This is a genomic window from Actinotalea lenta (assembly GCF_030586465.1).
In the GTDB taxonomy this organism is placed as follows: Bacteria; Actinomycetota; Actinomycetes; order Actinomycetales; family Cellulomonadaceae; genus Actinotalea; species Actinotalea lenta.
The window spans coordinates 957,404-1,013,150 of record NZ_JAUQYP010000001.1; the positions used below are offsets into that span (position 1 = coordinate 957,404).

56 protein-coding genes (2 of these 56 cut by a window edge) are annotated in these 55,747 nt (G+C 72.7%); 39 read left to right on the forward strand and 17 right to left on the reverse strand.

Going from position 1 to position 55,747, the window contains the following annotated elements; translation table 11 throughout:
• Together Q6348_RS04500 and Q6348_RS04505 are read left to right on the forward strand one after the other, a co-directional pair.
• Positions 1–263, forward strand: partial view of an NADH-quinone oxidoreductase subunit B family protein gene (locus tag Q6348_RS04500; RefSeq protein ID WP_304600111.1) — the 3' end only. The gene continues 565 nt to the left of window position 1, outside the view; the window shows 263 of its 828 coding nt (coding positions 566–828); the start codon falls outside the window, past its left edge; its stop codon occupies positions 261–263.
• The gene (locus tag Q6348_RS04505) at positions 260–1,585 is read left to right on the forward strand and encodes a Ni/Fe hydrogenase subunit alpha (protein ID WP_304600112.1); all 1,326 of its coding nucleotides are present in this window, start codon (positions 260–262) and stop codon (positions 1,583–1,585) included. The genes Q6348_RS04500 and Q6348_RS04505 overlap by 4 nt, the downstream gene beginning before the upstream one ends.
• Positions 1,586–1,649: 64 nt before the next feature.
• Here Q6348_RS04505 and Q6348_RS04510 read toward each other — a convergent pair whose 3' ends face one another.
• A complete protein-coding gene (locus Q6348_RS04510) occupies positions 1,650–2,285 on the reverse strand; it encodes an SRPBCC family protein (protein ID WP_304600113.1) in 636 nt (211 codons plus the stop codon).
• 147 nt (positions 2,286–2,432) lie between these two features.
• Between Q6348_RS04510 and Q6348_RS04515 the strand changes: the two genes are divergently transcribed.
• Complete coding sequence (locus Q6348_RS04515; protein WP_304601910.1) at positions 2,433–3,413, forward strand: aldo/keto reductase; 981 nt, start codon at positions 2,433–2,435, stop codon at positions 3,411–3,413.
• Positions 3,414–3,494: 81 nt separating this feature from the next.
• Here the strand turns inward: Q6348_RS04515 and Q6348_RS04520 are convergent, their stop codons facing one another.
• Positions 3,495–4,346: an NAD-dependent epimerase/dehydratase family protein gene (locus Q6348_RS04520; protein WP_304600114.1), complete on the reverse strand. Its 852-nt coding sequence runs from the start codon at positions 4,344–4,346 to the stop codon at positions 3,495–3,497.
• Between the two features lie 69 nt (positions 4,347–4,415).
• On the opposite strand from Q6348_RS04520, the gene Q6348_RS04525 reads away from it, so the two are divergent.
• On the forward strand, positions 4,416–5,912 hold the full coding sequence (locus Q6348_RS04525; RefSeq protein ID WP_304600115.1) for an MFS transporter: 1,497 nt from the start codon (positions 4,416–4,418) through the stop codon (positions 5,910–5,912).
• 153 nt (positions 5,913–6,065) lie between these two features.
• Here the strand turns inward: Q6348_RS04525 and glpK are convergent, their stop codons facing one another.
• The 3 genes from glpK to Q6348_RS04540 form a co-directional block, all read right to left on the reverse strand.
• A complete protein-coding gene (gene glpK, locus Q6348_RS04530) occupies positions 6,066–7,583 on the reverse strand; it encodes a glycerol kinase GlpK (RefSeq protein ID WP_304600116.1) in 1,518 nt (505 codons plus the stop codon).
• 215 nt (positions 7,584–7,798) lie between these two features.
• A complete protein-coding gene (locus Q6348_RS04535) occupies positions 7,799–8,530 on the reverse strand; it encodes an MIP/aquaporin family protein (protein ID WP_304600117.1) in 732 nt (243 codons plus the stop codon).
• Positions 8,531–8,633: 103 nt separating this feature from the next.
• Positions 8,634–10,391 (reverse strand): glycerol-3-phosphate dehydrogenase/oxidase, encoded by a 1,758-nt coding sequence (locus Q6348_RS04540; protein ID WP_304600118.1) that lies wholly within the window; start codon positions 10,389–10,391, stop codon positions 8,634–8,636.
• 191 nt (positions 10,392–10,582) lie between these two features.
• On the opposite strand from Q6348_RS04540, the gene Q6348_RS04545 reads away from it, so the two are divergent.
• Both Q6348_RS04545 and Q6348_RS04550 read left to right on the forward strand, forming a co-directional pair.
• On the forward strand, positions 10,583–11,506 hold the full coding sequence (locus tag Q6348_RS04545) for a sugar-binding transcriptional regulator (RefSeq protein ID WP_304601911.1): 924 nt from the start codon (positions 10,583–10,585) through the stop codon (positions 11,504–11,506).
• A 9-nt stretch (positions 11,507–11,515) separates the two neighbouring features.
• Positions 11,516–12,088, forward strand: a complete 573-nt coding sequence (locus tag Q6348_RS04550; RefSeq protein ID WP_304600119.1) for an amino-acid N-acetyltransferase — start codon at positions 11,516–11,518, stop codon at positions 12,086–12,088.
• Between the two features lie 210 nt (positions 12,089–12,298).
• Here Q6348_RS04550 and Q6348_RS04555 read toward each other — a convergent pair whose 3' ends face one another.
• Entirely contained in the window at positions 12,299–13,222 is a 924-nt protein-coding gene (locus tag Q6348_RS04555) for an aminoglycoside phosphotransferase family protein (RefSeq protein ID WP_304600120.1), read from the reverse strand.
• The gene (locus Q6348_RS04560) at positions 13,219–14,157 is read right to left on the reverse strand and encodes an HhH-GPD family protein (RefSeq protein ID WP_304600121.1); all 939 of its coding nucleotides are present in this window, start codon (positions 14,155–14,157) and stop codon (positions 13,219–13,221) included. The genes Q6348_RS04555 and Q6348_RS04560 overlap by 4 nt, the downstream gene beginning before the upstream one ends.
• A 93-nt stretch (positions 14,158–14,250) precedes the next feature.
• On the opposite strand from Q6348_RS04560, the gene Q6348_RS04565 reads away from it, so the two are divergent.
• Entirely contained in the window at positions 14,251–14,859 is a 609-nt protein-coding gene (locus Q6348_RS04565; RefSeq protein WP_304600122.1) for a hypothetical protein, read from the forward strand.
• 25 nt (positions 14,860–14,884) lie between these two features.
• On the opposite strand, the gene disA is transcribed toward Q6348_RS04565, so the two are convergent.
• Both disA and radA read right to left on the reverse strand, forming a co-directional pair.
• Positions 14,885–15,952, reverse strand: a complete 1,068-nt coding sequence (gene disA / locus Q6348_RS04570) for a DNA integrity scanning diadenylate cyclase DisA (RefSeq protein ID WP_304600123.1) — start codon at positions 15,950–15,952, stop codon at positions 14,885–14,887.
• Between the two features lie 10 nt (positions 15,953–15,962).
• Complete coding sequence (radA, locus tag Q6348_RS04575; protein ID WP_304600124.1) at positions 15,963–17,390, reverse strand: DNA repair protein RadA; 1,428 nt, start codon at positions 17,388–17,390, stop codon at positions 15,963–15,965.
• A gap of 129 nt (positions 17,391–17,519) precedes the next feature.
• On the opposite strand from radA, the gene Q6348_RS04580 reads away from it, so the two are divergent.
• The 13 genes from Q6348_RS04580 to mmsB all read left to right on the forward strand — a co-directional run bounded on the left by Q6348_RS04580 (position 17,520) and on the right by mmsB (position 32,689).
• Positions 17,520–18,188: a TetR/AcrR family transcriptional regulator gene (locus tag Q6348_RS04580; protein ID WP_304600125.1), complete on the forward strand. Its 669-nt coding sequence runs from the start codon at positions 17,520–17,522 to the stop codon at positions 18,186–18,188.
• 92 nt (positions 18,189–18,280) lie between these two features.
• Positions 18,281–19,192, forward strand: a complete 912-nt coding sequence (locus Q6348_RS04585) for an ABC transporter ATP-binding protein (protein WP_304600126.1) — start codon at positions 18,281–18,283, stop codon at positions 19,190–19,192.
• On the forward strand, positions 19,192–20,835 hold the full coding sequence (locus tag Q6348_RS04590; protein WP_304600127.1) for an ABC transporter permease: 1,644 nt from the start codon (positions 19,192–19,194) through the stop codon (positions 20,833–20,835). The genes Q6348_RS04585 and Q6348_RS04590 overlap by 1 nt, the downstream gene beginning before the upstream one ends.
• A 129-nt stretch (positions 20,836–20,964) precedes the next feature.
• On the forward strand, positions 20,965–21,609 hold the full coding sequence (locus Q6348_RS04595; protein ID WP_304600128.1) for a hypothetical protein: 645 nt from the start codon (positions 20,965–20,967) through the stop codon (positions 21,607–21,609).
• Positions 21,606–22,454: a pyrroline-5-carboxylate reductase gene (gene proC / locus Q6348_RS04600; RefSeq protein WP_304600129.1), complete on the forward strand. Its 849-nt coding sequence runs from the start codon at positions 21,606–21,608 to the stop codon at positions 22,452–22,454. The genes Q6348_RS04595 and proC overlap by 4 nt, the downstream gene beginning before the upstream one ends.
• A gap of 5 nt (positions 22,455–22,459) precedes the next feature.
• Positions 22,460–23,494, forward strand: a complete 1,035-nt coding sequence (locus Q6348_RS04605; RefSeq protein WP_350339639.1) for a LacI family DNA-binding transcriptional regulator — start codon at positions 22,460–22,462, stop codon at positions 23,492–23,494.
• 91 nt (positions 23,495–23,585) lie between these two features.
• Positions 23,586–25,190: a xylulokinase gene (locus Q6348_RS04610; RefSeq protein WP_304600130.1), complete on the forward strand. Its 1,605-nt coding sequence runs from the start codon at positions 23,586–23,588 to the stop codon at positions 25,188–25,190.
• Positions 25,191–25,253: 63 nt separating this feature from the next.
• Positions 25,254–25,976, forward strand: a complete 723-nt coding sequence (locus Q6348_RS04615) for an L-ribulose-5-phosphate 4-epimerase (protein WP_304600131.1) — start codon at positions 25,254–25,256, stop codon at positions 25,974–25,976.
• A complete protein-coding gene (gene araA / locus Q6348_RS04620; protein ID WP_304600132.1) occupies positions 25,973–27,481 on the forward strand; it encodes an L-arabinose isomerase in 1,509 nt (502 codons plus the stop codon). The genes Q6348_RS04615 and araA overlap by 4 nt, the downstream gene beginning before the upstream one ends.
• A gap of 261 nt (positions 27,482–27,742) precedes the next feature.
• On the forward strand, positions 27,743–28,582 hold the full coding sequence (locus Q6348_RS04625; protein ID WP_304600133.1) for a DeoR/GlpR family DNA-binding transcription regulator: 840 nt from the start codon (positions 27,743–27,745) through the stop codon (positions 28,580–28,582).
• Between the two features lie 101 nt (positions 28,583–28,683).
• On the forward strand, positions 28,684–29,862 hold the full coding sequence (gene chvE / locus Q6348_RS04630) for a multiple monosaccharide ABC transporter substrate-binding protein (RefSeq protein ID WP_304600134.1): 1,179 nt from the start codon (positions 28,684–28,686) through the stop codon (positions 29,860–29,862).
• Positions 29,863–29,969: 107 nt separating this feature from the next.
• Complete coding sequence (mmsA, locus tag Q6348_RS04635) at positions 29,970–31,511, forward strand: multiple monosaccharide ABC transporter ATP-binding protein (protein ID WP_304600135.1); 1,542 nt, start codon at positions 29,970–29,972, stop codon at positions 31,509–31,511.
• Positions 31,508–32,689 carry a multiple monosaccharide ABC transporter permease gene (gene mmsB, locus Q6348_RS04640; protein ID WP_304600136.1) on the forward strand — a complete coding sequence of 394 codons (1,182 nt, stop codon included), beginning with the start codon at positions 31,508–31,510 and terminating at the stop codon, positions 32,687–32,689. The genes mmsA and mmsB overlap by 4 nt, the downstream gene beginning before the upstream one ends.
• Before the next feature lie 79 nt (positions 32,690–32,768).
• On the opposite strand, the gene Q6348_RS04645 is transcribed toward mmsB, so the two are convergent.
• Positions 32,769–33,485 carry a potassium channel family protein gene (locus tag Q6348_RS04645; RefSeq protein ID WP_434062045.1) on the reverse strand — a complete coding sequence of 239 codons (717 nt, stop codon included), beginning with the start codon at positions 33,483–33,485 and terminating at the stop codon, positions 32,769–32,771.
• Positions 33,478–34,842 (reverse strand): TrkH family potassium uptake protein, encoded by a 1,365-nt coding sequence (locus tag Q6348_RS04650; RefSeq protein ID WP_304600137.1) that lies wholly within the window; start codon positions 34,840–34,842, stop codon positions 33,478–33,480. Before Q6348_RS04650 ends, Q6348_RS04645 begins: the two co-directional genes overlap by 8 nt.
• A 185-nt stretch (positions 34,843–35,027) precedes the next feature.
• Here Q6348_RS04650 and Q6348_RS04655 point away from each other — a divergent pair, with 185 nt between their 5' ends.
• The 3 genes from Q6348_RS04655 to Q6348_RS04665 all read left to right on the forward strand — a co-directional run bounded on the left by Q6348_RS04655 (position 35,028) and on the right by Q6348_RS04665 (position 36,903).
• Positions 35,028–36,203, forward strand: coding sequence for an acetoin utilization protein AcuC (locus tag Q6348_RS04655; protein WP_304600138.1), 1,176 nt, complete (start codon positions 35,028–35,030; stop codon positions 36,201–36,203).
• Positions 36,204–36,502: 299 nt separating this feature from the next.
• Entirely contained in the window at positions 36,503–36,715 is a 213-nt protein-coding gene (locus Q6348_RS04660; RefSeq protein WP_304600139.1) for a helix-turn-helix domain-containing protein, read from the forward strand.
• 89 nt (positions 36,716–36,804) lie between these two features.
• Positions 36,805–36,903 (forward strand): 30S ribosomal protein bS22, encoded by a 99-nt coding sequence (locus Q6348_RS04665; RefSeq protein WP_003792170.1) that lies wholly within the window; start codon positions 36,805–36,807, stop codon positions 36,901–36,903.
• A 136-nt stretch (positions 36,904–37,039) separates the two neighbouring features.
• Here Q6348_RS04665 and Q6348_RS04670 read toward each other — a convergent pair whose 3' ends face one another.
• Positions 37,040–37,870 (reverse strand): HAD family hydrolase, encoded by an 831-nt coding sequence (locus Q6348_RS04670; RefSeq protein WP_304600140.1) that lies wholly within the window; start codon positions 37,868–37,870, stop codon positions 37,040–37,042.
• 36 nt (positions 37,871–37,906) lie between these two features.
• On the opposite strand from Q6348_RS04670, the gene Q6348_RS04675 reads away from it, so the two are divergent.
• Together Q6348_RS04675 and Q6348_RS04680 are read left to right on the forward strand one after the other, a co-directional pair.
• Positions 37,907–38,167, forward strand: a complete 261-nt coding sequence (locus tag Q6348_RS04675) for a glutaredoxin family protein (RefSeq protein ID WP_304600141.1) — start codon at positions 37,907–37,909, stop codon at positions 38,165–38,167.
• Positions 38,164–38,862: a redox-sensing transcriptional repressor Rex gene (locus Q6348_RS04680; RefSeq protein WP_304600142.1), complete on the forward strand. Its 699-nt coding sequence runs from the start codon at positions 38,164–38,166 to the stop codon at positions 38,860–38,862. Before Q6348_RS04675 ends, Q6348_RS04680 begins: the two co-directional genes overlap by 4 nt.
• 78 nt (positions 38,863–38,940) lie before the next feature.
• Here the strand turns inward: Q6348_RS04680 and Q6348_RS04685 are convergent, their stop codons facing one another.
• A complete protein-coding gene (locus Q6348_RS04685; RefSeq protein WP_304600143.1) occupies positions 38,941–39,489 on the reverse strand; it encodes a YceI family protein in 549 nt (182 codons plus the stop codon).
• Positions 39,490–39,592: 103 nt separating this feature from the next.
• Between Q6348_RS04685 and Q6348_RS04690 the strand changes: the two genes are divergently transcribed.
• From Q6348_RS04690 to Q6348_RS04730, 9 genes are all read left to right on the forward strand, one after another.
• The gene (locus tag Q6348_RS04690) at positions 39,593–40,099 is read left to right on the forward strand and encodes a MarR family winged helix-turn-helix transcriptional regulator (RefSeq protein ID WP_304600144.1); all 507 of its coding nucleotides are present in this window, start codon (positions 39,593–39,595) and stop codon (positions 40,097–40,099) included.
• A gap of 40 nt (positions 40,100–40,139) precedes the next feature.
• Positions 40,140–40,796: a histidine phosphatase family protein gene (locus Q6348_RS04695; protein WP_304600145.1), complete on the forward strand. Its 657-nt coding sequence runs from the start codon at positions 40,140–40,142 to the stop codon at positions 40,794–40,796.
• Positions 40,796–41,401 (forward strand): TlpA family protein disulfide reductase, encoded by a 606-nt coding sequence (locus Q6348_RS04700; protein WP_304600146.1) that lies wholly within the window; start codon positions 40,796–40,798, stop codon positions 41,399–41,401. Before Q6348_RS04695 ends, Q6348_RS04700 begins: the two co-directional genes overlap by 1 nt.
• 23 nt (positions 41,402–41,424) lie before the next feature.
• Positions 41,425–42,243 carry a cytochrome c biogenesis CcdA family protein gene (locus Q6348_RS04705; RefSeq protein ID WP_304601914.1) on the forward strand — a complete coding sequence of 273 codons (819 nt, stop codon included), beginning with the start codon at positions 41,425–41,427 and terminating at the stop codon, positions 42,241–42,243.
• A complete protein-coding gene (resB, locus tag Q6348_RS04710; protein ID WP_304600147.1) occupies positions 42,243–43,874 on the forward strand; it encodes a cytochrome c biogenesis protein ResB in 1,632 nt (543 codons plus the stop codon). The genes Q6348_RS04705 and resB overlap by 1 nt, the downstream gene beginning before the upstream one ends.
• Positions 43,871–44,953 (forward strand): c-type cytochrome biogenesis protein CcsB, encoded by a 1,083-nt coding sequence (gene ccsB / locus Q6348_RS04715; RefSeq protein WP_304600148.1) that lies wholly within the window; start codon positions 43,871–43,873, stop codon positions 44,951–44,953. The genes resB and ccsB overlap by 4 nt, the downstream gene beginning before the upstream one ends.
• A gap of 130 nt (positions 44,954–45,083) precedes the next feature.
• A complete protein-coding gene (locus Q6348_RS04720; protein WP_304600149.1) occupies positions 45,084–46,280 on the forward strand; it encodes a sensor domain-containing phosphodiesterase in 1,197 nt (398 codons plus the stop codon).
• 95 nt (positions 46,281–46,375) lie between these two features.
• Entirely contained in the window at positions 46,376–46,858 is a 483-nt protein-coding gene (locus Q6348_RS04725; RefSeq protein ID WP_304600150.1) for a DUF1918 domain-containing protein, read from the forward strand.
• A 51-nt stretch (positions 46,859–46,909) separates the two neighbouring features.
• Positions 46,910–47,854 (forward strand): 5'-3' exonuclease, encoded by a 945-nt coding sequence (locus Q6348_RS04730; protein ID WP_304600151.1) that lies wholly within the window; start codon positions 46,910–46,912, stop codon positions 47,852–47,854.
• A gap of 61 nt (positions 47,855–47,915) precedes the next feature.
• Here Q6348_RS04730 and Q6348_RS04735 read toward each other — a convergent pair whose 3' ends face one another.
• Positions 47,916–48,434 carry a flavodoxin family protein gene (locus Q6348_RS04735; RefSeq protein ID WP_304600152.1) on the reverse strand — a complete coding sequence of 173 codons (519 nt, stop codon included), beginning with the start codon at positions 48,432–48,434 and terminating at the stop codon, positions 47,916–47,918.
• Between the two features lie 76 nt (positions 48,435–48,510).
• On the reverse strand, positions 48,511–49,023 hold the full coding sequence (locus tag Q6348_RS04740) for a flavodoxin family protein (RefSeq protein ID WP_304600153.1): 513 nt from the start codon (positions 49,021–49,023) through the stop codon (positions 48,511–48,513).
• A 210-nt stretch (positions 49,024–49,233) separates the two neighbouring features.
• Between Q6348_RS04740 and Q6348_RS04745 the strand changes: the two genes are divergently transcribed.
• The 5 genes from Q6348_RS04745 to Q6348_RS04765 all read left to right on the forward strand — a co-directional run bounded on the left by Q6348_RS04745 (position 49,234) and on the right by Q6348_RS04765 (position 52,946).
• Positions 49,234–49,836 (forward strand): 1-acyl-sn-glycerol-3-phosphate acyltransferase, encoded by a 603-nt coding sequence (locus Q6348_RS04745; RefSeq protein WP_304600154.1) that lies wholly within the window; start codon positions 49,234–49,236, stop codon positions 49,834–49,836.
• A gap of 82 nt (positions 49,837–49,918) precedes the next feature.
• Entirely contained in the window at positions 49,919–50,320 is a 402-nt protein-coding gene (msrB, locus tag Q6348_RS04750) for a peptide-methionine (R)-S-oxide reductase MsrB (protein ID WP_304600155.1), read from the forward strand.
• Between the two features lie 29 nt (positions 50,321–50,349).
• Entirely contained in the window at positions 50,350–50,943 is a 594-nt protein-coding gene (locus Q6348_RS04755) for a hypothetical protein (protein WP_304601915.1), read from the forward strand.
• 362 nt (positions 50,944–51,305) lie between these two features.
• Positions 51,306–51,926 (forward strand): DUF47 domain-containing protein, encoded by a 621-nt coding sequence (locus tag Q6348_RS04760; protein ID WP_304600156.1) that lies wholly within the window; start codon positions 51,306–51,308, stop codon positions 51,924–51,926.
• Positions 51,927–51,932: 6 nt separating this feature from the next.
• Positions 51,933–52,946, forward strand: coding sequence for an inorganic phosphate transporter (locus Q6348_RS04765; protein ID WP_304600157.1), 1,014 nt, complete (start codon positions 51,933–51,935; stop codon positions 52,944–52,946).
• Between the two features lie 72 nt (positions 52,947–53,018).
• Here Q6348_RS04765 and Q6348_RS04770 read toward each other — a convergent pair whose 3' ends face one another.
• On the reverse strand, positions 53,019–54,023 hold the full coding sequence (locus Q6348_RS04770; protein ID WP_304600158.1) for an NUDIX hydrolase: 1,005 nt from the start codon (positions 54,021–54,023) through the stop codon (positions 53,019–53,021).
• 14 nt (positions 54,024–54,037) lie between these two features.
• Positions 54,038–55,747, reverse strand: the 3' portion of a protein-coding gene (locus Q6348_RS04775; protein ID WP_304600159.1) for an RNA degradosome polyphosphate kinase. The gene runs 654 nt beyond the window's last position; only the last 1,710 of its 2,364 coding nucleotides appear in the window; its start codon lies beyond the right edge, outside the window — the gene reads right to left on this strand; its stop codon occupies positions 54,038–54,040.

Here is a 55,747-nt window from a genome sequence, read left to right on the forward strand (position 1 = left end):
GGACCCCGTGCCTCGGGCCGGTCACCCAGGCCGGCTGCGGCGCGCTCTGCCCCGCCTACGAGCGCGGCTGCTACGGCTGCTTCGGGCCGCAGAACACCCCGAACACGGCCTCGCTGTCCGACCACCTGGTGGCCACGGGCATGAGCCCGGAGATGGCGATGCGGGTGTACCGCACGTTCAACGCGGCCTCGGAGCCGTTCCGGCGGGAGAGCGAGCGCCAGGAGAGGGCGGTCGTCGCGTCCGGGAAGGGGAACGCACGATGACCCAGGTCAGCGACCGGCCGAGCGCCGGCACCCCGCACCCCACCCAGACCCTGCAGGTGGGCATGCTCGCCAGGGTCGAGGGCGAGGGCGGCCTGCACGTGGAGATCCACGACGGCCGCGTCACCGACGTGCAGCTGCGGATCTTCGAGCCGCCACGGTTCTACGAGGCGTTCCTGCGGGGCCGCGCCTACACCGAGCCGCCGGACATCACGGCGCGGATCTGCGGGATCTGCCCGGTGGCGTACCAGTTCAGCTCCTGCCTGGCGATGGAGGACGCCTGCGGCGTCACGGTGCCCGACCACATCCGCACGATGCGGCGGCTGCTGTACTGCGGCGAGTGGATCGAGAGCCACGCGTTGCACATGTTCCTGCTGCACGCGCCGGACTTCCTCGGCTACCCGGGTGCGGTCGAGATGGCCGCGGACCACCCGGATGTCGTCGCGACGGGGCTGCGCCTGAAGAAGGCCGGCAACGACCTGATGGACCTGGTGGGCGGCCGGTCCGTGCACCCGATCAACGTGCGGCTCGGCGGCTTCTACCACCTGCCGACGGTCGCCGAGCTCCGCGCGATCCGCCCCCGCCTGGCCGCGGCCCTCGACGACGCCGTCGCTACGGTCCGGCTGGTCTCGACGTTCGACTTCCCGGAGATGGAGCAGCGCTACCCGTACCTCGCGCTCCGACCGGACGTCGGCTACCCGCTCGAGGGTGGGCACGTGGTCACGAGCGAGGGCGACTCCTGGCCGGTGCAGGAGTTCCGCGAGCACATCGCGGAGTTCCACGTCGAGCACTCCACGGCGCTGCACTCCACCCTCGACGGTCAGCCGTACGTGGTGGGGCCGCTCGCAAGGTACTCGCTCAACCACGACCGGCTGTCCCCGCTCGCCCGCGAGCTGGCGCACGAGGCCGGCCTGGGCGTGACGTGCCGCAACCCGTTCCGCTCGATCGTGGTGCGTGGCGTCGAGCTCGTGGAGGCGCTGGTCGAGGCGCTGCGCATCATCGACGAGTGGGTCGACGGCCGGCCGGCGTCGGTGCCCGTGCCGGCCCGCGCGGGGGAGGGCTTCGGGGCGACCGAGGCGCCGCGTGGCGTGCTGTTCCACCGGTACGTCATCGACGACGCCGGGACGATCAAGGACGCGCAGATCGTGCCGCCGACCGCGCAGAACCAGCCGAGCATCGAAGGCGACCTGCGCGAGCTCGCCGAGCGGTGGGTCGCCCTTGGTGACCACGACCTCGGCCACCGCGCCGAGCTCGCGATCCGCAACTACGACCCGTGCATCTCGTGCTCGGTGCACGCCGTCGAGGTGACCGTCCACCGCACCTGACGCGGGCGGTCCGCACGTCGAGGGGCGCTCCCGCGGGGCGCCCCTCGACGCACGCCACGCGGTGTCAGGCGGCGGCGCTCTCGGCGCGGTCGCGGATCCCGCGCAGCATGCGCTCGGTCATCAGGAAGCTCACCCAGGACACCGGTACGACGAGCCTGCCCACCCAGCCGGCCTGGTAGGCGTAGCGTTCGCGCACCACGAGCCGGCAGCCGCTCTCGGTGGGGCGCAGCACGAAGGCCCACGAGAACGTGAACGGCACAGGGTCGGCGTCGTCCGGGTCCGCCGGTGACTGCCCGTGCAGCACCAGCGCGTGCGGGGGGTCGCAGATCGCGACGTCGAGGGCGAAGTCCTCGGCCAGGTGCACCTGGTCGCCGACGGCGAGGTCCTGCCAACGCTCCTCGATCCGGTCGGCGGAGTGGATGCCCAGGCCCGCCAGGTTCTCGAGAGCGTCGTAGGAGTAGAAGCCGCCGCGGCCCTGTCCCAGCTGCACCAGCCACGGGAACACGGCCTCGGGTGGCGCCGCGACGTCGATGGCTCGGGTCGCGGCCAGGTCGGCCAGGGGGACGAGCCCGTCGCCCGGCAGGCTCGTGACCTGTTCAGGCGGAGTGGACCCCCAGGTGAGCTGCCGCCGGTGGCACGCGCGGACCACAGGGACGAGGGCGACCGTCGCCGCACCAGCGACCAGGAGACGTCGGGACATGGCCCCAGCCAACCCGCCCGGGGGCCGCAGGGCGAGGGCCGATCGGCCCACCACCACGGGACGGCCCCACCAGCGGCCGCCGGGCCCTACGGTGGCCCGGTGACCACTGAACCCTCCTTCCGCGCCGACGACGACCGCTACGCCTCGATGCCCTACCGACGCTGCGGGCGCAGCGGCCTGTCCCTGCCGTCCCTGTCGCTGGGCCTGTGGCACAACTTCGGTGCCGGCCGCCCCTACGAGGTGCAGCGTGCGGTGCTGCGCCGGGCGTTCGACCTGGGCGTCACGCACCTCGACCTGGCGAACAACTACGGACCGCCGTACGGCTCGGCCGAGGAGACGTTCGGCCGGGTGCTCGCCGCGGACCTGCGTCCCTACCGCGACGAGCTGGTGATCTCCACCAAGGCCGGCTACGACATGTGGCCCGGTCCCTACGGCGACGGCGGCTCGCGCAAGTACCTGCTCGCCTCGCTCGACCAGTCCCTGACCCGCATGGGCCTGGACTACGTCGACATCTTCTACTCGCACCGCCCCGACCCCACGACCCCGCTGGAGGAGACCGTCGGCGCGCTGCTCACCGCGGTGCACTCCGGCAGGGCGCTGTACGTGGGCATCTCGAACTACTCACCGTCCGCGACGCGGCGCGCCGCGCAGATGCTCGCGGCCGAGGGGGTCCGGCTGCTGGTCCACCAGCCGCGCTACTCGATGCTCGACCGGTACGTCGAGCAGCCACCCGAGGGCGAGAGCGAGTCGTTGCTCGAGGTCGTCGACGAGCTCGGGGTGGGGGTCGCGGTGTTCAGCCCGCTCGCCCAGGGCCTGCTCACGGACCGCTACCTCGCCGGGGAGGTCCCGGCGGACTCGCGGGCCGCGACCAGCAGGTTCCTCAGCGACGCCCAGATCACCCCGGAGTACCTCGCGATGGTGCGTGGACTGGCACGCGTCGCCGAGGCGCGCGGCCAGTCGGTCGCACAGCTCGCGCTGTCGTGGGTGCTGCGCGACCCGAGGGTCACGACCGCGATCATCGGGGCGTCGAGCGTCGCACAGCTCGAGGACAACGTCGCGGCGCTCCAGGCGTCGCCGTTGTCGGACTCGGAGCTCGCCGAGGTCGAGGCGCTCCTCGCGGCCGGCTGACGGCTCCAGCGGGTCGTCGCCAGGCGGGACGGCACCGGCCCCCGGTCGGCGGGGCCGGTGCCGCGGCCCGCACCGAGCGGCTCAGCCGGCCTCGTCGCGCCAGGAGTGCTCCGGTGCGTAGCCGAGCAGGGCTCGCGCTCCGTCGATCGCCAGGAGCGTCTCGTTGCCCACCAGCTCCTTCGTGAGCGGCACGCCCGGGAACACCTCGGCCATCAGCTCCGCCGACGGGCGCGCCATGATCGTGTCGGCCGCCGCGATGATGACGTTCTGCGAGCCGGTCGTCTCCTGCTCCAGGCCGAGCCTGGCGGCCTGCGCCACGTCGCGTACGTCGACGTACCCCCACAGGTTCCAGCGGCGCAGCCGGGCGTCGTCCTGGTAGCCGGGCACCGCGGCGTAGTCCTGGGGTCGGTGGATGTTGGACAGCCGGAGCCCGACGAACGGGATCCCGGACCACTGCGAGACGTGGTGCGCGGTCTGCTCGCCGAGCACCTTCGACAGCGCGTACGTCGAGGTGGGCACCGGGAAGTGCGCCTCGTCCACCGGTGCGTACCGAGGCGGGACGTCGAAGGGCAGGCCGAGGGTCGTCTCCGAGGAGGCCCACACGACCTTGCGTAGTCCCACCCGCGCGGCGGCCAGGAACACGTTGCCGTTGACCGCCGTGTTGACCGCCAGGGTGTCGGGCGCGGGGGCGCGGCCCGGCGCCGGGATGTTGCCCAGGTGCACGACGGCGTCGGACCCTGCCAGCACCTCCACCGCCGCGCCGTAGTCGGTGAGGTCCGCGACCACCAGCTCGGTGCCCAGCGTGCCCAGCGCCTCATGGCCGGGCGGGCCCGCCAGGTCGGTGGCGACCACCCGGTACCCGTGCTCGAGCAGGTCCCCGACGACCGCCCGTCCTGCTTTGCCGAATGCTCCTGTGACCGTGATCGTCTCCATACACCCATCGTGCCCGTCCGTGGCGTACGACGCGCAGCGGGGAGGTCGGCGCCCTAGGCTCGCTCGGAGATGACCGAGCACCGCGCCCCCGGGCGCCCCGACGAGCGCAAGGGTGACGACCCCACCGCCGACCCTCGCGCGGGTGCGCGCGACCCGAGCCCCGAGCCCGGGCAGGACCCGCGGCGCTGGAAGGCGCTCAGTGTCGCGCTCACGGCGGGGTTCATGACCCTGCTCGACGTGAGCATCGTCAACGTGGCCCTGCCCTCGATCCGTTCCGCCCTGGACGCCTCCGCGGCGCAGCTGCAGTGGGTCGTCTCCGGGTACGCGCTCACGTTCGGCCTGGTGCTGGTGGCCTCGGGCCGGCTCGGCGACGCCAGGGGGCGGCGCGCCATGTTCGGCGTGGGCATCGGGGTGTTCACGGTGGCGAGCGTGGTCGCCGGGCTGGCCCCGGCCGCAGGCTGGCTGGTGGCGGCGCGCCTCGTGCAGGGCGTCGGTGGGGGGATCCTCAACCCGCAGATCTCGGGCCTGGTCCAGCAGCTGTTCCGGGGAGCCGAGCGCGGACGGGCGTTCGGCAGGCTCGGGACCACGATCGGGATCTCCACGGCGGTCGGCCCGGTGCTGGGCGGTGTGATCCTCAGCGTGGCGGGCACGCAGGAGGGCTGGCGCTGGGTCTTCCTGGTGAACCTTCCGGTCGGCCTGCTGACGTTCCTGCTCGCCCGGCACTTCATCGACCCTGTCGAAGAGCCCGAGCCGGCGCGTGACCTGGACCCGGTCGGTGCGGTGCTGCTGGGCGCGGGCGTCGTCGGGCTGCTGTGGCCGTTGGTGTCCGACAGCTGGCAGGGGGTGGACGCCGTCCTCCTGACCGCCGGCGTCCTCGCGATCGCGGGGTTCTGGTGGTGGGAGCGCAGGATGGCCCGGCGGGGCCGTGCGCCGATGGTTCGGCTGTCGCTGTTCAGCCAGCCCGGCTACGCCGCGGGAGCCCTGCTGGGTCTGGTGTACTTCTCCGGCTTCACCGGGATCTTCTTCGTGCTGACGCTGTTCTTCCAGAACGGCCTGGGCTACACCCCGCTGCAGGCAGGGCTAGGTCTGACGCCGTTCGCCGTCGGGTCGGCGGCGACGGCGACGATCGGCGGTCGCCTGGTGGGGCGGCACGGCCGGCGTGTGGTGGTCGGGGGGCTCATCCTGGTGAGCGCCGGGCTCGTGCTCACCGAGCTGGCCATCCGGGCGCGGCACGGCACGTCGACCGGGTGGTGGTTGGCCGCACCTCTCCTGCTGGCAGGGCTCGGCAGCGGGTTCGTGATCTCGCCCAACGTCACCCTCACCCTCGAGAACGTGCCCGTGGGCCAGGCGGGGACCGCGGGTGGGGTCCTGCAGACCGGGCAGCGCCTGGGGACCGCGGCCGGGATCGCCCTGGTGGGTGCGCTGTACTTCCGCGGGCTGGCGGCCACCGGCGACGCGGCGCTCGCCGCGTCGCACGGCCTGCGCGCAGCGCTGGCCTCCTCAGCGGTCGCTCTGGTGATCGGGATCGTGGACCTGGCTCGGCGGGCGCGGCGCGGGTCGGTCTGAGACCGTCGCGCGCCGCGGCCGCGAGCACCGCATGGCGACGGCCGCCCCCGAAGGGACGGCCGTCGCGTGGGGCTCGGCCCACCGATCCCGGTCCGCGAGCGGGCCGGCGCGCCGAGCCCTCCTGGGCCGGGCAGGCGGAGCCCGCCTGGGACGTCACTCGGTGTCGGCGTCCACCCAGTCGAAGGTCTTGGTGACGGCCTTCTTCCAGTTCCGGTACGTCTTCTCCCGTGCCTCGACGTCCATGTCGGGCGTCCAGCGCTTGTCCTCGGCCCAGTTGTCGATGACGTCCTGCTCGCCCGACCAGAACCCGACGGCGATGCCGGCCGCGTAGGCCGCGCCGAGAGCGGTGGTCTCGGCGACCTTCGGTCGCACCACGTCCACGCCGAGGATGTCCGCCTGGAACTCCATGAGCAGCTCGTTGGCGATCATGCCGCCGTCGACCTTGAGCTCCTTGAGCTCGACGCCGGAGTCGGCGTTCATCGCGTCCAGCACCTCGCGGGTCTGGAAGGCGGTGGCCTCGAGCGCCGCCCGGGCGATGTGGCCCTTGGTGACGTACCGCGTGAGGCCGGCGATCACGCCGCGCGCGTCGCCGCGCCAGTACGGCGCGAACAGGCCGGAGAACGCCGGCACGAAGTACGCGCCGCCGTTGTCCTCGACCGTCTTGGCCAGGTCCTCGACCTCGGGTGCCGAGGAGATCAGGCCCAGGTTGTCGCGCAGCCACTGGATCAGCGAGCCGGTGACCGCGATCGAGCCCTCGAGGGCGTAGATCGGGGCGTTGTCGCCGATCTTGTAGCACACCGTGGTGAGCAGGCCGTTCTTGGACGGGACCGGCTCGGTCCCGGTGTTGAGCAGCATGAAGTTGCCGGTGCCGTAGGTGTTCTTGGCGTCGCCGACCTCGAAGCACGCCTGGCCGAAGGTCGCAGCCTGCTGGTCGCCGAGGATGCCCGCGATCGGCACACCCGGGACCATGCCGCCCTCGCGGCCGTGGCCGTAGACCTCGGAGGAGGACTTGATCTCGGGCAGCATGGACATCGGGATGCCCATCTCGCCGGCGATCTCCGCGTCCCAGCTCAGCGTCGACAGGTCCATGAGCATGGTCCGCGAGGCGTTGGTGACGTCGGTGACGTGCACGCCGCCGTCGACCCCGCCGGTCATGTTCCACAGCACCCACGCGTCGGTGTTGCCGAACGCCAGCTGCCCGGCCTCGGCCTTCTCCCTGGCGCCCTCGACGTTGTCGAGGATCCAGCGGACCTTCGGGCCCGAGAAGTAGGTCGCCAGCGGGAGGCCGACCCTGGCCTTGTAGCGCTCGGCGCCGCCGCCCAGCGCCGCCAGCTCGTCACAGATCTTCTGCGTGCGGGTGTCCTGCCAGACGATCGCGTTGTAGACGGGCTCGCCCGTCGTCTTGTCCCACACGACAGAGGTCTCGCGCTGGTTGGTGATGCCGACCGCCGCGATGTCCCGGTAGGTGAGGTTGGCCCTGGTCAGCGCCAGGCCGACGACCTCGCGGATGTTGTCCCAGATCTCCATCGGGTTGTGCTCGACCCAACCCGGCTTCGGGAAGATCTGCTCGTGCTCCTTCTGCCCGGTCGACACGATCGACCCGGAGTGGTCGAACACGATGGCACGCGAGCTCGTGGTGCCCTGGTCGATGGCGAGGATGTAGTCAGCCATGTCCGTCCTTCGTCGATTGAACGGTGCGGTGGGGTTCCACCGCGGTGAGGGTGAGGTCACGCTCGGGACGTGGCCCGGGTGACGCACCGCTGGGGCGCGTCGTCGTGCGTGTCGCAGCACAGGGCGCGGCTCGCACAGGAGTTGCGACGGGGCCGAGGGCCCCGGGGTGCGGGGTCGCTACCGGAGCGACCCCGCGACCACAGGAGTCGGTCGTGCTAGACGACGTACCACTGGGCGACGAGGCCCGCGAGGGCGCCGCCGACGATCGGGCCGAAGACCGGGACCCAGGAGTAGGCCCAGTCGGACGAGCCCTTGCCCGGGATCGGCAGGATCGCGTGCGCGATGCGCGGGCCGAGGTCACGGTTCGGGTTGATGGCGTACCCGGTGGGACCACCGAGGCTCGCGCCGATGCCGACCACCAGGAGGGCCACGGCGAGCGGGCCAAGGCCGGTCGGCGTCTTGCCGAACGCGATGATGACGAACACCAGGACGAACGTGCCGATGACCTCAGTGATGAAGTTCCAGCCGTAGGACCGGATGGCCGGACCGGTGGAGAAGACGCCCAGCTTGACGGCCGGGTCGGCGTCCTCGTCGAAGTGCTTCTTGTAGGCCAGCCAGGCCAGGACGGCGCCGAGGAAGGCGCCGAACATCTCGCCGCCCAGGTAGACCATCGTCGAGGCGAAGGAGACCTCGACCCCGGGTGCGTACTCCTTGGCGCCGTTGGCCAGCAGGCCGATCGTCACGGCGAAGTTCAGGTGGGCACCGCTCTTGTAGGCCGAGTAGACACCGGCGAACACGCCGAGGCCCCATCCGAAGTTGATGAGGAGCCAACCACCGTCGAACCCCTTGTTCTTCGGAAGGATGACGTTCGCCACGACTCCTGCACCGAGCAGGAGCAGCATCGCCGTGCCCACGGTCTCGGAGACGAACACTTCTCCCAGTGACATCTGCTTTTCCTCGTTTCACTCGCGGACTTCGTTGTCACAAGCACCCGCAGCAGGGGGCCGCGGGCAGAGGTGGAGCACCCGGGGATCGCCCGGGAGTAGGGGGTCAGGTATCGGCCGGCGTACGGCCGAGCGGGACCAGGGGGACGAGGTCGGCCGCCTGCAGGCGCACCGCTTCCGCCTCGGCGTCGTCCGCCACGAACGAGGCCTGCTCGTCGGCCTCGCACCGCGCCCGGTAGGAGTCGATCTCCGCCTGGCGGCGTCCGGCGTCCCAGCCGAGGCGCTCGGCGACCAGGTCGGCGATCTCCTCGACGGCCGCCAGGCCGCGGTCCCGCTGCTCGTAGACCAGGCGGGTGCGGTGCAGCATGACGTCCTCGAGGTGCAGGACGCCCTCGTGGGTCGCGGCGTAGGCGATCTCGGCGCGCAGGTAGGCCGGAGCGCCCTCCAGGGGCCGACCGAGCGAGGGGTCGGCATCCACGGAGTCCATGATCTCGGCCAGCAGTGCGCCGTACCGGTGCAGCAGGTGGTCGACCATGGCGGACGTCCACCCGTAGGCGGCGCCGATCTGCCGTGCCTGGCGCTGCAGCACCGCGTGGCCCTCGGCGCCGGCGAGCGCGATGCGGTCGGTGAGCGACGGCAGGCTCGCGGCCCGCTCGCCGAGCGCGAAGTCCACGGCGTCCTTGGCCATCACCCGGTAGGTGGTGAGCTTGCCGCCGGCGATGACCGTCAGACCCGGGGTCGGCGAGGCGACGGTGTGCTCGCGGGACACCTTGGCCGACGACGTGCCCTCCTTGGTGCCCGGCTGGAGCAACGGGCGCAGACCGGCCCACACCCCGATGACGTCGTCGCGGGTCAGGGGGCGCGCCAGGACGGCGTTCGCGTGGTCGATGACGTAGTCGATGTCCGCGGAGGTCGCGACCGGGTGCACCAGCTGCTGCTTCCACTCGGTGTCGGTGGTGCCGATCACCCAGTAGCGCGACCACGGGATGACGAACAGCACGGACTTCTCGGTCTGCAGGATCAGGCCGACGTCGCCGCGGATCCGGTCGCGCGGCACGACGATGTGGATGCCCTTGGAGGCGAGCACGTGCAGGCCGCCGTCGGTGTCGGCCAGCGCCTCGGTCTCTTCGGTCCACACGCCGGTCGCGTTGATGACCTGGTCGGCCTTGCAGGTGAACCGCTCCCCGGTCTCCAGGTCCTGGAGCACCGCCCCGTCCACCACGCCCGTGCCGCGCTTGGTCAGCTCGACGACCTGGGTGCGGCTGGCCGCGTGCGCCCCGTAGCTGACGGCGGTCCTGATGAGGGTCTCGACCAGGCGGGCGTCGTCGACGCTCGCGTCGTAGTAGCGCACCGCGCCGACGGCTGCGTCGTGCCGCAGGTCGGGGAAGAGTCGCTCCATGCCGGCGCGGCTGACGTGCCGGTGCCACGGCATCGCACGCTTGCCCGGCGCGATCGAGGCGAGGGTGTCGTACAGCGCGACGCCGGCCCCCACGTAGGCGCGCTCCCAGTAGGCGTTCTCGAGCGGGTACAGGAACGACACCGGTCGCACCAGGTGGGGCGCGATCCGCTTGAGCAGCAGGTCGCGCTCCGTGAGCGCCTCGTGCACCAGGTGGAAGTCGAGCATCTGCAGGTATCGCAGTCCGCCGTGCACCAGCTTGCTGGACCGGCTGGACGTCCCGCTGGCCCAGTCCTGGGCCTCAACGATCCCGACGCGCAGGCCGCGGGTCACGGCGTCCAGGGCGATGCCGGCGCCGGTGACGCCACCACCGATAACCAGGATGTCGAGCTCACGCCCCTGGCCACTGTCGGCCAAGGCCTCGAGCGCATGCTGCCGGGTCTGCGGCGTCAGGGCTGCCGTTCTCACACTCGTCCTCCTCGACGTGCTGCCGGGATGCCGCGCCCCGGCCTCAAGCCGGGGTCGAAGGTCCCGCGTCGCCCCTATGCTGGGGGGCACGCGAACGAACGCGCAACCCGGCTGCACATACGTGCACCGGGTCCGGGGGTGAGAGCGAGGCGACGACGGTGGACCACGAGGACGTGCTCCGAGCGGCTTCGATGTACTACCTGCAGGACATGAAGATGGAGGTCATCGCCCGACATCTGGGCACCTCCCGCTCGACCGTGTCCAGGGTGATCAAGAAGGCTCGCAGCAGCGGGATCGTGGAGATCCACCTGCGCCCTGCACGCACGCGCGCCCCCGGTCTGTCCCGCACGATCGCCCGTCGCTACGGCATCGAGGCGTACGTCGCGCCGGTGTCCGACTCGGCCACGGACGTCGAACGACTCGACCAGGTCGCGGTCACGACGGCCAAGCTGATCTCGGCCTGGTTCGACTCGGACATGGTGCTCGGTGTCGCGTGGGGCACGACCCTCGCCGCGATCGGGCGTCGGCTCATCCCGAAACCGACCCGGAACAGCGCCATCGTGCAGCTCAACGGCGCGGTCAACACCAGGACCAGCGGGCTCGAGTACGCCTCCGACCTCATCAGCGGCTTCGGCACGGCGTTCGACGCCGCGGTGCACCACTTCCCGGTGCCGGCCTTCTTCGACTACCCCGACACCAAGGCGGCCATGTGGCGTGAGCGATCGGTGCAGCGGGTGCTCGATGTGCAACGACGTGCAGACATCGCGCTGTTCGGCGTGGGTGCCGTCAGCGGCGGACTGCCCTCGCACGTGTACTCCGCGGGCTACCTGGAACCCGAGGACGTGGACCTCCTGCACCGCGAGGGCGTGGTCGGCGACGTGTGCACGGTCTTCCTGCGGGCCGACGGCAGCTACTCCGACATCCCGCTGAACGCACGGGCCACCGGACCGACACCAGCCGAGCTGCAGCGGATCGGCCGGCGGGTGTGTGCAGCGGCGGGTGATGCGAAGGTCGCCCCGCTGCGCGCCGCCCTCGCGGCCGGGGTCGTCACGGATCTCGTGATCGACGAGCTCACCGCGGACCTGCTGGTGAACGAGAACGCTCCGGAGCACTAACGTGGCCGGATGAGCCAGGAGACCGGGAGCACGTCGGGCGACGCGTCGCTTGCGGGGCTCGCGGCGAGCGCGGGGTCCGTGTTCCGGATCCGGCCGGCGATGCCTCGGGACGTCCGGGCGATCCGGGACCTCGTGTCCCCGTATGCGGAGCAGCGCATCCTGCTGGCCAAGGAGCTGGTCGGCTACTACGAGTCGGTCGGTGACTTCCACGTCGCCGTCGACGCCTCGCAGCACCCCGTGGGCTGCGGCGCGCTGCACGTGATGTGGTCGGACCTCGCCGAGGTCCGCACGCTCGCCGTGCATCCTGCCTGGCGGCGCCGCGGGGTCGGGCACGCCCTGCTCGAGTCCCTGGTCGCTCGCGCGCGTGACCTCGGCCTGCGCCGGCTGTTCTGCCTGACCTTCGAGGTCGAGTTCTTCCGCGCGCACGGCTTCCGCCCGATCGTGGGCACGCCGGTCGCGCCCGACGTCTACTCCGAGCTGTTGCGCTCGCACGACGACGGCGTCGCCGAGTTCCTCGACCTCGCCCACGTCAAGCCCAACACCCTGGGCAACACCCGCATGCTGCTCGACCTGGACGCGTAAGCCCCCGACGCAGATCGCGGCCCCCGGCGCAGATCGCGGCGCCGCTCGCAGATTGCGGCCCCCGGCGCGCCGCGATGTGCGACTCGCGCCGCGATGTGCGACTGGCGCCGCGATGTGCGACTCGCGCCGCGGTGCGTACCCGCTGCCGCGGTGCGTACCCGCTGGTGCGGTGCGTACCCGTCGCTGCGGTGCGCCGGCCGGCGCGGGCGTTCAGTCCTGGACGGCCTTGGCGACGGCGACGGCGACGGTGAGCCGGCGCTCCTCGGCTGAGGTGGGCGGGCGGGAGGCGGCGGCCGCGTCCTCGACCAGCCACAGCGCATGCACCACCTCGCGGACCACGACCCAGTCCCGCGCCCGATCGGGGTCGAGGTCCAGCACGTCCACCGCGGCGTCCAACCGCCGCCGGACCGCTGCCCGAACCCCGGCGGGGTGCGCGACGACCTCCCCCCAGCGATTCCAGAGCAGCGGCGACGGCTCGAAGTGCGGGTCGCCGGAGAGGGGCTTGGGGTCGATCGCCAGCCACGGCTCACGCGTGGCGGCGAGCACGTTGCCGTAGTGCGCGTCGGCGTGCAGCAGCGTCCCGTCCGTCGCGGCGTCCGCGGCGAACGCGCGGCACAGCGCCGTGGCCTGCTCGACGAGCCTGTGCGGGACCGGGGAGGACCGGGGCAGCGCCGCCAGCCTCCCGGCCCAGTCCGCGGCGCGCTCGGACAGCAGCCGCAGCTGGGGCGGTGCGGGCCGGTGCAGGCGTGCGAGCAGACCCGCCGTGACCTCGCACGCCCGGACGTCGTCGACGGTGCTCAGGTCCCGCGGCTGAGCGCGCTCGAGGAGCAGCGCCCACCGGCGGGGATCGGCGCGCAGCAGCAGGACCGCCCCCTGTCCCTCCCAGTGCCGCAGCGCGAGGTGCTCGTGCTCGGCCTCGTGGTGCGGCCAGGTCACCTTCAGCACGGCCTCGCGACCGTCGGCCCGCACCGGGAGGACCACGGCGCACTCGCCATGCACCGCGGCGCCGTCCGGGACCAGGTCCCAGTCGGCGAGCAGGGCGTCGAGGGCTCGGGGCAGGGCGTCCAGCCACGGGCGCCAGGTCGGGTCACGCTCGGGCAGCGCCAGCAGCCCCGGCGGCAGGCGTGGGCTCACCGCGGCGCCGCAGCGGGTGGGGTGGGCGCAGCGGTCCGTGCCCCCTGCAGGTGGGGGCCGCGGGGCAGCCGCAGCCCGTCGCCGTTCCGCTCGACGAGGTGGTCGGCCAGCAGCCCGGCGAGAACGCGCTCGCGCTGGTCTGCATCAGGGCACGCGGCCTCGACCGCGGCCGCCTCCACGGTGCCCCCGCCCACGGCCTCGCGCAGCAGGGCCATCACCGCCCCCCGCGCCTGGCGGTCCGTCCCGTGCCAGCCCTGGCGTCGACGGCGCTGGGCGAGCGCGTCCGGCGGGCGGCCCTCCGCGAGCCAGGCGCAGCGGTCGGCGACCGGGCAGCTCGTGCAGGCCGGCGCGCGCGCCGTGCAGACCAGCGCCCCGAGCTCCATCACCGCCGCGTTCCAGCGCGCCGCGCTCGCGTCGTCGGGCGGCACGACCGCGGCCGCCCGGGTGCGCTCGCCCGCGGTCAGGTGCGCGGTGGGCAGTGCCGCGCCGTCCAGTGCCCGCGCGAGCACCCGGCGGACGTTGGTGTCCAGCACCACGCTGCGCCGCCCGTGCGCGAAGGCGACGACCGCGGCGGCGGTGTACTCGCCGATGCCGGGTAGCGACCTCAGCCCCGCCTCGTCGGCCGGCAGCACCCCGCCGTGCCGCTCGACCACCGTCAGAGCGCAGTCGTGCAGCCGCAGCGCGCGCCGCGGGTAGCCGAGCCGGCCCCACGCGCGCAGCACCTCGTCGTGCCCGGCCCCGGCGAGCTCCGCCGGGCCCGGCCAGCGCTCCTGCCAGGCCCGCCAGACCGGCAGGACCCTGACCACGGGCGTCTGCTGCAGCATCACCTCGCTGACCAGCACCGACCAGGGTGTCCGGTCCGCGGCGCGCCAGGGCAGGTCCCGACGATGGGCGTCGAACCAGTGCAGGATCGGCGGGACCAGCGGGTGAGGCACTCGTCGATGATGCCGGACGGCGCGCCTCGGCGCGCCATCGCGGCCCGTGCCCAGCCCGGCCGTACCGTGACGATGGCGAACCCGGGAGGTGCGATGAGTGCACTGATGCGCCCCGTGGGCCCTCGGCCTGCAGGCGTCTACTGGCGCAGGCGGATCGTCCTGCTCGCGGTGATCGCGGTGGTGGCTGTGGTGGGGGTCACCGCGCTGCTCGGACGCGGCTCCGCGTCAGCCGCCACGGACAAGGCCGGCTCGGGCGGGCACGCGCCGCTCGCGCCGTCACCCACCGAAACCGCCGACACCACCCAGGGTCCGCCGGCGTGCGGGCCCGACACCCTGGCGGTCACCCTCACTCCCGACCACCGGACCTACCCCGCTGGTGCCGCACCGGTCTTCACCGTGACCCTCACGAACACCTCGGACGCGAGCTGCACGGTCGACGCCGGTGAGGCGAGTCGCGAGGTGCTCATCATGTCGGGCGAGGACCGGATCTGGTCCTCGCTGGACTGCCCCGCCACGGAGAACGCGAAGCGGATGCTGCTGCTGCCGGCGGGCGGTCGGGACGAGTCCGCCGTGACCTGGTCGCGGGTCCGGTCGGAGCAGGGCTGCACCCAGGGGCTGCCCGCGCCGAAGCCCGGCACGTACACGGCGGTGGCCAAGGTCGCTGGCGTCTCGTCGACCGCCTCCGTCTTCATCCTGAAGTAGCGCGCCGTCCCAGCGCCGCGCGCGGTCAGACGTACCGCTCGAGGATCGAGGACTCCGCGAGCCGGGACAGGCCCTCGCGGACCGTCCGCGCGCGCTGCTCTCCGACGCCGTCGACGCTCATCAGCTCGTCGATCCCGGCGGCGAGCAGCCGCTGGAGGTTGCCGAAGTGCGTGACGAGCCTGTCGATCACGCCGACCGGGATGCGGGGCACCTTGGACAGCAGCCGGTAGCCGCGGGGGCCGACGGCGCCGTCCAGGGCGTCGTCGACCACGGACAGCCCGAGGATGCGGGCGATGTGCGGCAGCTCGAGGAGCTCGCCCGGGCTCAGTGACGCGAGCTCGGCGTGCACGTCGGCGACCCGGTCCGCGCCCTGGCCGTCCAGGTAGTCCTTGACGACGAGCTGACGGTCCACCGCGACCCCGCCCACCAGCTCCTCGAGCTGGAGGGCCATGAGGCGGCCGTCGGTGCCGAGCTCGACGACGTAGCCGGCGATCTCCTCGGAGATCCGGCGCACCATCTCCAGGCGCTGGACCACCGCGGCGACGTCCCGCACGGTGACCAGGTCCTCGATCTCCAGCGCGGAGAGCGTCCCGCTGACCTCGTCCAGGCGTGCCTTGTACCGCTCGAGCGTTGCCAGGGCCTGGTTCGCGCGGGACTGGATGACGTCCGAGGACTCCAGCACGTGCCTGGTCTCGCCCACGTACAGCGCGATGATCTGCATCGACTGGCTCACGGACACCACCGGGAAGCCGGACTGCTTGGCCACCCGCTCGGCCGTGCGGTGCCGGGTCCCGGACTCCGTGGTCTCGATGGTCGGGTCGGGCAGCAGCTGCACCGCAGCGCGCACGATGCGCCGGCCGTCGACCACGACGGCCCCGTCCATCTTGGCCAGCTCGCGCAGGCGGGTGGCGCTGAACTCGACGTCCAGCACGAAGCCGCCGGAGCACATCGAGCCCACGACGTCGTCGAACCCGAGGACGATCAGCGCCCCCGTCCGTCCGCGCAGGATCCGCTCCAGGCCGTCGCGCAGCTCGGTGCCGGGCGCGACCGCGGCGAGGGTGGACCGCAGGAGGTCCTCGGGAACCAGGGGCACGCTGCGGATCCTAGTGGCCGGAGGCGGCGAGCGGCCGCTCCGGGCTGGGCACGGACCGCGCCGCGGTCGCCAGCGCCACGGCCTCGGCCAGGTGCGCGGCCTCGAGAAGCTCCAGGCCGTCCGGGACGGACTCGGACGCGGAGGTCCCGGACGGGACGACGGCGCGGCGGAAGCCCAGCCGGGCCGCCTCGGCGAGCCGCCGACCGAGCCCGAGCACGGTGCGGATCTCGCCCGCCAGCCCGACCTCGCCGAGTGCCACGAGGTCCGTCCCGAGCCGCTGGTCCGTCGCTGCGCTGGCCACGGCCAGGGCGACAGCGAGGTCGGAGCCGGGTTCCGTGACCCGTGCCCCGCCCACGGTGGACACGTAGACGTCGCGGTCGCCGAGAGGGAGAGCCGCGCGACGCTGAGCGACCGCCAGCACCATCGCGAGGCGGCTGGAGTCCACACCGCTCGTGGTCCGGCGGGGGTTGGACAGCTGGCTCGGCACCACGAGCGCCTGGATCTCGGTGGCGAGCGGCCGGCGGCCCTCCAGGGTGACGGTCACGCAGGTGCCCGGCACCTGGTGGGCGCCGTGCGACACGAAGAGCCCGCTGGGGTCGGCCAGCTCGACGATGCCGGTGTCGGTGAGGTCGAAGCAGCCCACCTCGTCCGTGGGGCCGAACCTGTTCTTGCTCGCCCGCAGCAGTCGCAGGCGGGTGTGTCGGTCGCCGTCGACCTGGCAGACGACGTCCACCAGGTGCTCGAGCGTGCGGGGGCCCGCCACGGCACCGTCCTTGGTGACGTGCCCGACGAGCAGGGCCGGGATCCCGCGTTCCTTGGCGACCTGGATCAGCGCGGCAGCCACCTCGCGCACCTGGGAGACGCCGCCGGGGGAGCCGTCCACCGCGGTGGAGGCGATGGTCTGCACCGAGTCGACCACCAGCACCGTCGGCTCGGTCGCGGCGACCTGGCCGAGCACGGCACCCAGGTCCGTCTCCGCCGCGAGCAGCAGCCCTGGCGCGACGGCGCCGATGCGCTCGGCGCGCAGCCTGACCTGGCCCGCCGACTCCTCCCCGGTGACGTACAGGACCCGCGCTCCCTCGGCGCGTCCGAGCCGTCCGGCGACGTCCAGCAGGAGGGTCGACTTGCCCACGCCGGGCTCGCCCGCCAGCAGCACGACCGCACCGGGGACCAGGCCGCCGCCCAGGACGCGGTCCAGCTCGCCCACGCCGGTGGGGCGGGCCCGGGCGGCCTCGACGTCGATCTGCCCGATGGGGCGCGCCACGCGCGCGCCAGGGGACGACGCCGTCGTGCGCGGTCCGCTGGGAGCAGCGGCCTCCACCACCGTGCCCCAGGCCTGGCACTCGCCGCACCGCCCCACCCACTTCGCCGTGGTCCAGCCGCACTCCGTGCAGGCGAAACCGCTGCGGGCCCGGGTGCGGCTGGTCGTCGAGGTCACGGCGGCACGCTAGCCCGCGCCTGCGACACGTCGTCGACGCCGCTCCGGCCGGTCCGGCTCCCGGACGGGTGTCGTCCGCCTGACGACCCGTGCTGGACGCCCGCTGAACGCACGTTTAGCATCCTGAACGTGCGTTCAGCCCCGATCTCCGACGACGTCACCGCGCGTGCCCGGATCCGCGACGCCGCGATCCGCCGGTTCGCCGCGGACGGCTTCCGTGCGGGTGTCCGCGCGATCGCCGCGGACGCCGGGGTGAGCCCCGCCCTCGTCCTGCACCACTTCGGCTCCAAGGACGGCCTGCGACGCGCCTGCGACGAGCACGTCCTGGCGGTCGTCGCGCAGGTCAAGACCGAGGCGCTGGCCACCGCCGGGCCGGACCAGCTCTTGGCCCAGATGGCAGCGGTCGAGGAGCTCGCCCCGCTGGTCGCCTACCAGCTGCGCAGCATGCTCGCGGGCGGCGACCTGGCGCGGGCCCTGCTCGAGGACTTCATGACGTCGGCCCGGCGGTGGGTCGCGGCCGGCGTGGAGGCCGGCACGCTGCGGCCGAGCAGGGACGAGGAAGCGCGCGTGCGCTACCTCACGCTCTCCGGGTTCGGCGGCATCGTCGGCTGGATGGCGATCGATCCGCCGCAGGACTTCGGCGACCTCGGCCCGTGGCTGCGCCGGTACATGGCGGCGGTCGGGCTGCCGGCCGTCGAGCTGTTCACCGACGGGCTCTTCGCGGACCGCCGGATGCTCGACGCCTACCTGTCCTACGTCGGCGACCCCCCGGACGAGCAGCGCGAGCGGACCGCCTGAGGCCGCAGCGCCGGCCGCCCGCTCGCCACGCCCGTCCGTCCGCTCGCCGCGCACGAGGTGCCGCGGCGTCACCCCGCGAGAAGAGACCTGCCATGAGCCCCGTCATCGAGATCCACGACCTGTCCAAGTCGTTCGGCACCGTCCGTGCGCTCGACCACCTCGACCTGACCGTCGAGCGCGGCGAGGTGCACGGCTTCCTCGGCCCGAACGGGGCGGGCAAGACCACCACCTTGCGCGTCCTCCTCGGCCTCCTGCGCGCCGACGGCGGGACGGCCCGCGTCCTGGACGCCGACCCCTGGCGCGACGTCGCGACGCTGCACCGGCGGCTCGCCTACGTCCCCGGGGACGTCGCACTGTGGCCCAACCTCACCGGAGGCGAGGTCATCGACCTGCTCGGCCGGCTGCACGGCGGCACGGACCTGACCCGGCGAGCGGACCTCCTGGAGCGCTTCGACCTCGACCCGACCAAGAAGGGCCGCGCCTACTCCAAGGGCAACCGGCAGAAGGTGGCGCTGGTCGCAGCCCTCGCGTCGGACGCGGAGCTCCTCCTGCTCGACGAGCCGACCTCGGGCCTGGACCCGCTCATGGAAGAGGTGTTCCGGCAGGTCGTCGCCGAGCGCCTCGCGCAGGGCGTGACCGTGCTGCTGTCCAGCCACATCCTGTCCGAAGCCGAGGCCCTGTCGCACCGGGTGAGCATCATCCGGCACGGCCGGGTGGTCGAGTCCGGCACGCTCGACGAGCTGCGCCACCTCACCCGCACCGCGGTGACCGTCGACGTGCGCGCCGTACCCACCGGCCTGACGGGCCTGCCCGGGGTGCACGACGTGCGGGTCGAGCCGCACGGTACGGGCTCCCGCGTGACCTGCGAGGTGGACTCCGACGCGCTGACGACGCTCGTCGACGCCCTCGCCGGTGCGGGTGTCCACGGCCTGACCAGCGCGCCACCCACGCTCGAGGAGCTGTTCCTGCGGCACTACAGCGACGACCTCGCGGGGGTGCGCTGATGGCCACCACGACGCTCACCCGGCGCGTCGCGGCCGCACCGCCCCTCGCGCCGCTCGCCGGGACGGCCCGGCTCGTCCGCCTCGCCCTGCGCCGCGATCGGGTCCTGGTGCCGATCTGGCTGGCGGTCTTCGTGGTGTCCGCGGCGGGGTCCGCCGGTGCCACCGTCGGCCTGTACCCGACCGAGGCGTCGCGGGTCGCGGTCGCCACGACGATCAACGGCAACCCGTCCTTCGCCGCGCTCTACGGGCCGATTCTCGACCCGACCTCCATGGGTCAGGTGTCACTCTTCAAGCTCTCCGCCCTGGGCGCGGCCCTGGTCGGCCTGCTCGCGGTGTTCCTCGTCGCCCGGCACACCAGGGCGGAGGAGGAGACGGGCCGGACCGAGCTGCTCGGCGCGGGCGTGGTCGGCCGGTGGGCGCCGCTGTCCGCCGCACTGCTCGTCGTGGTGGGCACGCTGGTGGCGCTCGCCCTGATCACCGCGGCGGGTCTGGCGGCCGCGGGGCTCGACGTCGTCGGGTCCCTCAGCTTCGGCCTGTCCTGGCTCGTCACCGGCCTGGCGTTCACGGGGATCGCCGCCGTAGCGGCGCAGGTCGCCTCGACGTCCCGCGGCACCAAGGGCCTCGCCGCCGGTGTGCTGGGCCTGGCCTACCTGGTACGGGCCGTGGCTGACGGATCCCCGAACGGCGACCTCGTCGGGCTGCGCTGGCTGTCGCCGGTCGGCTGGTCGCAGGAGCTGCACGCCTTCGCCAACCCCCGCTGGACGGTCGTGGGCCTCGCCGTGGTCTTCGCCGCGACGACGGTCGCTCTGGCCTACGCCCTGGTCGCCCGTCGGGACCTGGGCGCCGGGCTGCTCCCGGACCGCCCCGGAGCGGCGACCGCCCCGCGCAGCCTGGCCGGTCCGGTCGGGCTCGTGGTCCGGCTCAACCGCGGGAGCCTGCTGGGGTGGGCGCTGGGCGCGGCCCTGCTGTCCATGGTGATGGGCGGCCTGGTGGCCAACATCAGCGGCTTCGTCGACGAGAACTCGCGGCCGTTCTTCGAGGCGCTCGGCGGTACCCAGGGCATCGAGGACGCGTTCATGGCGGCCGAGTGGTCGTTCATCGGGGTGTTCTTCGCGGCCTTCGCGATCGCCACGCTCCTGCGCCTGCGTGGCGAGGAGTCCGCCGGCCGGGCCGAAGGCCTGCTCGCGACCCCGCTGACGCGCCGGCGCTGGGCGTCGGCGCACCTGCTCGCGGCGCTGGGGGGCGCTGTGGTGCTGCTGACGGTCGCAGGGGTGTTCGGGGCGTTCTCCACGGTCCGCGCGACCGGGGACCCGGGCTGGTGGGGCACGGTGCTCGGCGCCGCGGTCGTCCAGCTTCCCGCCATCGCGGTGGTCGTCGGGCTGACCCTCGTGGCGGTCGCGTTCCTCCCGCGGCTCGCGGTGGGCGTCTCCTGGGGGTCGTTCACGCTGTTCCTGCTGCTCGGCGAGATCGGTCCGCTGCTCAGGCTTCCGACGTGGCTGCTGGAGGTCTCGCCGTTCGCGCACACGCCCCGGGTCCCCGGCGAGACCGTCTCGGTGGCGCAGCTGGGCGGCCTCACCGTGGTGGCGCTGGTGCTGCTGGTGGTCGGGTTGGCCGGCTACCGGCGCCGGGACCTGGCCACCTAGCGCTCGCGTGCCCCGGGTGGTGCGGACGCGCCACCACCCGGCGGCGCCCACGCCGTAGGCTGACCGGCGGGCTGCGCGCCGATCCGTCGACCGGCGTGGCAGGAGGGACCACAGACGGAGAGCGGACGGATGACTGAGAGCCATGCACGGGGACGCCGCCAGCCACCGATCTGGCTGTGGGTCGTGGCCGGTGTCCTGCTGGTCGGGGTGGCCACGACGATCGGCCTCCTGCTGGGCAACCGCGGTGGCGGCCCGGTCCCCGAGGCGGAGGTGGTGACGCTGCCCGTGCCCACGCCGACGGTCAGCCCGATCGCCCGCGACACGGGCACGCCCTTCTACGACGCGTTGCCGTCCACGGTGCTGGCCTTCGCGTTGAGCGGGACCGGGCAGGACGAGGGCATGGTCAACGACGGGGCGCTCGAGGCGTACCGCCTGCAGTACACGGACGGCTCGGCGACGTTGACGCTCCTGGCCGGCCAGTGGCCCACCACGGACGAGGCAGCCGCGGAGTACCAGACGCTGGCCCAGCAGCTCGCCGTGGAGGCCTCCGCCTCTGCACAGCCCGGCGCCGAACCGAGCGCCGGCTCGACCGCGTCCCCCGCAGGGCCGGAGGAAGGGGCGGTGCTCGCGGACGGCCAGGAGGTGGGTCGGTTCACCTATGCGCCGCACGCCGACGGCTCGGCGACCATCGTGTGGTCCAACCAGAGTGCCGTGCTCCGGCTCGACGGACCCTCCGACGTGCTGCGTGACGTCTACGCAGCCTTCCCGCTGTGAGCGCCCCGGTGCCCGCGGCCGGCCCGGCCGGGTCGGTCGGTCTGCTGGGCGCGGGCGTGATGGGCGAGGCGGTCCTCGTCGCGGTGCTGCGCGGCGGGACCCCTGCCGCCGCCGTGCTGGTGGCCGAGCCCTCGGCCGAACGTGCGGCGGAGGTCGCGCGTCGCCACGGGGTGCGAACGGACCTGACCCCGGCCGACGTGGCGGCCGGTAGCGACACCGTGCTCGTCGCGGTCAAGCCCAAGGACGTCCCCGGGGTGCTCGACGCTATCGCCGGGCACCTGCGCCCGGGCGCGCTCGTGGTCAGCGTGGCCGCAGGTGTCACGACCTCCGCGATGGGCGACCGCCTGCCGACCGGTACCCCGGTGGTCCGCGTGATGCCCAACACCCCGGCGGTCATCGGCCGCGGCGCCGCCGCGATCTGCCCGGGTCCGCACGCCACCGGAGCGCACCTCGACGCCGTCGAGGCGTTGCTGGCCCCCACGGGCACCGTGGTCCGGGTCGGCGAGGGCGACATGGACGCCGTCACGGCGATCTCCGGCTCGGGTCCGGCCTACGTCTTCTACCTGGTCGACGCGCTGGCCGAGGCCGGTGTGCTGCTGGGCCTGAGCCGGGCTCAGGCGCTCGAGCTGGCCACGGCGACGTTCGCCGGCGCAGCGCAGCTCCTCGAGTCCGGCGGGGAGCACCCCGTCGTGCTGCGCGAGCGCGTCTCCTCCCCGGGTGGGACCACCGTCGCGGCACTGCGTGAGCTGGACGCCCACGGCGTGCGCGCGGCGATCCTCGCAGCCGCCGAGGCGGCGCGGGACCGGAGCCGGGAGCTCGGGTCCGCCTCGGACACGGCGCGGTGACCCCGGTGGCCGCTGCGCGCCCCCCGGCGATGAGCGACGTGGCCGCGCTCGCGGGCGTGTCCCACCAGACCGTCTCCCGCGTGCTGAACAACCACCCCTCCGTGCGCCCGGAGACGCGCGCGCGGGTGCTCGAGGCGATCTCCACGCTGGGCTACCGGCGCAACGTCGCCGCACGGACGTTGGTCACGCGTCGGTCGGGCACCGTGGGCGTGATCACGTCGGGGTCCGCGCTCTTCGGCCCGACGAGCACCTTCATCGCGGTCGAGCACGCCGCCCGGGAGCGGGGGCTGTTCGTCTCGGTGGCGACGGTGCTCGAGCTCACCGAGGAGACCGTGCGGCTCGCGCTGGAGCACTTCATGTCGCAGGGCGTGGACGGTGCGGTGGTCATCGCCGCCCAGGACGACGCGATCGCCGCGGTGCGCTCGTTCGACGCGCCGGTGCCGGTCGTCGTGGTGGGTCCTCGTGACCTACCGCCCGGCTCGGTGCACGCGGTGGCGGTGGACCACTACCTCGGGGCGCGCCTGGCCACCCGGCACCTCATCGGTCTGGGGCATCGCCGGATCGCGCACCTCGCCGGCCCGCAGGACTGGATCGAGGGCCGCGAGCGCGTGCGGGGCTGGCGCGACGAGCTCGGCGAGGCGGGGCTGCCGGTGCCCGATCCGATCCCGGGCAGCTGGGATGCCGGGCGGGGCTACGACGTCGGCCGGGTCCTGGTGGCGGGCGACCTGCCCGACGCGGTGTTCGCCGCGAACGACCAGCTGGCGCTCGGCCTGCTGCACGCGTTCACCGAGGCGGGCGTGCGGGTCCCGGAGCAGGTCTCGCTCGTGGGCTTCGACGACATCGCAGGGTCGGCGCACTTCTCGCCGCCGTTGACCACGGTGCGCCAGGAGTTCGAGGCGCTCGGGCGTAGCTGCCTGCGCATGCTGCATGCGGCGATCGCGGGTGAGCCGGTCGGTGCCGAGGTGATCGAGCCGCACCTCGTGGTCCGTGCCAGCACGGCTCCGCCGGCGAGCCGAGCCCCTGCAGCCACCCCGGCCTGACGAGCTCGGCGGGATCGCCGGAGCTCTTGACATCCGACATGTGAGCGTTAACATTCTGCGGACAGACGCGACGACGCGACGGGGAGCGACGATGATCACCGACGACCGTTCAGCGCAAGCACGGGCCGACCTGGCTGCCGGCCGCGCGGCGCTCGGAATCGAGCTGGGCTCGACCCGGATCAAGGCGGTGCTCGTCGCCCCCGACGGGACCCCGCTGGCCAGCGGGAGCCACGACTGGGAGAACCAGTTCGTCGAGCGGATGTGGACCTACTCGCTGGATGCGGTCTGGTCCGGCCTGCAGGCCTGTGTCGGGGCGCTGCAGGCCGACGTCGAACGGCAGTACGGCGCGCCGTTGACCGAGCTCTCCGGCCTCGGGGTGTCCGCGATGATGCACGGCTACCTGGCGTTCGACGCCGACGGCGAGCTGCTCGTGCCGTTCCGGACCTGGCGCAACACGACGACGGGCCCCGCAGCGGCCGAGCTGAGCGCGCTGTTCGGCCACAACATCCCGCTGCGCTGGTCGGTCGCGCACTTCTACCAGGCGATCCTGGACGACGAGCCGCACGTGCCGCAGGTGGCGATGCTGACGACGCTGGCGGGGTACGTGCACTGGCGGCTGACCGGCCGCAGCGTGCTGGGCGTGGGCGACGCGTCCGGCATGTTCCCCGTGGACCCCGCGACCCGCGGCTACGACGCCCGGATGCTCGCCCAGTTCGACGAGCTGGTCGGACAGCGTCGGCCCGGCCTGCACCTGGCCGAGCTGCTCCCCGACGTGCTCGTGGCCGGCCAGGAGGCCGGGCGCCTCACCGAGGAGGGGGCGGCGCTGCTGGATCCGACGGGATCGCTGCGAGCCGGCGCCCCGCTGTGCCCGCCGGAGGGCGACGCGGGCACCGGGATGGTCGCGACGAACGCCGTGGCGCCCCGCACCGGCAACGTCAGCGTCGGCACGTCGATCTTCGCGATGGTCGTGCTCGAGCACCCCCTGGAACGGGTGCACCATGAGCTCGACGTGGTCACCACGCCCGCCGGGGACCTGGTCGCGATGGTGCACTGCAACAACGGTGCGAGCGAGCTGGGTGCGTGGGCCGAGGTGTTCGGGCGGTTCGCCGCGGCGCTCGGTCACCCCACCGAGCCGGACGCCGTGTTCGGTGCCCTGCTGGGGGAGGCGCTCGAGGGCGAGGCGGACGGCGGCGGCCTGGTCGCGTACAACTACTTGTCCGGGGAGCCGATCACCGGCCTGGACGAAGGTCGCCCGCTCGTGGTGCGCACGCCCGACAGCCGGCTGACGCTCGCCAACTTCGTCCGCACCCAGGTCTACGCCGCGTTCGGCACCCTGAGCCTCGGCATGCGCGTGCTCGCCGGGGAGGGTGTCGCGCTGGACACCCTGTTCGCGCACGGCGGCATGTTCCGGACCGCGGGCGTGGCCCAGCGCCTGCTGGCCGCCGCGGTGGGCGCGCCCGTCGCGGTCGCCCGCACGGCGAGCGAGGGCGGTCCGTGGGGGATGGCCGTGCTCGCGGCCTACCTGGACGCAGCCGGCGAGCTGGACCTGCCGACCTTCCTGAGCACCCGGGTGTTCGGTTCGGCCGAGGTCGACGTCGTCGAGCCCGACCCGGGCGACGTCGCCGGCTACGCGACGTTCCTCGAGCGCTACACCGCCGGTCTCGCGGCCGAGCGCGCGGCCACCGAGGCGCTGTAGGGCGCGGACGCACGGCCCTGGCGCAGCGGGACGCCGGGACGTCCCACCGAGACGAGGAGAACGATGACCGAGCCCACCGGCCTGGCCGGGTACCCGACGCAGGTGCGTGAAGAGGTCGAGCACCTCCGACGCGTGGTCTGCGACCTGCACGCCGAGCTGCCCCGCTGGGGGCTGGTGGTCTGGACCGCCGGCAACGTGTCCCAGCGGCTGCGCTCGGCTGACCTGCTGGTCATCAAGCCGTCCGGGGTGTCCTACGACGAGCTGACGCCCGAGTCGATGGTGGTCTGCGACCTCGACGGGAACCTCGTCGAGGGCACCCGGTCGCCCTCCTCGGACACCGCGGCGCACGCCTACGTCTACCGGCACATGCCGGAGGTGTACGGGGTGGTGCACACCCACTCGACGTACGCCACCGCGTGGGCGGCGCGCGGCGAGCCCGTGCCGTGCGTCCTGACGATGATGGGTGACGAGTTCGGCGGCGACATCCCGATCGGCCCGTTCGCGCTCATCGGCGACGACTCGATCGGCCGCGGCATCGTCGAGACGCTGCGTGGGTCGCGCAGCCCTGCGGTGCTCATGCAGAACCACGGCCCGTTCACGATCGGCAAGGACGGCAAGGCCGCCGTCAAGACCGCGGCGATGGTCGAGGAGGTCGCACGGACCGTGCACATCGCGCGGCAGCTCGGCGAACCGATCCCGATCGCCCAGCACCACATCGACTCGCTCTACGCGCGCTACCAGAACGTCTACGGACAGCACGACACCCCGGAGGAGAACCCAGCATGAGCAAGCCCTACGCCGACCGCGAGGTCTGGTTCCTCACCGGGTCCCAGGACCTCTATGGCGAGGAGACCCTGCGTCAGGTCGCGGCGCAGTCCCAGGAGGTCGCCCGGCTCCTCGACGCGTCGCCCGACGTGCCGGCGCCGATCGTCTGGAAGCCGGTGCTCAAGGACCCTGCGTCCATCCGGCGGGCCATGATCGACGCGAGCTCGGACGACCGCGTCATCGGCGTCGTCACGTGGATGCACACCTTCAGCCCGTCGAAGATGTGGATCCACGGGCTCGACGCGCTGACCAAGCCGCTGCTGCACCTGCACACCCAGGCGAACGTCGAGCTGCCCTGGTCGACCATCGACTTCGACTTCATGAACCTCAACCAGGCGGCTCACGGTGACCGTGAGCACGGCTACATCCAGTCCCGGATGGGGGTGCCGCGCACCACCGTCGCCGGCCACGTGTCCAACCCGGCGGTCGCCGCGCGGGTGGGCACCTGGGTGCGCGCGGCGGCGGGTGTGGCCGCGACGCGGGACATGCGGGTCGTGCGGTTCGGCGACAACATGCGCTACGTCGCCGTGACCGAGGGTGACAAGACCGAGGCCGAGATCCGGCTGGGGGTCTCGGTCAACACGTGGGGCGTCAACGAGCTCGCCGACGCGGTCGCGGCCGTCGACCCGTCCGCCGTCGACGCGCTGGTCGCCGAGTACGAGGACCTGTACGACGTGGTTCCCGAGCTGCGTCGGGGCGGCGAGCGGCACGCGTCGCTGCGCTACGCCGCATCGCAGGAGATCGCGCTCGAGCAGTTCCTCGTCGAGCGCGGCGCGACGGCGTTCACCGACACCTTCGAGGACCTCGGTGCGCTGCGCCAGCTTCCCGGGATCGCTGCGCAGCGCCTCATGTCCAAGGGCTACGGGTTCGGCGCCGAGGGCGACTGGAAGACGGCCGTCCTGGTGCGGGCCGCGAAGGTGATGGGCGCCGGCCTGCCGGGCGGAGCGAGCCTCATGGAGGACTACACCTACGACCTGACGCCCGGCAACGAGCTCATCCTCGGCGCGCACATGCTGGAGATCTGCCCGTCCCTGACCACCAAGCGCCCGAGCGTCGAGATCCACCCGCTCGGCATCGGGGGCAAGGAGGACCCGGTCCGGATGGTGTTCGACACCGACCCCGGGGTCGGTGTGGTCGTGGCGCTGTCCGACATGCGCGAGCGGTTCCGGCTCACCGCCAACGTGGTCGACATCATCGCGCCGCCCGAGCCGCTGCCGCACCTGCCGGTCGCGCGGGCCGTGTGGCGGCCCCGCCCGGACTTCACCACGTCCGCCGAGGCGTGGCTCACCGCCGGTGCGGCGCACCACACGGTGATGTCCACCGGCGCGGGCGTCGACGCGTTCGAGATCTTCGCCGACCTCACCCGCACGGAGCTGCTGGTGATCGACGAGCACACCACGCGCCGGGGCTTCGCCGACCAGGTGCGGTGGAACCAGGCGTACTACCGGCTGGCCCAGGGCTTGTGACCGGGGTGTGGCCGGCCCTCAGGGTCGGCCACACCGGGCCCCGAGGACGTCCACGGCGTCTTCCCTTGTCCCGCCCATCTTTCGCTCACTTTCGGTGTGAGCGCGAACATCCGACGACTACGGTTCAGGCATCCGGAGTGGCACATGTCAGTCGAGCGCGCGTTCGTGCAGGTGGGAGACCCATCTGGGACTTCCGCCCCGCGTGCGATGCGTCGTGATGAACCCGTTACGGTTTCGCAATCAAAAGTAGCGTTCAAGAAGTTGACCGAGCCGCTCCTCGGCCACGAGAGTGTGCGTGTGCTCAACGAGGAGATCGAGACGCTGCCGGTCACGGTGCGGCGCGAACGCATGTTCGCGAGCATCGCCGAGCGGCAGTTCGTCCGGGTCACGGACCTCGCGCACGAGTTCGGTATCAGCGGTGTCACGGTGCGTGCGGACCTGAGTGCCCTCGAACGCAGCCACGGGGTGCGGCGCGTGCGCGGCGGCGTGATCGCCCCGTCCACCGCGGTCGTCCCGGAGCGCTCGTTCGAGGAGGCCCTCGGCGAGTTCGCGGACGAGAAGGCCGCCATCGGCGCGTACGCGGCGGGACTGGTCACGTCGGGCATGAGCGTCCTGCTCGACGTCGGCACCACGACCGCGGCCGTCGCGAGGGCGCTCGTGGCCCGCACGGACCTGGACGACGTCACGGTGATCACCAACGGGCTGTCGGTCGCGCTCGAGCTCGAGGAGGCGCTCGGGCGCATCCAGGTGATCGTGACGGGCGGCACGTTGCGCCGGCTCCAGCACTCGTTGGTCGACCCGATGGCCGGCGTCCTGCTCGACCGGCTGCGCGCCGACCTCGCGATCCTGGGCTGCAACGGGGTGGACGAGGAGCATGGCGTGACCAACCTCAACCTGCCCGAGGCCGACGTCAAGCGCCGCATGGTCGCGGCCGCCGAGCGCACCGTCGTCGTTGCGGACGGGTCGAAGCTCGGCCAGGTCCACCTCGGCCGCTACGCCGCGCTGGAGGACGTCGCCCTCCTGGTGACCGGCAGCTCGGCGCCTGCGAGCGAGCTCATGGCGCTACGGCGGGCAGGGCTGGAGGTCGTCCAGGCGACGTGAACGAAGCTTCCTGGCCGGTCCGCAAGGTCAGGAAACCAGGTCGGCCCACCCGGGCCCGGCCGCCCATCGACATCGATGAGCAGCATCTCGAGGAGGAGAGCATGAAGCTGAAGAAGTTCGTCGCAGTTGCGGCGGGCCTGACCATGGCGATGAGCCTCGCCGCATGTGGTGGTGGCGGCGCCGGGAGCACCGACACGTCGAGCAGCGCGGACACCAGCGCCTCGAGCAGCGGTGGGAGCGACAGCGCGGGTGGCCTGATCGGGGTCGCGATGCCGACCCAGACCTCGTCGCGGTGGATCGCCGACGGGAACGCGGTGAAGAAGGGCCTGGAGGACCTGGGCTACACCGTCGACCTGGAGTACGCGAACGACGACATCCCGACCCAGCAGCAGCAGGTCGACCAGATGATCACCAAGGGCGCCAAGGCCCTGATCATCGCGGCGATCGACGGCACCACGCTGACGGGCCAGCTGCAGACGGCTGCCGACAAGGGCATCCCGATCATCAGCTACGACCGCCTGATCCGGAACAGCGAGAACGTCGACTTCTACGTCACGTTCGACAACTACAAGGTCGGCGTGCAGCAGGCGACCTCGCTCCTGGTGGGTCTCGGCATCCTCAACAAGGACGGCTCGAAGGGCTCGGCGAAGGGTCCGTTCAACATCGAGCTGTTCGCCGGTTCGCTGGACGACAACAACGCCTACTTCTTCTTCAACGGCGCGATGGACACCCTCAAGCCGTACCTCGACGACGGCACGCTCGTCGTGAAGTCGGGCCAGACCGACATCAAGCAGGTCAACATCCTGCGCTGGCAGCAGGAGACCGCGCAGAAGCGCATGGAGGACCTGCTGACGTCGACCTACAACGACGGCTCCAAGGTCCAGGGCGTGCTGTCCCCGTACGACGGCCTGTCCCGCGGCATCATCCAGGCGCTCATGAACGCCGGCTACCCGAAGACCATCTCGGACGGCTTCCCGATCGTCACCGGTCAGGACGCTGAGATCGAGTCGGTCAAGCTGATCGCCGATGACGTCCAGTTCTCGACGATCTTCAAGGACACCCGCCTGCTGGCCAACGAGGCCGTCAAGGTCGCCCAGGCCTACCTCGAGGGCAAGACGCCCGAGGCGAACGACACCAAGACGTACGACAACGGCAAGAAGGTCGTCCCGTCGTACCTGCTCGAGTCCGTGATCATCTACAAGGACAACATCCAGAAGGAGCTCGTCGACTCCGGCTACTGGACCGCCGACGAGGTGGCTTCCGGCGTCGCGAAGGGCTGACGTTGTCCCACCGGCCCCAGGTCGGTTGAGCCGGGCGCCGGTCCGGGAGCGTGTCTCCCGGGCCGGTGTCCGGCCGCCGGGCGGCTCTCACGAGAGGCGAAGAACCCATGACAGACCACATCTTGGAGATGCGCGGCATCACCAAGACCTTCCCGGGCGTCAAGGCGCTCCAGGACGTCTCGCTCGAGGTCGAGCGCGGCGAGATCCACGCGATCTGCGGCGAGAACGGTGCCGGCAAGTCGACCCTGATGAAGGTGCTCTCCGGCGTCTACCCGTACGGCGACTACGAGGGCGACATCGTCTACGAGGGTGAGCACGCGAGGTTCCACTCGATCAACGACTCCGAGGCCAAGGGCATCGTCATCATCCACCAGGAGCTTGCCCTGGTGCCCTACCTGTCGGTCTCGGAGAACATCTTCCTCGGCAACGAGCGCCGCGGCCGGACCGGCATGATCGACTGGAACCGGACGAACAGCGAGGCCGCGAAGCTCCTGGCCCGCGTCGGGCTGCACGAGAACCCCACGACGCCCGTCGGCCTGCTGGGTGTCGGCAAGCAGCAGCTCATCGAGATCGCGAAGGCGCTGAGCAAGGAGGTCAAGCTCCTCATCCTGGACGAGCCGACCGCCGCGCTCAACGACATCGACTCCCAGCACCTGCTCGGGCTGCTGCGCCAGCTCAAGGAGCACGGCATCACCTCGATCATGATCTCGCACAAGCTCAACGAGATCGCGGACATCGCGGACCGCACCACGATCATCCGCGACGGCCGCACGATCGAGACCATCGACATGCGCGACCCGTCCTCGACGCAGGAGCGGATCATCAAGGGCATGGTCGGTCGCGACCTCGAGCACCGCTACCCCGAGCGGACCCCCGAGATCGGCGACGAGGTGCTCCGGGTCGAGGACTGGACGGTCCACCACCCGACGCAGATCGGCCGCGTCGTCGTCGACAACGCCAGCTTCTCCGTGCGGTCCGGCGAGGTGGTCGGGATCGCCGGGCTGATGGGCGCGGGTCGCACCGAGCTCGCGATGAGCCTGTTCGGCCACTCCTACGGCCGGGACATCACCGGCCGGGTGTTCAAGTACGGCCAGGAGATCAAGACCAGGTCGGTCGCCGAGTGCATCCAGAACGGCATCGCATACGCGACCGAGGACCGCAAGACCTACGGCCTCAACCTCATCGAGGACGTCAAGCGGAACATCTCGGCCGCCGGTCTTCACCAGCTCGCCCGGCGCGGCTGGGTGAACGGCAACGAGGAGCTCAAGGTCGCCGAGGAGTACCGCGGCTCCCTCAACATCAAGACCCCCCACGTCCTGGTGCCGGCCGGCAAGCTGTCCGGCGGGAACCAGCAGAAGGTCGTCCTGTCCAAGTGGATCTACACCAACCCGGACGTCCTGATCCTCGACGAGCCGACCCGCGGCATCGACGTCGGGGCCAAGTACGAGATCTACACCATCATCAACCGGCTGGTCGCGGAGGGTAAGGCGGTCGTCGTCATCTCGTCCGAGCTGCCCGAGCTGCTCGGCATCTGCGACCGGATCTACACCCTGGCCTTCGGCCGGATCACCGGTGAGGTCCCCGTGGCCGAAGCGACCCAGGAGAAGCTCATGGAGCTCATGACCAAGGAGAAGGAGCAGGTGCGATGAGCATCGTCGACTCCATCAAGGAGCTGTTCACCACCAACCTGCGGCAGTCCGGCATCTACATCGCGTTCGTCGCGATCATCGCGTTCTTCGCGTGGCGGACCGACTTCCTCTCGCTCGGGCCGCAGAACCTGACCAACCTGATCCTGCAGTACTCCTACATCCTCATCCTCGCGATCGGCATGGTGATCGTCATCATCGCGGGGCACATCGACCTGTCCGTCGGGTCGGTCGTCGGCCTGGTCGGTGGTGTGAGCGCCGTCCTGGTGGTCCGCAACGGGATGCCGTGGTGGGTCGGGATCCTGGCCGGTCTCCTCGTGGGCGCCGCCGTCGGAGCCTGGCAAGGGTTCTGGGTGGCCTTCGTCGGAATCCCGGCCTTCATCGTGACCCTGGCCGGCATGCTGCTGTTCCGCGGGCTGGCGGGCCTGGTGCTGAACAACATCTCGCTCGGCCCGTACGGCGAGCCCTTCACCCTGATCGCCCAGGGCTTCGAGAACGGCTTCCTCGGCGGCCATGGCTACGACGCGTTCACGCTCGTGGTGTTCGCGCTCGCCGTGGTCGCCTACGCGTGGAGCCAGTGGCGTGCCCGGCAGTCCCGGCTCGCCTACCAGCAGAGCGTCCAGCCGCTGCCGATGCTCGTGCTCCAGGTGGTCGTGGTCGGCGCCGTGGTGATGTGGTTCGCGTGGCGGCTGGCCAACGACCGCGGCCTGCCGTACGTGCTGGTCATCCTCGCGGTCCTGATCATCGCCTACACCATGGTGACGCAGCGCTCGGTCTTCGGGCGTCACGTGTACGCCCTGGGCGGCAACCGGACCGCGGCGGCGCTGTCCGGCGTCAAGGTCAAGTGGATCAACTTCGGCGTGATGCTGAACATGGGCGTGCTCGCCGGGGTCGCCGGGCTGGTGTTCTCGGCCCGGTCGAACGCCGCCCAGCCTGGCGCCGGGAACATGTTCGAGCTCGACGCGATCGCGGCCTGCTTCATCGGTGGCGCCGCCGTGACCGGTGGCGTCGGCACCGTGCCGGGCGCCATGGTCGGTGGTCTGATCATGGCCGTGATGAGCAACGGCATGCAGCTGATGGGCATGGAGACCTCGCCCCAGCAGGTGGTCAAGGGCCTGGTGCTGCTGCTCGCCGTCGCGTTCGACGTGTGGAACAAGCGCCGGTCGGGTGCCGTGCGCTGACCTGCGGCTGACGGCCCGGCCCCCTCCGGTGGGGGCCGGGCCGTTCCGCTGTTCCGGGCCACGGCGCCGCGTGCCGGCCTCAGGGCCGGGCGGCGAACCTCTCGAGCAGCTCGGGGTGGCCCGCCACGATGAGGATGTCGTCGGCCTGCACGCGGGTCTCCGGCGTGGCGTAGACGAACTCCTCGCCGGGGGACTTCACGCCCAGCACGGTGACGCCGTAGCGCGTGCGGACCTTGGACTGCGCGAGGTCGAAGCCCTGGGTCTCGCGTGGGGGCCGCATCTTGACGATGGTGAAGTCGTCCTCGACCTCGATGTAGTCGAGCAGCTTGCCGGACACCAGGTGTGCGACCCGGTTGCCCGCGTCGGCCTCGGGGAACACGACGTGGTGCGCACCGATCCGGGTGAGGATCCGGGCGTGCTCCGGGGTGATGGCCTTGGCCCAGATCTGTGGCATCCCCAGGTCCACGAGGTTCCCCGTGATGAGCATGCTCGCCTCGAGCGAGGTGCCCACGCCCACCACCGCGGCCGCGAAGTCCTTGGCCGAGACCTGCTCGAGCGCCTCCGGGTTCGTCGCGTCCGCCTCCACCAACGGGAAGCGCCCGGAGAAGTGCTGGACGATCCCGGGGTTGCGCTCCACGGCGAGCACGTCGTGACCCAGGCGCTCCAGCGTGCCGGCCAGCGCCGAGCCGAACCGGCCCAGGCCGATCACGAGGACGCCCGAACCGTCCCTGCCCTCCTTGCCCTCCCTCTGCGCCTGCCGGGCGGGAGCAGGGGCGGGGCGAGTGCTGTCAGCCAATGATCGGCCTCTCCTCGGGGTGCCGGATGACCCGGCGCCGGTCACGCAGCGCGAGCGCGGCTGCCACTGTCATGGTGCCTGTCCGACCGACGAACATCAGCGCGGACAGCAGGTATTTCGCGGATTCGGGCAGGGCCATGCCGGTGCTGAGCCCCACCGTGCCGAACGCGGAGATGGCTTCGAACAGCACCCGGTCGAGCGGTTCGCCGGTCACCTCGAGGAGCACGAGGCTGGAGACGAGCACGATCGTCGCCCCGATGAACACCACGGCGACTGCCAGCCGGACCGTGTCCGGCGGGATGCGGCGACCGTAGGCCTCCACGTCGCGGTCGCCGCGCGCCTCGGCGACGATCGCCAGGATCATCACCGCGAGGGTGGTCACCTTGATGCCGCCGGCCGTGGACGCGCTACCGCCCCCGACGAACATCAGGGCGTCCGTGATGAGCCAGCTCGCCTCGTGCATCTGGCCCACGTCCACCGTGGCGAAGCCACCTGACCTGGGCATCACGCCGGCGAACACCGCGCCCAGGAGCTTCCCGCCGACGCCGAGCGGGCCGAAGGTGTCGGCGCGGGCCCACTCGATCGCGCCGATGAGCACCGAGCCGGCCAGCCAGAGCGCGGACGACGTGGCCAGGGTCAGCTTGGTGTGCAGGCTCCAGTGCCGGGCCTTGGTGCGGCGCTGGGCAAGGTTGAGGATCACGGGGAAGCCGAGGGAGCCGATGAACACTCCCAGGGCGATCGGCGCGCCCAGCCACCAGTCACCGGGGTGGAGCGCCAGGCCGCCGCTGACCGGGACGAAGCCCGCGTTGTTGAAGGCCGAGACCCCGTAGAACACCGCGTGCCACGCGGCCTGCCCCACGGACTCGTGCAGGACCAGGAACCGGGGGAACAGCGCCACCGAGATGGCGAGCTCCAGGCTGCTCGAGGTGACCACGATGACCTGGAGCAGGGACCCGACCTCGCCGAGCCGCGAGACCTTGGTCTCCGACGCCGTGAGGAGCCGCTGGGTCAGGCCGATCCGGCGCGAGACCGCCATCCCCAGCAGGGACGCGAGCGTCATCACGCCGAGGCCACCGACCTTGATGCCCACGAGGATCACGGCCTGGCCGAACCCGGACCAGTAGCTGCCGGTGTCGACCACGGTCAGACCGGTGATCGAGACGGCCGAGGTCGCGGTGAACAGGGCGTCGGCGAACGGGGCCCGCTGCCCCGTCGCGGTGGACTGCGGCAGCAGCAGGAGGAGGGTGACGAGCCCGATCACCCCGGCGAACGTCGCGAGCGCGAGCCGCGCAGGGGACTGGCGCGCGGCGCGGTCCACGACCTCGCGGCCGAGGAGCAGCGGGCGCGGCAGGTTCACGTCGCTGTCACCTCACTCGTGATCGGGGGCGGGCGCGCCGGGACAACTCTGGCACGCTCCCGGCCGTGCGGTGTGCAGCCACCAGCAGACGGCGCCACGCGCGCGCCCGGTCGGGGAGCCGGGTGGCTCGGGGGGCGGGTCCGGCCCAAGGCGCAGCCGCCGGTTCGCCCGGGATACCGTGAAGCATGCGGGTGCGCGTGGTCTGGGCGACGGAGCTGCTCGGCTACGACTTCGGCCCGCACCACCCGATGGCACCGCTAAGGCTGGAGATGACCTGGCGCCTGGCGGGTGACCTGGGCCTGGTCGAGCTGGACCAGGTGGAGCTCGTGGGGGCCGAGCCGGCTTCGGATGCGACGATCGAGCGCGTGCACACGGCGGACTACGTCGCTGCGGTGCGCCGGGCCGGCAGCACGCTGCAGGCCGACCCCGCGCACGGGCTGGGAACCGAGGACAACCCCGTGTTCGCGGGCATGCACGAGGCGGCCGCGCGGATCGTCGGCGCATCGGTGGACCAGGCCCTCGCGGTCTGGCGGGGCGACGCCGACCACGCTGTGAACCTGGCGGGCGGGATGCACCACGCGATGGCCGATCATGCGTCGGGCTTCTGCCTATACAACGACGCCGCGGCGGCGATCTCGGCGCTGCTGGACGCCGGGGCGCGCCGGGTGGCCTACGTGGACGTCGACGCGCATCACGGCGACGGGGTGGAGCGCACGTTCTGGGACGACCCCCGGGTGCTCACCTGCTCGATCCACGAGAGCGGTCACTCGCTGTTCCCCGGCACGGGCCACCCGGGCGACCACGGTGGGCCGTCGGCGCGGGGGCATGCGGTGAACGTGCCGCTGCCGGCCGGCACGTCGGACGCCAAGTGGCTGCGCGCCGTGGAGTCCGTGGTGCCGGCGCTGGTGCGCCGGTTCGCACCGGACGTCGTGGTCAGCCAGCACGGCTGCGACGCGCACGCACTGGACCCGCTGACCAACCTCGCGGTGTCGATCGATGCCCAGCGGCGGGTGCAGGCGCTCGTGCACGACCTCGCGCACGAGGTCGCGGGTGGGCGCTGGCTGGCGCTGGGCGGCGGTGGCTACGCGGTGGCCCGGGTGGTGCCGCGCGTGTGGACCCACCTGATCGGGATCGCGGCCCACGCTCCGGTGCCCCTGGATGCTCCCGTGCCGGAGGTGTGGCGGGAGGCAGGCGAGCGGGTGTTCGGGTTCCCGATGCCGACCCTGATGGGTGAGGGGAGCGTCGTGCGGGTGCGGGACTGGTCCGAGGGCTACGACCCCGCCGACGACGTGGACCGGGCGATCCTGGCGGCCCGCAACGCCGCTTTCGCGTGGCACGACCTCGACCCCCTCTACGACTGACCCCGTGCGCGGCGGCCAGACTGCGGCGTGGCGGCCAGACTGCGGCGCGGCGGCCAGACTGCGGCGTGGCGGCCAGACTGCGGCGCGGCGGCCAGGTCGCGGCGTCCCGGGTGCCGCGATCTGCACAGGGTGCCGCGATCTGCACAGGGCGCCGCGATCTGCACAGGGTGCCGCGATCTGTGCTGCGGGGGCGCACGGTGCGACCGTGATCACCATTCACTCTTTTCGCCCCTTTCACTCCAGCCTCGCCAACCCCTAGGGTTACGTCTGCTGATCTTCCGTTCCCCGAGGAGCCAGGCATGGACACGCCCGAGAGGCCCCGACTGCGGTATCTCACCGTCGCCGAGGTCGCCGAGCTCATGCGGGTGTCCAAGATGACCGTGTACCGCCTCACCAAGTCCGGCGATCTCCCGGCGGTCCGCGTCGGTCGGTCCTACCGGGTCCCGCAGGACGCGCTCGAGGCATACCTGGCCAGGTCGGCCACCGGCGGCCAGGACGCCGCCCACGGCTGACGGTTCGTGCCCCCGGCCCCAGCGGGTAGACTGGCCGGCGGTCTTCCGGCGCGTGTCGACGCGCTCCATCCGAGACTTAGCGAGGACACGTGGGTTCCGTCATCAAGAAGCGCCGCAAGCGCATGGCCAAGAAGAAGCACCGCAAGCTGCTCCGCAAGACGCGGCACCAGCGCCGTAACAAGAAGTGATCTGCGCGGCAGCGGTGTGACACCCAGGCCCGGCCCCGGTGGCCGGGTCTTCGTGCGCACGGGCCCGAGGGTGCGCACGGGCCCGAGGGTGCGCACGGGCCCGAGGGTGTGCGTCCAGACCGGCTGAGCCACCCGCTCAGCCGCGTAGCGCCCGCCGGACCGCCCGCGCGACGACACCGAGCACCCACGCGCCACCGGCCCAGCTGGCCGCGCGTACGCCACGGCGGGTGGCGGCGCTGCGGCGCCCGCGGAACTCGCGCACCGGCCAGCCCACCTTGCGCGCTCGGCGGCGCAGGCGCGCGTCGGGGTTGATCGCCACGGGGTGGCCGACGGCGGACAGGATGGCCGTGTCGTTCGCGGAGTCGCCGTAGGCGTAGCAGCGGCTCAGGTCCAGCCCGCGCTCGGCGGCGAGCGTGCGCACGGCCGTCTCCTTGGCGGCGCCGTGCAGCAGGTCCCCGAGCATCCGCCCGGTGTAGAAGCCGTCCACATGCTCGGCCACGGTGCCCAGCGCGCCGGTCGCGCCGAGCCGGGCCGCGATGAGCCGCCCGATCTCGACGGGGCTCGCGGAGATGATCCAGACCTCGTGCCCGGCTGCCAGGTGCTCCGTCAGCAGCGTGTGCGTGTCGGGGAAGATCCGCAGCGAGAGGACCTCGTCCCAGATCTCCTCGCCGATCGCGGCCATCTCCGCGACCGAGTGCCCGGCCACCAGGCTGAGGGCGCGGCTGCGAACCCTGTCGATCTGGCGGCGGTTCTCGCCGAAGAGCTGGTACCGCGCCTGGACCAGTCCGAACTCCAGGATGTCGCGCAGGCTCACCATGCCTCGGGCCCGCAGGCCGACGGCGAGGTGGAACGGGCTCGCGCCGCGGATCAGCGTGTTGTCGAGGTCGAAGAACGCAGCCACGCCGCCTGCCGGCGCGTCCGGGCCCGGGCCGCCCGGGGCGGCGTCCTCGGTCCCGGTCTCGGCCACGTCCTCCACTGTAACCAGGGACCTAGGCTGGGGCCCGTGAGCGCCCACACCGCCCCCCGAATCGTGCTGAATGTCCGGCCCGGGTGTCACCTGTGTGGCCCGGCACGTGAGGTCGTCCGCCAGGTCGCGCAGGAGACGGGCGCAGGGTGGCGCGAGGTGGACATCGAGGAGGGCCCCGATGCGCCGGCGCTCGAGGCCGCGTTCGGCGACAAGGTTCCGGCGGTGACCGTCGACGGGGCGCTGGTGGCGTACTGGCGGGTGGACGCCGACGTGCTCCGCCGCGCGCTGCGTCGATGAGCGGCCCGGCCGGGGAGGTCCCGGCTGCGCAACCGGTCGCCGGGCTCGAGGCCGCGGGTGTGCCGACCGTCCGCCCGGTTCCCCCCGCCACCGTCGGCCGGTTGCCGGGCTACCTGCGGGCCCTGACCGAGCTGTCGGTCCTGGGCGTGCGGACGACGTCGTCGGAGCGGCTCGCTGCGCTCGCGGGGGTCGGGTCGGCTCAGCTGCGCCGGGACCTGTCGTGGCTGGGCTCGCACGGAGTGCGTGGCGTGGGTTACGACGTCCGGCGACTGCGGGGCCGGGTGGCCGACGCGCTCGGCGTCGAGTCGGACCTGGCGGTCGTGATCGTCGGGATCGGGCGCCTCGGCCACGCGCTCGCCGACTACCTGCGTGCGGAAGGTGGGGGCTTCCGCGTCGCCGCACTCGTCGACACCGACCCTGGGGTGGTCGGGAGTGCGGTCGCGGGGCTGGCGGTGGAGGACGACAAGGACCTGGAGGACGTGGTGCGCCGTGAGGGTGCCGTGCTGGCCGTGCTCGCCACGCCGGTGCAGGCCGCGCAGCGGGTGTGCGACCGGCTGGTGTCGGCGGGGGTGCGCGGCATCCTCGCGTTCACCCCTGCCCGGCTCGCGGTGCCGGACGGCGTCACGGTCCGGGCGGCCGACGTCGCGGCGGAGCTCCAGATCCTGGCCTTCCACACACGCGGTACCCCGGCCTGAGGCGGGAGGGTGCCCGACGCCGCCGTCGGGGCTCGACGGCGGCGCCGGGCCTGCCGACCGGCCCTGCTGGGGGACGGGTCAGTCGGCCTTGACTCCCTCGATCTCGAGGGAGATGTCCACCATCTCGCTCACCAGCACGCCACCGGTCTCCAGGGCGGCGTTCCAGGTGAGGCCGAAGTCCTTGCGGTTGATGCGGGTCGTCGCGGAGAAGCCGACCCGGGACGTGCCGAACGGGTCGGTCGCCGCGCCGTTGAGCTCGACGTCCAGGGTGGCCCGACGGGTCACGCCGTGCAGCGTCAGGTCGCCGTGCACCAGGAGGCCGGAGCCGCCCTCCTCGACCGAGGTGGACGTGAAGGTCCAGGTCGGGAACTGCTCCGTGTCGAAGAAGTCGGCCGACCGCAGGTGCCCGTCGCGCTTGGCGTCGCGGGTGTCGATGGTCGCGGGGTCGAGCGTGGCGCTGACGCTGGAGCCGGTCACGTCCTCGGTGAGCAGCACCGTGCCCTCGACGATGGCGACCGAGCCGCGCACCTTGGAGATGCCGGCGTGCCGGACGGCGAACGACGCGTGGGAGTGGCTGGTCTCGATCTGCCAGGTGCCGGCCGGTGCGGCCGTGGCGAGTGTGGTCACGGGGACCTCCTGTGTCGGTGTGGGTGATGTTGAATCGTCAACGACCCAACTAATTGAGAGTTGTACTACTCTGGTGCTCGAGATGCAAACTCAGGAGGCCGCCATGACCGTCACCGCCCCCAGCCCCGGTGTCCCCTCGGCCGACGACGCCCCCTGGCTGACGGCGGAGCAGCAGCAGTGGTGGCGCGCCTACCTCACGGGCGCCGCCCGCCTCACCGAGGCGCTGGGCCGTCAGCTCGAGCGGGACGCCGGGCTGTCCCTGTCGGAGTACGAGGTGATGGTCCGGCTGTCCGAGGCGCCGGACCGCACCCTGCGGATGGCGGAGCTCGCCGACTCGCTCGTGCACTCCCGCAGCCGGCTGACGCACACCGTGGCGCGGATGGAGCGCCGCGGGCTGGTGGCCCGACGCGCATGCCCGGCGGACGGGCGGGGCATCAACGCGACGCTGACCGACGCGGGCATGGCTGCGCTGGTCGCCGCGGCGCCCGGGCACGTGCGGGCGGTCCGCGAGCACCTGGTCGACCGGTTGTCCGACGACGAGTTCCGCGCGCTCGGCCGAGCCATGGCGGCGATCTCCGGGCCGACCGCCGACGCGACCGCGTCCGCCTGACCGGTCCGCAGCATCGGCCCACGTGGGTCAGACTGTCCTCATGCCGCAGACCACCGTCCACCTGCTGCGCCACGGCGAGGTGCACAACCCGACCGGAGTCCTGTACGGCCGCCTGGACGGCTTCCACCTGTCCGACCGCGGCGCCGCGATGGCCGAACGCGTGGCGCGCCACCTTTCGGGTGCCGAGGGTGCCGACCGCCGCGACGTGGTGCACGTGGTCGCCTCCCCGCTGACCAGGGCGCAGGAGACCGCCGCCCCGATCGCCCGCGAGTTCGGTCTGGACGTGGACCGGGACGAGCGCCTCATCGAGGCAGCCAACCACTTCGAAGGGCTCACGTTCGGTGTCGGCGACGGCTCGCTGCGCCGACCCGCGCACTGGCGCTACCTGTGGAACCCCTTCCGACCGTCGTGGGGGGAGCCCTACCGGTCCCAGGTGGCCCGGATGCTGGCCGCAGTGAGCGCAGCCCGCCGTGCGGCGGAAGGCCACGAGGCCGTCGTGGTGAGCCACCAGCTCCCGATCTGGGTCACGCGCCAGGCGCTCGTCGGCCACCGCCTGTGGCACGATCCCCGTCGCCGCGAGTGCTCGCTGGCCTCGCTGACCAGCCTGCGCTTCGACGGCGAGCGGCTGGCCAGGATCGACTACAGCGAACCCGCCGGCGACCTGGTCGGGGCGGGCAAGCAGGTCCCGGGCGCCTGATGGCGGCGGTGAGGACGAGGCGGCCGCTCCGGGCCGCGCTGGCCGCCGTGGTCGCCGTGGCGACCTTGGCGCTCGCGGCGTGCAGCGGCCAGGCACAGGGCTACGCCGCCGACGGCGAGAAGGCCGGCTACGTCTCCGGCGACAAGTCCGTGACCACGTGGGACCCCGGCCACCGGCCGGGCCCCATCGAGCTGACCGGCACGTCGTTCGCGGGTGACCCGATCGACGTGGCGAGCTGGCGTGGGGACGTCGTGCTGGTCAACACCTGGTATGCGAACTGCCCGCCGTGCCGCGCCGAGGCGCCCGACCTGGCGGCCGTCGTCACGGAGTACGGACCCCAGGGCCTCAAGGCAGTCGGCATCAACACGAGGGACGAGGCGGGCACGGCCCAGGCCTTCGTGCGCACCTACGGGCTCACCTACCCGAGCATCCAGGACACCGACGGCTCGGCCATCGCGTCGCTGCAGGGCACCGTGCCGCTGCGCGCGGTGCCCACCACCGTGCTCCTGGACCGACAGGGGAGGGTCGCGGCCCGCATCCTCGGGATGGCCGACCCGAGCACCCTGCGGACCCTGGTCGCGGACCTGCTGGGCGAGTCGGGGTGAGCGGGATCGGGGTGCCGGCCGCCATGGCCGGGCTCGGCCTGGCAGCATCGGTGGGGGACACGGTGCAGGCCACCGTGCTCAGCGGGTCGATGCTGCTCGCCATCCCGCTCGCGGTGATCGCCGGTGTGGTGTCCTTCGCGTCGCCGTGCGTGCTCCCGCTGGTGCCTGGCTACCTGGGCTTCGTCAGCGGGATGGCCGGCGGGCTCGCGCCGGGGTCCGGGGCCACCGCTGCCGCGCCGCGGCGGACCGGTCTGGCCGCCGTCCGCCGGGGCCGCCTCCTGGTCGGGGTCGCGCTGTTCGTCGCCGGGTTCACGGTGGTGTTCGTGGTGCTCGGCGTGCTGGCGGGCTCGGTGGGCCAGGCACTGCTCAGTCACGCCGACGTGATCACCCGGGTGCTGGGCGTGGTCGTCGTGCTGATGGGGCTGGTGTTCGCGGGGTGGTTGCCGATCGGGCAGCGTGAGCGCCGCATCCACCTCGCCCCGACTGCGGGCCTGTGGGGTGCGCCGCTGCTGGGGCTGGTGTTCGGGCTGGGCTGGGTGCCGTGCATCGGGCCGACGCTGGTCGCGGTGTACACGCTGGCGCTGGACCAGGCGTCGGCCGGCCGCGGTGCGACGCTGTCCGTCGCGTACTGCCTGGGCCTGGGGCTGCCCTTCGTGCTCGTGGCGCTGTTCATGGAGCGCTCGCGCCGTGCGCTGGCGGTGCTGCGGGACCACAAGCTCGCGGTGATGCGGGTCGGTGGCGGACTGCTGGTCCTGGTGGGTCTCGCGCTGGTGACCGGGCTGTGGACGGCCCTGACCGACGGTCTTCAGGGCCTTGTCGGCGGATTCGAGCCGGTGGTCTGATGGCGACGACTCCCGTGCTGCCGCGACTCGGGGTGCGCGGCGCCGCGCGCTGGGTGTGGCGGCAGCTCACCAGCATGCGCGTGGCGCTGATGCTCCTGATGCTGCTCGCCGTGGTGGCCGTGCCCGGCTCGATGCTGCCCCAGCGGCCGCAGAACCCGGCCGCGGTCGCGCGGTACCTGAACGACAACCCGGGGCTGGGCCAGTGGCTGGACCGGTTCGGGTTCTTCGACGTCTACTCCTCCGTCTGGTTCTCCGCGGTCTACCTGCTGCTGTTCACGTCACTGGTCGGCTGCATCCTCCCGCGGCTGCTTGCGCACGCCCGCGCCTGGCGCGCCCGGCCGCCCCGCGCACCGCGCCGGTTCGACCGGTTCGAGGTGCACGACGGCCTGCTGACCGACGCCGAGCCGGAGGCGGTCCTCGCGGCGGCACGCGACACGCTCGCGGCGCACCACCGGTTCCGGGTGGACGTCGGCGACGAGCCCGCCACCGCCCGCAGCCCCGGAGCCCGCACCGTGGCGGCCGAGCGCGGCTACCTGCGTGAGACCGGCAACATCCTGTTCCACCTCGCCCTGCTCGGCCTGCTCATCGCCGTCGCGACCGGCCAGCTCCTGCACTACCGGGGCCAGGCCCTGGTCATCCAGGGCCACGGGTTCGCCAACACGCCGGCCGCCTACGACACGTTCGAGGCGGGCTCTGCCGTCGACCCGACGTCCCTGGTGCCGTTCACGCTGCGCCTGGACCGTTTCACCGCGCGGTTCGACCGGTCCGGGCAGCCACGGTTCTTCGAGGCGGGGGTCACGCTGACCGAGCCCGGCGGCGCTCCCCAGGCCCGCACGATCCGGGTCAACCGGCCGCTCGACGCCGGGGGTGCGCACGTCTACCTCGCGGGGAACGGTTATGCGCCGCAGCTGACCGTCCGGGACGCCTCCGGCACGGTGGCCTTCTCCGGGGCCGTCCCGTTCCTGCCGCAGGACTCCTCGTACCGCTCGCGCGGCGTGGTGAAGGTGCCCGACGTGTCCACCGGTGACCAGATCGGCCTGGTGGGCTATCTGCTGCCGACGGCCGTGATCCAGGGCGACTCCGCCTACTCGGCCTTCCCGCAGCCGGGCAACCCGATGCTGGTGCTCCAGGTGTGGCACGGTGAGCTGGGGCTGGACTCGGGCATCCCGCAGAACGTCTACCAGCTCGACACCGCGCGGATGACGCAGGCGACCGAGTCGGACGGGTCGCCCGCGACGGTCGTCCTCGCGCTCGGTGACACGGTCGAGCTGCCCGACGGGCTCGGTACGCTCAGCTTCGACGCGTTGCCCCGCTACGTGGCGCTCGACCTGCGCTACGACCCGGCGCTGGCGTGGATCCTCGGGTTCGCGGTCACGGCCCTGGTGGGCCTCGCGCTGTCGCTCTTCGTGCCGCGGCGCAGGGTCTGGCTGCGGGTGACGAGCCAGGACGGACGCGCGGCGGTGACCGTCGCCGCGTTGGCGCGCTCGGAGGACGTCGGGCTCGCCGGTGAGGTCGAGGCCGTGCTCGACGCGGTCAAGGAGCTGGGGCCGTGGCAGGTTCTCGACGGGCCGGATCGGCCCGCATCGGTCAGACTGTCCGACGCCGCTGATGCCACGGGAGGACATGCATGAACGTCGCTGAGCTCAGCACGGTGGTGGTGTGGGGTGCGACGACGGCGTACGCGCTCGCCTTCGGGGCGTTCGCGGTCGACCTGGCACGCCGTGCGGAGGTGAGCACCGCGCGTCGCACCGATCACGAGACGCCGCGTGCCGAGCCGGCGCGACGCGCGCTGGCGGGTGTCCCCGCGGGCTCGGTCGCCGACCCGTCCGGTGGTGCGTCGAGCACCACGCGGCCGGTCGACGACGACGGGCCGCGGGCCGTCGACGACGAGGCGCAGCCCGAGGCCTTGGGCACCGACGAGCCCGCGCCGGAGTACCGACCGGGCCGGGCGCTGGGCATCGCGATGTCGGTGATGACGCTGGGCCTGCTGCTGGAGGCGGTCGGCATCGTGCTGCGCGGCGTCGCCGCGCACCGGGTGCCTTGGGCGAACATGTACGAGTTCACGGTGGTGGGCACGTTCGTGGCAGTCCTGACGTTCCGCCTGCTGACGTTGCGCCGGGACGTGCGCTTCCTGGGCACCTTGGTGCTCGGCCTGTCGGTGGTGGCGCTGGGGCTGGGCCTGACGGCGTTCTACACCCCGGCCGGGGGTGTGGAGCCGGCGCTGCAGAGCTATTGGCTGGTCATCCACGTGACGATCGCGGTGATCGCCTCGGGCATGTTCACCGTCGGTGTCAGCGCCAGTGCCCTGCAGCTGGCCAAGGCCGCGTGGGAGAACGGCTCACCGTTGCTGGCCCACCGGCGGTTCAACGTCCTGGGCCAGCTGCCCAGCGTGCGCGCGCTGGAGGGTCTGGCCTTCCGGATCAACGCCGTCGGGTTCGTGCTGTGGACGTTCACCGTGATGGCGGGGGCGGTGTGGGCCGAGCACGCCTGGTCGCGGTTCTGGGGGTGGGACCCCAAGGAGGTCTGGAGCTTCATCGTGTGGGTGGTCTACGCGGCCTACCTGCACGCTCGCACGACGCGCGGGTGGTCTCCCAAGGCGATCGCATGGTTCTCCATCGCCGGCTTCGCGGTCCTGATCTTCAACTTCACCGCGGTGAACCTTCTGATGCACGGCAAGCACTCGTACTCGGGCCTGGACCTGGGCAAGTGATCGCACCCGGCGGTCAATAACCCGGCGACAGCCGTCACAATTCACCCGTCCGGCGGGTCATGCCCGGCTCGGCGCGTGCCGACACCTCTGGCGGGGGTACGGAGGTGCCGGCCCCCGCAGGGAGGCCCGCTTGTCGACGTACGCCGAGGAGCAGGTGCGCGGGCTGCTGCGCACGGCGAAGCGGGCCCTCGGCCTCTCGGTCACGTTCCTGACCCGGATGGACGGCGTCACGCAGACGCTCGAGCAGGTGGACTCCACCATCCCGCTCCTCTTCCCGCAGGGCGCGCGGCTCACCCAGGACACGACCTTCTGCCAGGCGATCCTCGACGGCCGGCTGCCCGCCGTGATCCCTGACGTGCGCCGCTTCCCCGAGGCGATGGAGCTCCCGGCGGCCCGCTTCCCCCGTCTGCGGTCCTACGTCTCGGCGCCGGTGCGCCTGTCCGACGGCTCGCTGTACGGAACCTTCTGCGCTGCCGGCCTCACCTCGGACCCGGGCCTGACGGAGCGAGACCGCGCCATGATGGAGGTGCTGGCCCAGGCCGCGGCCGCGATCATCGAGCCCGGTGCGCTGGAGGCCCGTCGCCGTGCCGACATCGAGGCCCGTCTCGGCCCGGTCGCCCGGGGGGCGGGCCCCAGGGTCGTCCTGCAACCCATCGTCGACCTGCGCTCCGGGCGCAGGGTGGGTGCCGAGGCGCTGGCCCGGTTCCCCGCGGAGTGGGGCATGGCACCGGACGTCGTCTTCGCGCAGGCGCACGAGGTGGGCCTGGGCGACCGGCTCGAGCTGCTCGCCCTCGAACGCGCGGCCGAGCACCTGGAGGCCGTGGGCGGCTACGTCGCGATGAACGTCTCGCCCGGCACCCTCCTCACCGGGCAGTGCGCCGCCCTCCTGGACCGCCTGCCGTCGCACCGGGTGCTGCTCGAGCTCTCCGAGCACGACCCGGTCGAGGACTACGACGCGCTCGCGGCCGCACTCGAGCGGCCGCGGCGGGCCGGGATGCGGCTCGCGGTGGATGACGCGGGGGCGGGCTTCAGCTCGCTGCGGCACATCGTGGCGACCCGTCCGGACGTCATCAAGCTGGACCGGTCGATCGTGGACGGCCTTGCCACGGACCCGGTGCTGGCCACGCTGGTGGGTGCGGTGGTCACCTTCGCCCGCGGGAGTGGCGCCGCCGTGGTCGCCGAGGGCATCGAGACCGCGGCGGACGCACGGGCGTGCCGGAACCTGGGTGTGGACATGGGGCAGGGCTGGCACTTCGGCAGGCCGGGCCCGCCGGAGGCGTTGGCGCCGGTGGGGGAAGTGACGCCGCAGGTGTCGCCCGGCGGGTGAGCAGTGCTGTCTCGGGGGTCGAAGGGCCCTTGTCGCATCGGCCCGTCGTCGTCGCATGATGATCCCATCGAACTCCCCGTGAGGAGATGACGGCGATGAAGGCGTCGGAGGGTGACCGACTGGTCCTGGCATCGAGCGTGGTCGACGGCGCGGTGCGCGACGGCACGATCGTCGCGGTCCGTGGTCCCGACGGCTCACCGCCCTACATGGTCCGGTGGTTCGACACCGGTGAGGAGTCGATGGTCTTCCCCGGGCCGGACGCTCACGTCGAGCACGGTGGGGGCGCGCACCACGGGCACGGTGGTGGGACCGCGACCGCGGCCACCTGGCGGGTCCAGGTGACGCTCAGCCACGAGGGCCCGCAGACCACGGCCCAGGCCGTGCTCGTGGCCGGCCAGCCCGACCACCTCGACGCGGTCGGCCGGGCGAGGCGCAACCCCGAGGACGAGCCGGACGTGATCATCGGTGACGAGGTGGCCGTGGCCCGCGCGCTGCGCCGGCTCGCCGACCGGCTGATCGACTCTGCCGAGGACGAGATCGGCGAGCACACCGGGCACAGCGCGCACGTGCACAGCTGACCCGCCGGTCGCACGCAGCGGTCCGGGGCGCCCGACCGTACGGTGTCCGGCATGGCTGATCGCCGTCCGCTGCTGCTGCTGGACTCCGCCTCCATGTACGTCCGCGCCTTCTACGGCGTGCCGGACTCGGTGCGGTCACCTCGGGGCGAACCCGTCAACGCCGTGCGCGGCTTCCTGGACGCCGTCAGCCGGCTCGTGGCCGCACGGCGGCCCGCCCGGATGGTGGCGTGCTGGGACGAGGCGTGGCGCCCCCGCTTCCGGGTCGCGGCCATCCCCTCCTACAAGGAGCACCGGCTCGCGGCCGACCGCGAGTCCGAGGACATGCCGGCAGAGCTCACCGCCCAGGTCCCGGTGATCGTCGACGTCCTCGCCGCCTTCGGCATCCCGCGGGTGGGCGCACCGGACGCCGAGGCGGACGACGTGATCGGCACGTTGGCGACACGTGAGAGGGGCCGGCCGGACGACGTCCGGCTGGCGGTGGAGATCATGACCGGGGATCGTGACCTGTTCCAGCTGGTCGACGACGCCGGGCCGGTGCGGGTGCTCTACCCCGTGCGTGGCGGTGGGGGTCCACAGGTGGTCGACCAGGGGCACCTCGAGTCGGCCTACGGCGTGCCGACCGGGGACGCCTACGCAGACATGGCGACGCTGCGAGGTGACCCGAGCGACGGCCTACCGGGGGTCACCGGCGTCGGGGAGAAGACCGCCGCAGCGCTGATCCGGCGGTACGGCTCGTTGGAGGGACTTCTCGCCGCGCTGGCCGGAGGCGACCCGGGCCTCACCGCGACGCAGGTGCGCCGGTTGACCGCGGCGGCGGACTACCTCGCGGCGGCGCCCGGCGTGGTCCGGGTCCGCCGCGACCTTCGCGTGGGGGACGTCGCCGACCTCCTCCCGCGGACGCCCGCGCACCCCGACCGGCTCGTCGCGCTCGCGGAGCGGTGGGGTCTGGAGGGATCGGCCGCGCGCCTGGTGCAGGCGCTCGCCGACGCTGACTGACGCCGCTCCCTCGTGCGTGCCGGACGTCCCGCCGACTGCCCTCAGGTGCGCCGACGTGCCCTCAGGTGAGCGTGAGCGCGAGCTTGGCGCCCCACTCCCGGGCCTTGTCCACCTGGCCGTCCAGCAGACCCCCGGTGACGCCCGCGACCATGAAGGACGTAGGCGGAGAGACCATGCTGGCGCCCAGCCGCGACAACCACTTGTCGATGCCCTTGGCGGCGGCCCCGCCCGCGAGCCGCATCGTGCCGACCCGGGTGTCGAACGCCGCGGCCGAGATCGCGCCGGGCAGCCGTACGTTGTTCAGCCACTCGCGCACGCCGCCGCTGGTCGAGACCACCGCCCCGTGCCTGCGCACGGCCTCCGCCCGGGTGCTCGGCCGGCTCATGCCGAACGTGTGGGTCGGCCCTCCGACGACGAGCAGGTCCACGTCGTGCGTGACGACGTCACCGCCGGGCTCGGCCATCAACGTCCCCACCTCGACCACGCGCACGGTCCCGCGCTGAGCGAGCGCGTCGCCGATCGCCTCGGCGATCGTCCGCGTGCTGCCGAACATCGACTCGTAGACCACCAGCGCCCGCATGGACCCACCCTGCCAGGTGGGCGGCTCGGGGACCTGCGGCTCAGGTCCCGGAGCCGCAGGCATGCCGCGTCCGAGGTCACCCGCGCGTCGCCAGGCGTCCGGCCCAGGCCCCCGCCCGGTCGAGCTCACCGTCCACGAGGCCGCCGGACTTCCCCTGGACGTGGAACGAGGTCGGTTCGACCAGGAGCGTGCCCCCGAGCTTGCGCAGCCGTTTGCCGATCGCCTTGCTCGCGGCGCCGGGCAGGGCGGGCGTCGCCACCTTGGTGTCGAAGGCCGCGCAGGCGAGCCCGTGCGGTAGCCGGACCTCCTCGAGCCACTCGCGCACCCCGATGGAGGACGACAGGACCGGCACTCCCTCCTGACGGGCATCCTGGCGGGTGCCCGGTCGCGACATCCCGAAGGCGTGCGTCGGCCCCCCGACCACCAGCAGGTCGACGTCCTCGGTGACGAGGCCGCCGTCGGGCTCCTGCGCCAGGGCACCCACCTCGGTCACCCGGACCGGGCCGTGCTCGCCGAGGGCGGCTCCGATCGCCTCCGCGACCGCCTTGGTGGCTCCGTACATGGACTCGTACACCACGAGTGCCGTCATGGTCCTCAGCGTCGTCCTCCGTGGGGGTCGGGGCGTGAGCCCCAAGTCCCGGGGACGGCGTCCGCGGGAGGGGCGTGTGGTCAAGATCGGGTGGGCCCGGCGGTAGGTTGAGGGCACGAAGGCGCGCGAGGGCTGCGCCGGAGGTGTACCGCTTCTCACCTGCCACCCGGGTTTCAGCCGTGTGGCGCAGCGTCCGGCTGGAGACTGACGATGCGAACGGATCAGGGGCGGCGCCCGCCGCGCGCCCGCCTCGCGCGGTGGCTGCTGCGCAGGACGGGGTTCCGCCTGGTCGGTGACATGCCGGCTCGCGGCCTGCTCGTCGGCGCCCCGCACACGTCGAACTGGGATCTCGCGCTCGCCATCCTGGTGTTCTGGGCGCACGACGTCACGCCGCGGGTGCTGGTGAAGTCCGAGGTCTTCTGGTGGCCGCTGGGCGCGGTGCTCCGCCGGTTGGGAGCGATCCCGACGGACCGGTCGGGTGGGAGCGGCCTCGTGGCACGACTCATCGAGGCGGCCCACCAGGACGAGCGGTTCGTCGTCGCGCTGGCACCGGACGGGACGCGCCGGGCGGCCGATCACTGGAAGTCCGGCTTCTACCGGCTCGCGCTGGCCACCGGGATGCCGGTGACCTGCGCGTTCGTCGACGGCCCGACACGGACCGTCGGGACCGGACCCACGTTCACCATGACGGGCGACGTGGTGGCCGACATGCACGCCATCCGGGCGTTCTTCGCCGACAAACGTGGCCTGCGTCCGGGTCGCGGCAGCGCGGTGCGGTTGCGCGCCGAGGACGCGGCGGGCCCGACCGGTTGACGGCGTCCGGGATGGAACCCGACCGGAGCGGCGTTGCACTCCTGTCGGGACCGACTGCCGGGCCCGGCCGGGAGGAGGAGCGATGGGTTACGAGGTGACCAGGTCCGAGGACCAGTGGCGCGCAGAGCTGAGCGACCAGGAGTACGCGGTGCTGCGGCAGGCTTCCACGGAGCGCCCCTGGACGGGTGAGCTGCTCGACGAGAAGCGGCTCGGTACGTACCGGTGCCGCGCGTGCGGTCAGGTGCTGTTCCGCGCGGAGACCAAGTTCGACTCGCACTGCGGGTGGCCCAGCTTCTACCGCCCGACCGCCGACGACGCCGTCGAGCTGAGCGAGGACCGCTCGCTCGGCATGGTGCGCACCGAGGTGCGGTGCGCGAGGTGCGGGTCGCACCTCGGCCACGTGTTCGACGACGCTCCGCAGACCCCGACCGGTGACCGGTTCTGCATGAACTCCGTCTCCCTGACGTTCGAGGCCGACGCGTGAGTGACAGACCCCGACCGCGGCGGCCGGCGATGCTGGACCCCCGCGACGCCGATGAGCTCCCCGGTGAGCGGGATCCCGCTCTGCGGGGCGAGGTCGCGCACACCACTGCGAACGCGCTGGTGCACGGCGGCCGCGCGAGCGAGGACCCCGCCGTCGTGGATCGGCTGATCCGGCTGGTGGAGGCCGAGGGCCTCGACACCGTGGCCGCGTTGTGGTCGGACAGCCCGCCGCACACCCTGCCCGGGGCGTTGTGGCGGCTGTACGCGCTTCGCGAGTGGGTCCGGCGCGACCCGCGCACGGTCGCCGAGCGCTATCGGCTCGGTGAGCAGCGCGCGGAGGTGCACGGCGCCGTCGCGGGTGTTGCGGCGCCGCCGGGGCCGCACGAGGTGGCCGAGGTGGCTGATGCGGTGCTGTCCGGCGTCTACCGGGGCGACCTGGCGGTGGCCCTGGAGCGCGCCGCCGCGTTCTGCCACGTGCTGGTGACCGGTGCGGTGCTGGATGCGGACCTGGTGCCCGACGCGGAGGAGGCGCGCCGCATGACGCACGGCGCCGCCGGCCTGAGCCGCACGGCGGACGAGCTGGTGCAGGCCGCGTCGCTGTGGCGCGCGGGTCGGCTGGACTAGGCCCCCGGGGCCGGCGGGCGCGACCGCATTCTCGGGAGGCGTACGGCGCGGGGGCGGCTAGCATGGCTCTCCGGCGTCGGGCCGCGGTAGCCCCGGGCTCCACTGTCAGCCGCTACGAGCGGCCTTCGCGCCGTCAGGCGCTCCGCGGTCCGGCGCCGGACTCTCCTCGGCGGGCTCCCTCCGAGCTCCCGATCCTGCCTGGGTCCGAGGTCCCCTGCGGCGCCGCCGGTCGGCCTCGCGTCCCGGCCTGAGCAGGCTGTTGGCCGTTCCGTCACCGTGTCGACGCCCGCGAGGTTGGCCGTTCACTCGAGCGCTGCCCTAGCCTTGGCCCGACACACCCGACCGACCCACGGAGCGCTGCCGTGCGCCTGCGCCTGACCCCTACGAACACCACGTTCTTCGACCTGCTGGCGGGCTCGGCCCAGCAGCTGGTCGGCGGGGCGGACCTGCTCAGCAGGTTGCTGGCCGCCGAGCCGGCGGACCGCAAGCCCCTGGCCGCCGAGCTGCGCGACGCCGAGCACGCGGCCGACGAGTCGACGCACGAGATCATGCGCCGGCTCAACCAGACGTTCGTCACGCCGTTCGACCGGCACGACATCTACGGTCTGGCCTCCGGCCTGGACGACTGCATGGATCACATGGAGGAGGCCGGCGACCTCGTCGTCCTCTACCAGGTCGGGACGCTGCCCAACCGCGTGCACAAGCAGGTCGACGTGCTGCGGCGCTGCGCGGAGATCACCGCCGAGGCCATGCCCAGGCTGCGGTCGATGAAGGACCTCGCCGACTACTGGGTGGAGATCAACCGGCTCGAGAACGAGGCCGACAAGTCCTACCGCAAGCTCCTCGCGGAGATGTTCCGCGGCGGCATGGACCCCATGGACGTGCTGCGGCTCAAGGACATCGTCGACGCGCTCGAAGCCGCGGCTGACTCCTTCGAGAGCGTGGCGAACCTGGTCGAGACGATCGCGCTCAAGGAGTCCTGAGCCCCGGTGGAGACTGCGCTCGTCGTCGTCGTGGTGGTGTTCGCCCTCGGCTTCGACTACACCAACGGCTTCCACGACGCGGCGAACGCCATCGCGACGTCCGTGTCGACGCGGGCGCTGACGCCGCGGATTGCTCTGCTCATGGCGGCTGCCTTCAACCTGCTCGGGGCGCTCCTGGGCACGGAGGTGGCCAAGACCATCGGGTCGGGGATCATCGACCTGAGCTCCGAGGCCGGGATCGGCACCGAGCAGGGCCTGATCATGGTGCTGTCGGCAGTGGTCGGCGCGATCTGCTGGAATCTCATCACCTGGTGGCAGGGCCTGCCGTCGTCGTCGTCGCACGCGCTGATCGGTGCGCTGACGGGCGTCGGGGTGGTGGCGGGCGTGACCGTGCACTGGCAGGTCATCCTCGACAAGGTCGTCATCCCGATGGTGGTCTCACCCCTCGTGGGCTTCGCCCTGGCGTTCCTGCTCATGGTCGCCGTGCTGTGGATCTTCAAGAACTCCAGCCCGCACCGGGTCACCCGGCGGTTCCGGATCGCGCAGACGGCGTCGGCCGCCGGCATGGCGCTCGGGCACGGGCTGCAGGACGCCCAGAAGACCATGGGTGTGATCGTCCTGGCCCTGGTGGCCGGGAACTTCCAGCAGACGACCGACATCCCGCTGTGGGTCAAGCTCGCTGCGGCGAGCGCGATCTCGCTGGGGACCTACTCCGGTGGCTGGCGGATCATGCGGACGCTGGGTCGCAAGGTGATCGAGCTCGACCCGGCCCGCGGCTTCGTGGCGGAGACCGTCGCTGCGTCGGTGCTCTACACGACGGCCTTCGCGTTCCAGGCTCCGATCTCCACGACGCACACCATCACGTCCTCGATCATGGGCGTGGGTGCCACGAAGCGGCTCTCGGCGGTGCGCTGGGGCGTGGCGGGGAACATCGCGGTCGCGTGGGTGCTGACCATCCCGGCCGCGGCCGCCGTGGCCGGCATCGTCTATCTGGCGCTTCGTGGGGTCACCGGCGTGTGAACCGCGCCGGTCCGCGCGCCGATGCCCCGGTCGTGAGCGGGAGCCTCGCGGGCTCCGGGTCCTGAGCGCCGCTCACACGGCCGCCGGTCGCCGCACCGGACGATGGTGCTCGACCGCAACGACCCGAGCCTTGTGGCCGGAGCCTGCGACGTGCGCGACGAGGATCTCGCCGGTCCTCAGGTACGGGTCAGAGCCGGGGAGCACGCCGTGCGTCCATCGGCGAGTGGCCTCCGCGAGGGTGTCCAACACGGTCGGCAGCACCGGCCGGTGGGTGGCGAGCGCGGCGTCGCGGGGAGTGGCGAGGAGATCCTCGACGACGGCGACCACCTTCTGCGGGTCCTCCGCGTGCGCTGCCTCGGTCAGCGCATCCACGGTGTCCACCCGCACGCCGGTGCCGTTCTGGTAGGGCTGCACGGTCGCGCGGCAGCGTTCCCACGGGCTGGTGAGCACGGAGCGCACGCCGAAGGCCGCGAGCACCGGCACCGTGGTCTCCGCCTGCCGGCGGCCGACGGCCGTGAGCGGCCGGGAGGCCTCGCCCTCGTGCCAGCGGTTGCGCGGCACGGCCTGGCCGTGCCGGACCACCGCGAGCACGTGGGTCTCCAGCCGCCCCCGCTTCCACAGGTCCTCGAGGGCGTCCAGGGGCCGCCGGTCCGAGGGCCGGGTGAGCATCTCGCGTGCGGTGGCCGCGCTCACCCACACCACGTCGTCGATCTCGCCCAGGCTGGCCGGCGTCACGTCGGGCCGCGCCGCGAGGGGACGGTCGTGGTGTGCCCCGGCCTCCCTGGCCGCCCAGTAGCGCACGACCTTCCCGGCGCCGTCGGGGGTCCGGTAACGCATCAAGGGGAGCGGGACGCCGAGGACGATGGTGGTGCCCGTCTCCTCCTCGACCTCGCGCACCGCCGCGGCCGCCACGGGCTCGCCCGACTCGAGCTTGCCCTTGGGCCAGGACCAGTCCTGGTAGCGCGGACGGTGCACGAGGGCCACCTCGAGCCGGTTCCGGGCGTGCCGCCAGACCACTGCGCCGGCGGCATGGACGGTCTGCGGCTTGCCGTTCGGCACCAGGACGTCCGCTCCCATGGCTCGGCCTGCGCTCACAGTGCGGTGTCGGGGCGTCGGCGTTGCCGGGAGATGAGGTACTCCTGCAGGTCCAGCAGGGGGGCGCCGTCCGGGTCCCGGTGGTGCCGCTGCCAGCCGTCCGGGCCGAGGTGCCAGCTGGACGTGCCGTCGTCGGTGGACAGGTCCAGCAGCCGGAGCAGCTCGTCGATGTGCTCGGGGTCGACGATCCGCAGCAGGGCCTCGACCCGGCGGTCGAGGTTGCGGTGCATCAGGTCGGCAGACCCGATGAACACCTCGGGGTCGCCGTCGTTCGCGAAGGCGAACACGCGTGCGTGCTCCAGGAAGCGGCCCAGGATCGAGCGGACCCGGATGGTCTCGGACAGTCCGGGGACGCCGGGCTTGACCGCGCAGATCCCGCGCACCACGAGGTCGACGGGGACACCCACCTGGGACGCCCGGTACAGCGCGTCGACGGTGGCCTCGTCGACGATCGAGTTCACCTTGATCCTGACCCAGGCCTCGCGGCCTTCCAGGTGCGCGTGCCGTTCCCGGTCGATGCGCTCGACGAGACCGGACCGCACCGACCGTGGCGCGACCAGCAGCCGGTTGAAGCGCGCCTTGGGCGCGTAGCCCGAGAGCTGGTTGAACAGCCGGGTCAGGTCCTGGGCGACCTCCGGGTCGGCGGTCAGCACGCCGAGGTCCTCGTAGAGGCGAGCCGTCTTCGGGTGGTAGTTCCCGGTGCCGACGTGGCAGTAGCGCCGCAGGCCGTCGGTCTCCTGACGGACCACCAGCGACAGCTTGGAGTGCGTCTTGAGCCCGACGATGCCGTAGACCACGTGCACGCCGGCCTGCTCGAGCTTGCGGGCCCAGGAGATGTTGGCCTGCTCGTCGAACCGGGCTTTGATCTCCACCAGCGCCAGGACCTGCTTGCCCGCCTCGGCCGCGTCGATCAGGGAGTCGACCACCGGCGAGTCGCCGGACGTGCGGTACAGCGTCTGCTTGATCGCGAGGACCTTGGGGTCGGCCGCGGCCTGAGCGAGGAACGCCTGGACCGACGTGGCGAACGAGTCGTACGGGTGGTGTAGCAGGATGTCACGGGTCCGGATGGCGGCGAAGATGTCCGTCGGTGTGGCGGACTCCACCTCGGCCAGGTGCCGGTGGGTGCCGCCCACGAACCGCCGGTAGTGCAGGTCCGGCCGGTCCAGGTCGGCGATCAGGTTGAGACCCGTCAGGTCCAGGGGTGCGGGCAGCGAGTAGACCTCCGACTCGGCGATGCCGAGCTCGCGCACGAGCAGCCGCAGGACGCGCGGGGCGATGTCCTCGGCGACCTCGAGGCGCACCGGTGGTCCGAACCGTCGTCGCAGGAGCTCCTTCTCCATCGCCTGGAGGATGTTCTCGGCGTCGTCCTCCTCGACCTCGACGTCCTCGTTGCGGGTCACGCGGAAGGTGTGGTGCTCGCGCACCTCCATCCCCGGGAAGAGGTAGTCCAGGTGGACGGCGATGACGTCCTCGAGCGGTACGAAGCTCGTCGGTCCCTTCTCCGGTGCGGCGGCCTGGCTGGACGGGGCGCTGGGCTTGCCGGTCGCGTCGACCGCGATGAACCGCGGCAGCAGGGGTGGGACCTTGACGCGCGCGAAGTGCTCCTTGCCGGTCGCCGGGTTGACCACCACCACGGCGAGGTTGAGGGAGAGGCCGGAGATGTACGGGAAGGGGTGAGCGGGGTCGACGGCCAGCGGCGTCAGCAC

What these genes read in the sequence shown, in the direction of transcription:
- chvE (WP_304600134.1), top strand. Translation starts at nt 28,684, where the DNA reads ATGAAGCTGAAGAAGTTCGTCGCAGTTGCGGCGGGCCTGACCATGGCG.
- resB (WP_304600147.1), top strand. Translation starts at nt 42,243, where the DNA reads ATGGCGACGACTCCCGTGCTGCCGCGACTCGGGGTGCGCGGCGCCGCG.
- araA (WP_304600132.1), top strand. Translation starts at nt 25,973, where the DNA reads ATGAGCAAGCCCTACGCCGACCGCGAGGTCTGGTTCCTCACCGGGTCC.
- Q6348_RS04545 (WP_304601911.1), top strand. Translation starts at nt 10,583, where the DNA reads ATGTACTACCTGCAGGACATGAAGATGGAGGTCATCGCCCGACATCTG.
- Q6348_RS04520 (WP_304600114.1), bottom strand. Translation starts at nt 4,346, where the DNA reads ATGGAGACGATCACGGTCACAGGAGCATTCGGCAAAGCAGGACGGGCG.
- mmsA (WP_304600135.1), top strand. Translation starts at nt 29,970, where the DNA reads ATGACAGACCACATCTTGGAGATGCGCGGCATCACCAAGACCTTCCCG.
- msrB (WP_304600155.1), top strand. Translation starts at nt 49,919, where the DNA reads ATGGGTTACGAGGTGACCAGGTCCGAGGACCAGTGGCGCGCAGAGCTG.
- mmsB (WP_304600136.1), top strand. Translation starts at nt 31,508, where the DNA reads ATGAGCATCGTCGACTCCATCAAGGAGCTGTTCACCACCAACCTGCGG.
- Q6348_RS04700 (WP_304600146.1), top strand. Translation starts at nt 40,796, where the DNA reads ATGGCGGCGGTGAGGACGAGGCGGCCGCTCCGGGCCGCGCTGGCCGCC.
- Q6348_RS04695 (WP_304600145.1), top strand. Translation starts at nt 40,140, where the DNA reads ATGCCGCAGACCACCGTCCACCTGCTGCGCCACGGCGAGGTGCACAAC.
- Q6348_RS04745 (WP_304600154.1), top strand. Translation starts at nt 49,234, where the DNA reads ATGCGAACGGATCAGGGGCGGCGCCCGCCGCGCGCCCGCCTCGCGCGG.
- Q6348_RS04740 (WP_304600153.1), bottom strand. Translation starts at nt 49,023, where the DNA reads ATGACGGCACTCGTGGTGTACGAGTCCATGTACGGAGCCACCAAGGCG.
- Q6348_RS04610 (WP_304600130.1), top strand. Translation starts at nt 23,586, where the DNA reads ATGATCACCGACGACCGTTCAGCGCAAGCACGGGCCGACCTGGCTGCC.
- Q6348_RS04505 (WP_304600112.1), top strand. Translation starts at nt 260, where the DNA reads ATGACCCAGGTCAGCGACCGGCCGAGCGCCGGCACCCCGCACCCCACC.
- Q6348_RS04705 (WP_304601914.1), top strand. Translation starts at nt 41,425, where the DNA reads ATGGCCGGGCTCGGCCTGGCAGCATCGGTGGGGGACACGGTGCAGGCC.
- Q6348_RS04590 (WP_304600127.1), top strand. Translation starts at nt 19,192, where the DNA reads ATGGCCACCACGACGCTCACCCGGCGCGTCGCGGCCGCACCGCCCCTC.
- Q6348_RS04550 (WP_304600119.1), top strand. Translation starts at nt 11,516, where the DNA reads ATGAGCCAGGAGACCGGGAGCACGTCGGGCGACGCGTCGCTTGCGGGG.
- Q6348_RS04655 (WP_304600138.1), top strand. Translation starts at nt 35,028, where the DNA reads ATGCGGGTGCGCGTGGTCTGGGCGACGGAGCTGCTCGGCTACGACTTC.
- Q6348_RS04535 (WP_304600117.1), bottom strand. Translation starts at nt 8,530, where the DNA reads ATGTCACTGGGAGAAGTGTTCGTCTCCGAGACCGTGGGCACGGCGATG.
- Q6348_RS04735 (WP_304600152.1), bottom strand. Translation starts at nt 48,434, where the DNA reads ATGCGGGCGCTGGTGGTCTACGAGTCGATGTTCGGCAGCACGCGGACG.
- Q6348_RS04725 (WP_304600150.1), top strand. Translation starts at nt 46,376, where the DNA reads ATGAAGGCGTCGGAGGGTGACCGACTGGTCCTGGCATCGAGCGTGGTC.
- Q6348_RS04615 (WP_304600131.1), top strand. Translation starts at nt 25,254, where the DNA reads ATGACCGAGCCCACCGGCCTGGCCGGGTACCCGACGCAGGTGCGTGAA.
- Q6348_RS04595 (WP_304600128.1), top strand. Translation starts at nt 20,965, where the DNA reads ATGACTGAGAGCCATGCACGGGGACGCCGCCAGCCACCGATCTGGCTG.
- Q6348_RS04585 (WP_304600126.1), top strand. Translation starts at nt 18,281, where the DNA reads ATGAGCCCCGTCATCGAGATCCACGACCTGTCCAAGTCGTTCGGCACC.
- Q6348_RS04525 (WP_304600115.1), top strand. Translation starts at nt 4,416, where the DNA reads ATGACCGAGCACCGCGCCCCCGGGCGCCCCGACGAGCGCAAGGGTGAC.
- ccsB (WP_304600148.1), top strand. Translation starts at nt 43,871, where the DNA reads ATGAACGTCGCTGAGCTCAGCACGGTGGTGGTGTGGGGTGCGACGACG.
- Q6348_RS04565 (WP_304600122.1), top strand. Translation starts at nt 14,251, where the DNA reads ATGAGTGCACTGATGCGCCCCGTGGGCCCTCGGCCTGCAGGCGTCTAC.
- Q6348_RS04515 (WP_304601910.1), top strand. Translation starts at nt 2,433, where the DNA reads ATGCCCTACCGACGCTGCGGGCGCAGCGGCCTGTCCCTGCCGTCCCTG.
- Q6348_RS04690 (WP_304600144.1), top strand. Translation starts at nt 39,593, where the DNA reads ATGACCGTCACCGCCCCCAGCCCCGGTGTCCCCTCGGCCGACGACGCC.
- Q6348_RS04770 (WP_304600158.1), bottom strand. Translation starts at nt 54,023, where the DNA reads ATGGGAGCGGACGTCCTGGTGCCGAACGGCAAGCCGCAGACCGTCCAT.
- Q6348_RS04730 (WP_304600151.1), top strand. Translation starts at nt 46,910, where the DNA reads ATGGCTGATCGCCGTCCGCTGCTGCTGCTGGACTCCGCCTCCATGTAC.
- Q6348_RS04680 (WP_304600142.1), top strand. Translation starts at nt 38,164, where the DNA reads ATGAGCGGCCCGGCCGGGGAGGTCCCGGCTGCGCAACCGGTCGCCGGG.
- glpK (WP_304600116.1), bottom strand. Translation starts at nt 7,583, where the DNA reads ATGGCTGACTACATCCTCGCCATCGACCAGGGCACCACGAGCTCGCGT.
- Q6348_RS04660 (WP_304600139.1), top strand. Translation starts at nt 36,503, where the DNA reads ATGGACACGCCCGAGAGGCCCCGACTGCGGTATCTCACCGTCGCCGAG.
- Q6348_RS04755 (WP_304601915.1), top strand. Translation starts at nt 50,350, where the DNA reads ATGCTGGACCCCCGCGACGCCGATGAGCTCCCCGGTGAGCGGGATCCC.
- Q6348_RS04510 (WP_304600113.1), bottom strand. Translation starts at nt 2,285, where the DNA reads ATGTCCCGACGTCTCCTGGTCGCTGGTGCGGCGACGGTCGCCCTCGTC.